This is a genomic window from Halalkalibacter alkaliphilus (assembly GCF_023555415.1).
Lineage (GTDB): Bacteria > Bacillota > Bacilli > Bacillales > Bacillaceae_D > Halalkalibacter > Halalkalibacter alkaliphilus.
The window spans coordinates 115,343-160,881 of sequence record NZ_JAKRYL010000013.1 but is presented as its reverse complement, the minus strand read 5'-3'; the positions used below and the strand labels follow the sequence as shown (position 1 = coordinate 160,881).

Here is a 45,539-nt window from a genome sequence, read left to right as displayed (position 1 = left end):
GAAGATCGCTCTCTTCTCGTTAATGAAGATTGTTCCCCTTTTGGATGAACGTCGATCGCTTCCAACATTATTTGGGTAAGTGCCCTTACACAGTGTTACAAAAATAACCATACAATAATCATAGAGTAAGTTATGAGGAGGAAAGTTACCATGAGCGACGAACAAAATCAACGACCTCAACAGTCTGATTTTTTTACTGACTTAATGTTTGGAAGACCGCCTGCCCCTGAAAGTAGAGAACAAGAAAAGGATTCAGAACAACAGCAACCTGTACAAAAAAATCAATCTTCTCCAGAAGCTAACAACCAGCACTCAAATGAACAAGGTGATCAACTCGCAAATATTATTGCTCTTGTACAATCTCTTAGCCCTTATCTCGTTAAACTAGCTCCCCTAGCTAGTAAGGTTGCATCCATGTTTAATCAAGATGATGAAAAAGATACGTCTTCTAAAAAAAAGAACGCTAACGATTAACTGTTAGCGTTCCATTCATTTCTCAATCCTTTAGGAAGGATGTCCGTTATCTTTTTGTAACTCTGCCATAAGATCATTAAAAAAGCCATCTAACTGTTCTTTGAACTTGGTTTCTTCCTCACTTTTGGCTTCCATCTCTTTTACTTCAGCATATGTTTGTAGAAATCCTTCTAAATCGCCCGTACGAATCTGTGCAATACTATAAGTAGAAAAAAGTCGGATATGCGGGGCACTGCTTCTTCTCATTAACTCAACGAAAGGTTTCAATTTATTTAGCGCCTCATCATCACGCTTTTCTTTTACTAGTTGAAAGCCTTCTTTCATTTCTTGTGCAAAAGCTTTTAATTTCTCCGTTTTCTCCATCCATACTCCTCCTCTTTAGCTTATAGACAAAACAAAAGCTCGTTCTGAGTTTTGACTCAGGTCGAGCTAGCTCTGCATTATTTATTTCGATTCTTCAGTAGCATGATCTTTTCCAAGTTCATAAGCTTCTGACATAACATTTAACAACAATTCTAACATGGGCTGTAAATCTTCCATATTCAATTCTATGCCTTTTTCATCCAAAAACTTTTTTCCTTCAGGAAGGTGTTTCATAGCAATTTGCATAAATTTCATATTCATCTCAGGGTTATTCATCATAAACCACCTCTATTATCATACTTATCATCATTACAATACTATGGACACCCCTATAAACGCAAGTAAGTTATAAAATAGGCTCAGTAGGTAACTCTCCAGTTTCAATATATGTCTTTACAGCCTCTTTTATTTGAACAATGATGTCTTCAGGAATGCTAGAGCTAAATTCACCTAATGAAATAACTCCGTCTTGAAAGTCGTATCGTAAATTGCCGGCTTCTAATTCATGCTTATAATAGCTCTTTGCAACAAGCTCATATAAATAATCAACATGCTGTACAGTACTTGTTAATACCGTTGACTCACCTAAGTCTGTTTGATCACCTACAAAGCCGATGGCATACAAGCCTTCTTTCCGAATCTCTTCAATGACTTCAACATGGTAGCCGTCACCAGCTGGGTAAAACACATCTACCCCCTCTTGCCTTAACTCTTCAAATAACGATAAGGCCCTATCACTATTAGTCCAATCTTCTACATACTTTAGGTGAACGGTCGTCTTTGTGTTGTTTAGTGTCGCGCCATCATGAAACCCTCTTACCTCTGGTTGCCAATCGAACGCAGCGATTGCTCCAACATCTCCATTTTCAGACATTGCTGCTGCCACCATACCGGCAAAGAAGCCCATTGCATAACTATCGAAATGGAGACTTGTAACATTATCTCCATCAACTTCACCATTAAAACTAACAAAATGAATAGTAGGATATTTTGGTCCAAGTTCCGTAAAAAGGTCTGCATAAAAACGTCCATGACCAAAAATTAAATTAACTTTACTCTCAGCAAATTCTTCAACCGCTTTACTAACTTTTGCTTCAGTATTCATATCTTCCATAAAAACAACATCAATATTAAGGTTCGAATGAATGTTCAATAACCCTTGATACCCTTTACTATTCCACCCTTGGTCATCAATTGTATCTTCTAGTAATAATCCAACTCGATTCTCTAACGTTGATTGACTATTAATAGTAGAACATCCGATAAGTAGAACAGGCAGCAACAATAAAAGCAATAATCGTTGAATAATCATGTTGACACACTCCCTAATGTTTACACTTATATATTAAACCATAATTGCTCTATTTTCTTTCACAATTCTACAATCTACTACATAATAACTACTTTTGTACTACCTATTCGTTAATACTATGAATGAATCCTCTACATCTTTCATTTTGATACGAACTTGTAATATGAGTGTAATCTTTGTGATGAATAAAATAGGATTAGTAATACAGGTTGTTTATCTTTAAATGCAGGTGAAACATTCAACCAACACTGTTATAATGAACCGTGACAACTTTTAGTAGAAGTGAGGATATTTTATGGATTATAAAAAAGCGGTACAATCGCGTCGGACTTTTGCGATTATTTCGCATCCAGATGCCGGGAAAACAACATTAACAGAAAAACTTCTTTTATTTGGAGGAGCTATCCGTGAAGCAGGTTCTGTTAAGGGCAAAAAAAATTCAAAACATGCGATGAGTGACTGGATGGAAATTGAGAAACAACGTGGGATCTCTGTTACAAGCTCGGTTCTTGAGTTTCTCTACGATGGATATCATGTTAATATTCTCGACACACCAGGTCACGAAGACTTTAGTGAAGATACGTATCGTACTTTAACTGCTGCAGATTCTGCGACAATGTTGATTGATGCTGCTAAAGGGGTAGAAGCGCAGACGAAGAAATTATTTAAAGTTTGTAAAATGCGCGGCATTCCCATCTTTACATTTATGAACAAATTAGATCGTCAAGGTCGAGACCCATTTGAACTGATGGAAGAGCTTGAAAACTTATTAGGTATTCGCTCATACCCAATGGGATGGCCTATTGGAATGGGGCAATCTTTCTCAGGAGTTTATGATAGACATAATAAAAAGCTCGAATTATACAATCCTGAGAACCCAAAAGAAATTGATGTGATTCAGCTTACCGGGCCGGATGATCCAAAGTTAGATGAAGCTATTGGTGAAGAGGGCTTAGTCGCACAGTTTCGTGAAGAATTAGAATTACTAGACGTTGCTGGAGATGAATTCGATCCAGAACTTATTGCCAAAGGGAAGCTTACACCTATTTTCTTTGGAAGTGCGATATCAAGTTTCGGTGTGCAAACATTTTTAGAGCATTTCTTAAAATTATCACCTGCTCCGACACCACGAGAAAGTTCTAAAGGGCTTATTGAACCATTAGAAAATCAGTCATTTTCTGGCTTTATTTTTAAAATTCAAGCGAATATGAATCCGGCTCACCGTGACCGTATCGCATTTCTCCGTATAACATCTGGAAAGTTTGAACGAGGAATGTCTGTAAAGCACGTTCGAGTTGGAAAGAATTTAAAACTTGCACAACCGACTCAATTTTTAGCACAGAGTCGAAGCATTGTTGATGAGGCCTATGCAGGTGATATAATAGGGTTATTTGATCCAGGTACGTTTCGAATTGGAGACACACTTGTGGAAGGCGACAATTTTGAGTTTGCTGAAATGCCGCATTTCTCACCTGAATTTTTCAGTGCGATTACGGTAAAAGAAGCACTGAAGCATAAGTCCTATGAAAAAGGGTTACAACAACTAACCGAAGAAGGCGCTATCCAATTATTTAAGACGTATAATCGTTTTGCAGAGCAGCAAATTGTTGGGGTAGTGGGTGTACTACAATTTGAAGTGCTAGAGTACCGTTTAAAACATGAATATCATGTCGATATTCAATTGGAACGATTGCCGTTTTCATTTGCACGCTGGGCTGATGGACCAGCAGAGGCAATGGACGCCTTCAAAAAGTCACAGCGTAACCTTGTGACAGATCGAGATGGACGAATCGTTGTTCTTTTTGAGAATGAGTTCCAAATGCGGACAGCTATTGATAAGTATCCTGAAATGAAGTTCTATGAAAACTCGTTTATAAAATCAAATTCATAGTTGTTCACTACACACCATTTCCACTAAAAAAGGGCGACTGCAGTAGAGGGCACTGAAAAAGAAAAACCGACTTTTTCAGTACCCTCCTGCAACGAGTCACCCTTTTTTTTGATACAAAAATTCTACAATTCCACCTAATAATAATGCTGCTATAACACTTACTCCTTCTCCAAGCTGGAATACGTTCTGAAGGAGAAAAAAAGAAAGAATTGTCACAATCGCAAAGATTATGATACCTATGACAGCTTTTTTCCTATGCACCTGTTCACACCCTTATCACAACCGTTGTTGGTTCTGCCATTGTTTCACATGTTCACGCTGTTTGGCAAGTCCTTTCTCTAGTGTTGTTTTTGGGGTGAATCCAAGTAACGTTGTTGATTTCTCATTACTAAGCGTCGTTCTTATACGATTTTGTTTCGTTATTTCTTGTCTTCCTAACAATCGAAGCCCTTCGTACCATGTCCCTTCCTGACCAGATGATAAATGAAAAATTTCGTTCCTATTATCAATGCTAGCTGCCAATAGAAAAGCTTCCACGCAGTCTTCAACATAAATAACATCTAATGTGGAGCGATCAATCTCTAGCTCTTTTTTTCCAAGAAGAATTTGTTGATACGTCATATCCGCCCTTTGCCATGGTCCATAAATTGTTGGAAGTCTCACAATTTGATAGGCAATCCCTCGCTCCTTGCATTCCTTTTCAATGAGCCTTTCGCTAGCTAATTTGGTTATTCCATAGGCAGAAGTCGGATTAGTTGGTGTCCGTTCTGTGATTTTCCCTGGCCGCTCTCCATATACCTCTACTGTAGAAGCGTAAATAAGTGTCGCTTTTTTCGGCATAGCTTTCACTAACTTCTTTGTTAAATTCACATTATCTTCTATCACCTTCGCTAACTTTGGCCATTTGCTATCTGAAGATGTTGCTGCGGCAAAATGATAAATAACATCGACATCTTTTAGCACTTTTTCCAAGTTAACGTCTTCTAATTTTTCGTCAATTAAGGTGACTAAATGATTCCTTCCAATTCTCAACCACTTTTCTTCTTGATCCACTTTCGTCTCTTCTGTTGCCATTTTATCGACAATAATCACTTCTTTGCCTTCCAACAGAAGCCGCTCAGCCATATGAAACCCAATAAAACCTAATCCCCCAGTGACAAGTGCTTTTTTCATTTGCATTTCCCCCTATACTATCAAGTTATGTAAAGAGCCTTCTCTTATGTCACTAAAGAGATAGGCTATAATTTAGCTTCATGCTTCTTATAAAATGGAAAAGCTGACTGCACTGCTTTATAGAAGGATTTATCGTTTCCATGTATACGCAAATTAACAAAGATTTGTCTTTCAGCCAACTGTTGTTGAAATGGCCGGCTTTGAGTTTGCAGAGGGAAATGCTTTTCCTGCATATGACAATGAATTGAAAGTGGTGGAACCTCTCCTTCCGTTAGTTGAGGTGTGATTTCCTTTATTTTATCAGAAGTTAATTCTTTTGGTGGGAGATCGTAGGCTTTGCCGATTTCTTTTTGTAGTCGTTTAAAATATAGCTTATTTTCTTGTTCCTGTTCAAAATAAGCTTGTAAAAAAAAGCATGGATTTACAAAATAACAAGATCGAACTTGTTTAGCGTGAGACTGTAGAAATCTCAAGGCAACTAAAGCTCCACTCCCTTGGGCAAATAAATGAATTTTAGCATTCAAAATTTCTTTTTTTAGTACAATTGAGTAAAGCTTTTCAAATAGCTCAAACGCTCGAGTGCTTCCCCAGTGCCGGTTATAAAGTGAAGAAGCTACGACAGTATATCCTCTACTTAATAAATCATCTAAAAATTGATTTTTCTCAGGGTGATGCTCCCAATCACTTGTATCCTTTTCAACTAACATCCCATTGTCTCCAATAAAAAATACGGCAAAACCACTTGGACGTTCTGGAAGATAGATGACGTTCCACTGTTCTTCAATGCGAAAAAAACGTGCACGTATCATTGTTTTACGTCTCTCCCATCATTTTCAATGTAGTATCCATACTACGTTATGCAACAAATTGAAAAACGGAAGCAAAAGTATTAATTATTATTTAGTAATACTTCATTTAATATAAAAAACCTCTTTTTCTTCTAGATATTAGTCGTTAAGAAGAAAAAGAGGTTTATTTTGGTTGATTGTAAACTGTCTGCAAGGCAACTATCACTTCAAGAAAACTAACTCCTTTAACCTTTTAATAGTGCGAACATGTTGCGATGGCTTCACTCAGCACGGCGCCTTTTAGGAGAAGATCACTCCTAAAAGGCTTAAAACATTACGGCGGCTTCGCTTATGGTTCGAATCTAGATTAAAAAAGGAGACTAACTCCCTTTAACCTTTTAATAGTGCGAACATGTTTGCAATGGCTTCACTCAGCACGGCGCCTTTTAGGAGAAGATCACTCCTAAAAGGCTTAAAACATTACGGCGGCTTCGCTCATTGCTTCGAGATTTAACCAAAAGGTAAAAAGCAACCTTTATCCTCTGATTAGTGCGAACATGGTGCAATGGCTTCACTCGCCGTGCGCCTTTTAGGAGAAGATCACTCCTAAAAGGCTTAAAACATTACGGCGGCTTCGCTCATCGCTTCGAGTTTAGACCCAAAGGGAAGTTCGCCCTTTGGGTCTAAACTCTACAGCCCTGCTTTTGGTTTTGGTTTAGGTGTCCACTTTCGATTATGGTTTTGGGTATCAGGGAACGTGTCGCCTGCTTCCATTTTTAAAGCCTTTGGATCTTGAACCATGTCTCCAGTCTCACCAATTTCTACATATATGCCGTTATTTGGTGCTTTCTGACCTGGTTCGAATAGTCGATTCTGACCCATGGTAGCATCCCTCCTTCACCATTAGAATACCCATTAGGTAACTAATCATGACAGTTGGGTTAAGAGTTCGAAATTAAAGCTAAAAGAATGGCTTTTTGTGCATGTAGGCGATTTTCTGCTTGATCATATACAGCAGATTGTTTGCCATCAATAATATCAGCTGCTACCTCTTCTCCACGATGCGCAGGTAAGCAATGTAAGAAGATGAAATCATCTTTTGCTAAGCTTGCTAATTCCGAATTCACTTGATATTCACTAAACTGCTTCAAGCGTTCTTCCTGTTCTTGTTCATATCCCATACTAGCCCATACGTCTGTATAAATCACGTCTGCATCTTTCACGGCTTCTTTTGGGTCGTTTGTTTGTACAAGTGTTGCACCAGTTTTCTCTGCCGCTTCTTTTGCTTTTTCAAAAATTTCTTGGTTCACTTCATACCCTTTAGGTGTGGCAATACTTACATCCATTCCGACTTTCGCACCTGCTGCTAAAAGAGAATGTGCTACATTATTGCCATCTCCCACATAGGCTAATTTTAACCCTTTTAACTCATTCTTATATTCATAAATCGTCAATAAATCAGCCATTGCCTGACAAGGATGATAGCCATCTGTAAGAGCATTAATCACGGGAACAGATGCATGCTCTGCTAATTCTTCAACAAGTTCATGAGAATTCGTCCGAATCATAATCGCATCAACATAACGCGAGAGCACATTGGCTGTATCCTTCACAGGCTCACCTCTACCAATTTGCATATCACGCGGGCTTAAGAATAAAGCATGACCTCCAAGTTGGGTCATTCCTACTTCGAAGGAAACACGAGTCCGTGTAGATGCATTTTCAAAGATCATACCTAATGACTTGCCTTTTAATGCATCCTCATATTCGGCTTTATTTTGTTTTATTGTAAGAGCACTTTTCAGTAGTGTATCTATTTCATTTGGTGTGTAATCAAGTAATGTAAGAAAATCACGACCGTAAAATGTTTTGTTATCAATTGCTGCATTCATCTATTGTCACGCCCTTTACTTAATAAGTTCCTTCTCTTTTAACCACCAGTCTTGAATGGCATGATACTTTAGTTCTTTTACGTTTAATCCTTTCAACATTACATCTAATGTCGTCAATTCAGAAATAACTGAGCAGCGCTGCCTTAAAGCTTCTTGGCGATTTAGAGTCCCATCTTTTGTACCAAGCTTTGGTAAGCTTATTAAAGCGATTGCTTCGTCTGTCTGTACCCAATTTGAAAAATCATTTGTTACAAGTGTAAACCCTAATTGTTGCAACTTTTTAGCATAAGGAGCAAAGTCATCTTTAAATTCCTCTGCTACATCAACAAAAATAGACCCTGTTTGTGTAAATAGCTTCGGCTTTGACTGTTGTGACCAAACAAAGGCTTTTAAAAATGCCTCATCAAGGTCCGCTCCCATACTCATCAACTCTCCCGTTGATTTCATTTCAGCTTCCAATAACGGATCTAATCCAGCTAATTTTTGATATGAGAAAACAGGTGCTTTTACCGTGTAAAAATGCGGTTCCGGCAAAGTACGATGAACTAGCCCCAAATCTGACATAGACGCACCTAGAAGCAATTGCACAGTGTAGTCAATTAATGATTGATTTGAAATTTTACTTAAAATTGGCACTGTTCTTGATGCACGTGGATTAATTTCAATTACGTATAATTGCTTTTCAAACAACACAAATTGAATATTAAAAATCCCTTTAAACTCCATCCCTTTTGCAATTCTTTCAGTGTATTCAGAAACGAGTTCCTTAATCTCTTCAGTTATCGAATACGGCGGGGTGACAGCGGTACTATCACCAGAGTGTACTCCTGCACGTTCAACATGCTCGAACATTCCAGCAATGCATACATTTTCTCCGTCCGTCAATGCATCGACTTCTAATTCAACTCCTGGGTAATAGGCATCGATAAGTAGGGGAAATGCTGCAGTATATTCATCATCTTCTAAGTAAGAAACAAATTCTGTTTTCGATTCAAACAGCATCATCCCCTGACCACCAATGACATAAGAAGGTCTAATTAAAACTGGGTAGCCAATTTGTTCTGCTTTATCTAATGCATCCTCTTCATTAGTCGCTGTTACACCTGGAATATGTGGAACATTAACTTGTTTCATGAATGAATAAAAACGTCCTCTGTCTTCAAGTTGGTCAATCGTATCCAGATTTGTACCAAAGAGTTTTACTCCAGCGGCTTCTAATCCTTCAACTAAAGAAATTGCTGTTTGCCCTCCTAATTGAACAATTACGCCTTCTACTTGCTCTAAATCAATGACATTTAATACATCTTCAACAGTCAAAGGTTCAAAATACAGGCGATCCGCTGTTGCATAATCCGTGCTAACAGTTTCAGGATTGTTGTTCATCATAATGGCTTCATAGCCAAGACGGTGAAGACTTTGAATTCCTTGCACAGAACAGTAATCAAATTCAATTCCTTGGCCGATTCGAATTGGACCAGAACCAATTAATAAAATTTTCTTCTTCCCTGATTGCGGAATAAAATCATGTTCACCGGACCAACTAGAATAAAAATAAGCTGTTTGTGCCATAAATTCTCCAGCACAAGTATCGACCATTTTGTAAGAAGGAGTAATACTAAATTCAAGCCGTTTTTCTCTAACTTGTTGCTCTGTTACTCCCCAAACACTAGCTAGCCACTCATCTGTAAACCCTGCTTTTTTGTATTCAAAAAGTTGCTCTTTAGTTATGTTCAGAAAACTAGTTTCTGTGCTCTCTTTCTCCATCTGGATTAAGCGTTCAAAAGCTTGCAGGAAGAAGGCATTAATGCCAGTCAACTCATGTAATTTTTGACGTGAATAGCCTCTTCTCAAAAGTTCTAGCAGCACAAAGAATCTCCGGTCGTCAGCATGTTTCACTAAATATAATAACTCTTCATCCGATTTCTTTGTTACAGATGGAAGGTCTAATCCATTCGTCTTCAGCTCTAAAGAACGAACTGCCTTTTGGATACCAGCTTCCAAATTTCGTTCGATTGCCATTACTTCTCCAGTAGCCTTCATTTGCGTTCCAAGCTTCCGCTCTGCATGAACAAATTTATCAAAAGGCCAACGCGGAAACTTAACTACAACGTAGTCTAGTGCAGGTTCAAAGCTAGCGTAAGTATGACCTGTTACAGGATTAATAATTTCATGTAAGTTGTAACCAATGCTCACCTTTGCAGCCATTTGCGCAATTGGATAACCAGTTGCTTTTGACGCAAGAGCTGAAGAACGACTTACACGAGGATTAACTTCAATTAAATAATATTGCTTACTATAAGGATCTAAAGCAAATTGAATGTTACATCCTCCAACAATCCCGAGCGCGCGAATGATTTTGACCGAGCACGTGCGAAGCATCTGGTACTCTACATCCGTTAAAGTTTGGGATGGAGCAACAACAATTGAATCTCCTGTATGAATCCCTACCGGATCAATATTTTCCATATTACATATCGTAATACACGTATCGTTACTATCACGCATTACTTCATATTCAATTTCTTTATAACCAGCAATGCTTTTCTCAATTAAACATTGACTGATCGGACTAAGAGAGAGTCCACCTTTGATGATTTGTTTTAATTCCTGTTCATCAGAAGCGATTCCTCCCCCAGCTCCTCCAAGCGTGTAAGCTGGGCGGACAATGATTGGATACCCTACCTCATTCGCAAATTTAATTGCCGCTTCGCTTGTTGTTACAATTTCACTTTCAGGAACAGGTTCATTAAGCTCTTGCATTAACGCACGGAAAGCCTCACGATCTTCCCCTTTTTTAATTGATTCAATTGGTGTACCAAGTAAATCCACACCATATTTTCCCAGAATACCTTTATCATGAAGGTCCATCGCTAAATTTAACCCTGTTTGACCTCCAAGAGTGGCAAGGATTCCATCAGGCTGTTCTTTTTGGATAATAGCCTCGACGCTTTCAACCGTCAGAGGTTCAAAATACACTCGATCAGCACATGACTCATCTGTCATAACCGTTGCAGGATTGTTATTGACAAGGATTACTTTAATTCCTTCTTCCTTTAGAGCTAGACATGCTTGCGTTCCGGCATAATCAAACTCTGCCGCTTGCCCAATGACAATCGGACCTGAGCCAATAACGAGTACTTTCTTTAATTGTTGTTGTTTAGGCATATGCTTTCTCTCTCCCCTTGTTGCTGAGCATTTCTATGAAAGTAAAGAAGAGCTGTTCACTATCTGAAGGTCCTGGATGAGCTTCCGGATGAAACTGAACTGTAAAGACAGGGTATTGCTTATGAATAAGCCCTTCAATAGAAGAATCATTAATATTCATAAATTTTGCTTTAAAACCTGTTCCTTCTAGTGATTCTTCATTAACAACATAGCTATGGTTTTGTGATGTCATATAAACTTTGTTTGTTGTTAAATCAATAACTGGTTGATTCGCGCCACGATGGCCAAATGTTAACTTCTCCGTATCTGCACCAAAAGCAAGCGCAAGCAGTTGATGACCAAGACAAATACCCATTGTCGGATAACTCATCGCTACTTTTTTTATTGTTGGAAGAAGTTCTTGTAGTTTTTTTGGATTCCCGGGTCCATTCGAATACATAACTCCGTCTGGTTGAAGACTTTGAATTGTTTCAAACGTAGTATCATAAGGAACAAGAGAAACCCTACATCCTTGTTCAAGCAAAGAATCTAAAATTGATTTCTTGTATCCAAAATCAACCATAACAATATGATGATCGCCACTTCCATACGTATTGATTGTTTTCGTTGATACTTCTGGTACTACTTCTTGCTGACCAAGAGGAATAGATTGATTGAATGATAGATTTGTTGGATCTGTTGTGATGATCGCTCGCATATCGCCCTGTTCTCGTATCCTTTTCACAATCGCTCTCGTATCAATCCCAGATACAAGTGGTATTGAATGCTTCTCACAGTAGGATTCTAGAGATGAACATGACTCATAGTGGTATCCTTCATTTGATAGCTCACTTACTAGCAAGGCATTCACTTGTGGAGTAATACTTTCGAAATCAACTTCATTCACTCCGTAATTCCCTATTAGTGGATACGTAAACACGACCATTTGCCCTTTAAACGATGGATCACTTAACACTTCCTGATATCCTGACATTCCAGTAAAAAATACGATTTCTCCATGTACTTCCTTTTCTTTTCCATGAAGAACCCCTTCAAACATCTCACCGTTTTCTAATACTACGTATCCTTTCATCTGATTCCCTCCACCCATTGACGAATACTTATACTAATCATTAAATTTTTATACATAATTGTTTTATATAAAACCACTACATCAACAGTAGTGATTATTCGTTCGAACTATATGATTACGCTTTGTTTTTGTTCGATTTCCTGAAAGACAGTTAACAAGATTTCACATGCACGCACTAATTCACTTTTCGTTGCAACTAAAGGTGGTAAGATTCGAAGAACCTTTGGACCTGCAGGTAATACAAGTAATCCATTCTCTATACATGCCTTAATAATGGGTGCTACTTCAATATGGCAGGCAATTCCAAGCATAAGTCCTTTTCCACGAACCTCTTCAACAATTTTTGAATCACCTAGTTTCTTTTCCAACTCGGCTTTGAACCATTCTCCTTTTTCTTGAACAGATTCTAATAGCTCAGGTTTAAACACTTCTGTTAGGACAGCTTTAGCTGCAGCCATGGCAAGTGGATTCCCGCCAAACGTTGAACCATGACTTCCAGGTGTAAATGCATCTTTTAGTCGTTCCTTACCAATTAGCGCACCAACTGGAAACCCATTACCAAGTCCTTTTGCAACTGTAATAATGTCAGGTGATAACCCTAATTGTTCATAAGCAAATGCAGTACCAGTACGTCCGATCCCTGTCTGTACTTCATCAACAATGAGTAAACAGCCAAATTGTTCGCATACAGTCTTAAGTGACTCGGCGTATTCATCGCTCATCAAGCGAATGCCACCTTCTCCTTGAATGATCTCAACCATAATTGCAGCTGTCTTTTCTGTAACTGTATTTTTTAAAGCTTCAGAATCATTCATTTCAATATACGTAAACTCTGTTAAAAGTGGACCAAATCCTTGGTGAATTTTATCTTGACCTGTTGCAGCCATACTTCCAAGAGTCCGACCATGGAATGAGTTAGTTAAGCTAACTATGTGATGCTTTCCTGTTGACTTCCTTGCGAGTTTTATCGCTGCTTCGTTGGCTTCTGCACCGCTATTACAGAAAAAGACATAGTCACCAACACTGTGATCAACAAGTTGCTCGGCTACTTGCTCTTGCCCTTCAATTTGAAATAGGTTTGATACATGCCATAATTTTTTCATCTGTTCTTCAACTGAAGAAACTACTTTAGGGTGGCAGTGACCTAGATTACAAACAGCAATTCCCGAAATAAAATCTAAATACTCCTTACCATCTGAATCAATTAGTTTCGAGCCCTTTGCTTTAACAGGTGTAATATCCCATCTAGCGTAGGTTGGAAAAAGTGCACTCATTATTGTCCTCCTTACGAAACATAAAGCTTCATCTTTGATTTCAAAATTGTTGTTCCTTGTACTGAACCATCTTTTCCAACATTGGTTGATTTCCCATTCATAATCATTACAGATTGGATGTTGCCTGTTAGTGTTGACAAAGCTGCTCTTACCTTTGGAAGCATTCCACCATAGATTGTTCCATCAGCAATGTAGGACTCGATTTCCTCTATTGTGACTTTCTCAAGACACTTTCCATCTTTTAAAATTCCATCTACATCTGTAACAAAAACTAATTGTTCGGCACCTAACTCTTTTGCTATAGCTGCTGCTGCGCTATCAGCATTAACGTTATAATGAGTTCCTTCTGCATTTATGCCAATTGGAGCAATAACAGGAATCATATCTAGTTCCATTAGAGAAGAAAGTAAGTTCGTATTAACCTTTGTCGGCTCTCCAACATAACCTAGCATCCCTTCATTGACTGGTTCGACTTCAATTAATTGACCGTCACATCCAGATAACCCGACTGCCTGACCTCCAGCCTGATATAAACTAGTTACTACTTGTTTATTGACTTTTCCACATAGCACCATTTCAGCTGTGTCTAGCACATCTTCCGTCGTTTTACGGAGACCATCAACAAATTCAGATTTAATATCTAGTTTTTGCAAAAGCTGATTAATAGCAGGGCCTCCACCATGCACAACAATCGGATGCTTTCCATCTTTTTGCATTTTGACAACACTTTTGTAAAACTCATCTGATAATTCAGCGATGGTGCTGCCTCCACATTTGATAACGACAACATCTTTCACTACTTTCCCCTCCCGAAATCGTCTTTCCTATGTTCTATATCCAGCGTTTATTCGCACATAATCATAAGACAAGTCACAACCCCATGCCTTACCTGTACCTTCACCAACATGCAAATCAACTTTTATAACAACAGTATCGTTATTTTCCATATATGATTTCGCTTCCTCTTCTGAAAACGAGATAGGTTGGCTTTTAACAAGTGTTTGCACAGGTCCAATCGCAATATCTATTGTGTCTGGATTAATCTCACAACCACTGTACCCAACGGCACATATAATTCTTCCCCAGTTTGCATCGGTACCATAGACAGCTGACTTTACTAAATCTGAACCAACAATTTTCTTTGCTACTTTTCCCGCCTCTTCATCTGTTAGCGCTCCAGTAACTTGCACTTCAATTAACTTTGTCGCACCTTCTCCATCACGTGCAATTTGCTTCGCTAACGATTCACATGTAGACTTAAGAGCTTGATAAAAACCGTCCCAATCAGGATGCGCTGGTGTGAGCGATTCATTTTCTGTTAATCCTGACGCCATAACAACCACCATATCATTTGTTGATGTATCCCCATCAACAGTAATTCTGTTAAATGTTTGATTCGTAATTGAAGATAATGCTTCTTGCAATACAGAAGATTCTACATTTGCATCAGTTGTTACAAACGAGAGCATTGTCGCCATATTCGGATTAATCATTCCAGATCCTTTTGCGACACCACCAATTGAAACTGTCTTTCCATCCACAATCGTCTGAAAGCAAACTTTTTTGTTAATTGTATCTGTTGTTAATATTGCTTCATTAAATAATTCTGCGCCTTTTAAAGATGACTCTGGAGAAAGTTTTGTAATACCAGGTAAGATTTTTTCCATTGGTAAGTATTCACCAATGACTCCTGTTGACGTTACTGCAACATAATGAGGCGGAAGATTAAAGTGTTTGGCACTTTCATTTCTCATCTGATAAGCATCTTCTAAGCCTTTTGCACCGGTACAAGCATTAGCATTTCCACTGTTAACAACTAAAGCCTGAATCTTACCTTCTTTTGCTATTGACTCCTTTGTCACTTTTAATGGAGCAGCTTGAATTCTGTTACAAGTATATACGGCAGCTACATTAGCTGGTACTTCACAATAGATAGCACCAAGGTCCAATCTTTTTCTTTTTACCCCTGTATGCAACCCTATTGCTTGGAATCCTTTTGGAGTTACAATACTTCCGTTTTCTTTTTCTGTTATCACTGGTGCATTCGCTATGCCTTTCATGAGATGACCACCTTCCATTATGGATACATAGGAACAAGAGTTAGCCCCGTATCTTCTTCGAATCCATGAATTAAATTAAAGTTTTGAATTGCTTGACCTGATGCGCCCTTAACGACATTATCAATAACAGAGACTACAGTGATACGTCCTGTTCGTTCGTCGTACGTTAAGCCTATATCACAATAATTACTACCGTACACTTCTTTTGTTGCTGGGTAGGCTCCCTCTGGCCTAATTCGAACAAAATATTCATTCCGATACGCTTCTTTATATAAATCGCGTAGCTCGGTTTCCGAGATTTGCTGATTCGCTTTTGCATAAATGGTAGCCATAATTCCTCGAACCATAGGAACTAAATGTGGCTGGAATGTTATGCTCTGAACCTGTTCATCCCACTGGTGTAAATTTTGTTCTATTTCAGGAATGTGTTTATGTTGATTAATTTGATATATTTTAAAGTTTTCATTCATTTCACTAAAATGCGTGATTGCTGAAGGTGATCGTCCTGCTCCAGATGTACCTGATTTTGCATCTATTATAATTGAATCAACGTCAATCAGCTTATTTTTAACTAATGGAGCAAGACCAAGTAATGTAGCTGTAGGATAACATCCAGGATTCGAAATAATTTGCGCTTTCTGAATCGATTCTCGATTCCACTCCGGCAGCCCATATACAGCATCATTAATTAATGCTAGTGGAGCTGCTTCCCGTTTGTACCACTTTTCATAAACCTCTGGATTCTGCAATCGCAAATCCCCAGATAAATCAATAACTCTGCATCCTGCTTCAGCAATTTGTCCTGACCACTCAGCTGAGACACCAGGGGGGGTAGCAAGAAAGACCGTATCTACTTCATCTTTAATCGATGTGACATCAATGGATTTTAATGTTTGATTATATATATTTGAAACATGTGGATAAGACTCTTGTATATTCATACCTTCTTTTGACGATGTATACAAAACAACCTCTTGCACATGAGGATGTTGGTTTAACAACCTTAATAGCTCTGCGCCACCGTAACCTGTAGCCCCGATAATACCAACTCTCATTATTACCTCTCCTAACTTTTCTATATCTGCTCTATTTGATCTTGGTACTCATTATATCTATGTATAAAAATTAATTCAACTGTATTTTTATTTTATTTTATCCATTTTTCAGTCAAATGGTTTCATTTTGTTCCTCACCCGTTTTTATTTGATTTATTTCGTTCATTATTCTAACTAATTTTCCGGACATGAAACCATTATACTTCCCTGTTTTTTATATGTGTCTGTCTAGTCATAAGTTGATTTCTTGATACTGAAACAAAAATAGACACCTACCGAATGTGGTAAGTGTCTATCCGTTACTCATTTATATTTTCAAATTCATCATAAATAATATTTCTTGTAGCTTCTATTTGGTCACCCCATAAATCATTCACTTGATGATAAACGTAATTTCCATTCTTATCTAAAATACTTATCCCTCGATAAGACATCTGATCATTCTTCATCCTAACATGCTCAAGGACTTCAAACGTTTGATCGGATAAAAATGAAAATGTAAAGGCACCTGCTTCTTTTAGTCTCTTTGAATTTTCAGGACTATCAGTACTAATTGCATAGATATCAGCATCTAAGTCCTCAAATAAATGTAAGTTTTCTTGCAACTGAACTAGTTGCTGCTGACAAAGGCCTCAGCCAACTTCAGTAAAGTGGAACAAGATCGTTGCACGTTCTTTATTTGTAAGAGTTACTTCTTCTCCATCTTCATTTAGAAGAGTAAGTTCGCCTTGTACTTGGCCATCATCCGAACCGCACCCAGCTAAAACAACTAGTACTGCTGCGATGACGAAACATAAAGCCATATTTCTTTTACAAACTTCTAGCATTCTTTCACCTCCGTCACTTAAACCTACTCTTAAGCTCACCACTTGTCAACGAAAGAGCTTCTATTGAACCGTCTCTAACAAATCTTCAACAATGCTGTCTTGATTTGTCTGTAAACCATCGTATCTGCGAATGACTTGACCATTCGGATCTACCAAAAAGAATCTCGTACTATGAACAATATCGTCACCATCTGTTTCCTGCACTACCGATTTAAAACTATCTTTTGCAAAAGCAGCAATTTCATCTTGCGTATAACCCGTTAAAAACTGCCATGAATTTAAGTCAGCACCCACATTAGTTCCGTACGATAATAGTTGCTCTGCCGTATCTCTTTCTGGATCAACTGTAAAAGAGATAAATGACATCTCAACCCCTTCTTCCTGCATCGTCGCTTGAAGACGCTGCATATTCGGAGTCATCGTCGGGCAAACGGTCGGGCAATACGTAAAAATCATATTCGCTAACCAATACTTACCTTCTAATTGTTCCGTTCCATAAGTCTCCCCATTTTGGTTTGTAAACTCAAATGGTATCACTTCCGCTTGCGCTTCTGAAAAGTCATATTCCGAAGAGCTACCACTACCAACTTGATACACCCACCCACATCCACTTAAAAAGAATGCTAAAACAATTACACTTACTAGTTTCATCGACTCATCCCTCTTTCTTAAGGAAACGTTTTAAAAGGGCTTCCTTAGTAGCAGAAGACTACTAAAAAAGATCTTTTTTAGTAGTCTTCTCTTTTTTATTTTATTTAAAAAAGTCTTACGTTTTTGCTGTTGGAATGTCACTAATTGTTAGTGTTCCCTCTTGTTGTTTCTCTTTCTTTAACCATTGCTTAAATACATAGCCAATGGTAAACCCGTACGTAATTTCCTGCATAACTTTCATTAAGACCCCTGCTAACTGTTGGTCCATCCTCGCTTCAAGAAACGTAAAGGAATTCGGTCCTGAAAGAAGCCCCATTGGTACCTCTGTGCCTGGCGGCAAACAATACGCCATCACTTGTGCCCAAATTGCTGGGTCCGTGTATGTTTGGTATAGCGTTGTAGGTGCAAAAATAATTAATGCACAGGCAGGAGTAATTAAAATCCCGTTTGCAAAAATATACCCTACTCGGCGTAAATCTGACAAAGGAAATGCACTTGGAAGTGGAGCAATCATATGCCACCACATTAAGGCAGCTGCAAATAATAACAGGTACTCATATAAGCTATGCAAAATAACAGACTGCATCAAAGTATCAAACATAAAAGGGACATGATAAAATGAAAAAAGTCCATTAAATAAAAACAAAGCTACAATCGGACTCCAAATCACACGAAAAATTCGTTCGGTAATAGGCGAACGAAAGCGGTCAACAATCGCTTGGAAGAACCACGAAGGGATTGCTAACAAAAAGAGTGGTGTAGCAATAAAATAAGCAAACACCATTTGCGTCATATGGAAGCTTATCATAATATGTCCTGCAATATAGAGAGGGCTCCCCCAACCAATATATAGTGCGAGCAACGCTAAGACAAAATATATTTTTTGTCTCGTTCGCACAGGAGTCGCTCCTTTAAAACGATCTCGCCATTTTGTAACGAGTAAAAAATAAAGGATACCAATAATTAGTAATCCTAGTAATAACTCTGGTGTCCACAAAGCTCGAAAACCAAAGTTCTCAAATAATACATTCACTGCTTTCCCTCCTTTTTGGAGATATTACTATTAAAAGCATGTCTATCATAACATATATCTGTTCGTTAATATTTGAACGAATACAGAAATTTTTAAGGATAGATTGTTCAAAAAAGGAAATTCCGTACTTAACATTAACTTTCTAGAGAAAGGAAGATTTGATGTCAAAACAACACTTAATCGCACTTGACTTAGACGGAACTTTACTAACCGACGAAAAGACCATTACACCGCGCACAAAACAAGTGATAGCTAAAGCGAGAGAAGAAGGTCATATCGTCTCGATTTCTACTGGCCGTCCGTACCGAGCTAGCAGCCAGTATTACCAAGAATTAAATCTTGATACAGCCATTGTCAATTTTAATGGAGCTTTTGTCCATCATCCACATGATAAAAGTTTTGGTACATACCATTCGCCTCTTGATTTAAAGACGGCAAAAACAGTCATTGAAACATGTGAAGCGTTCAACGTTAGTAATATTATGGTTGAAGTAATCGATGATTTTTACTTAAGAAATTTCGATGAGGTATTAGTAGAGACCTTTCTTTCTGGCCAAAACCCTGTTGACCACGGAAATCTATTACATATTCTAAAAGAAGACCCTACTTGTGTATTAATCCACCCACAAGATCATCATATCAAGGAACTCCGTAATCTCCTTGTTGATGCACATGCCGAAGTAATTGACCAACGAGTTTGGGGGGCTCCTTGGAATGTCATTGAGATTGTGAAAGCGGGAATGAACAAGGCTGTAGGTTTAAAATTGGTTGCCGACTTTTATCAAATACCGAGAGAACGAATCATCGCATTTGGTGATGAGGACAATGATTTTGAGATGATCGAATATGCAGGTCAAGGTGTGGCCATGGCTAATGGAATCGACCAATTAAAAACTCTAGCTAACGACATTACGTTATCAAACGAAGAAGATGGCGTTGCCATTTATTTAGAAGAAACATTAAACTTACGCTAATCCTTTAGAATGAATTTCCAACATTAGGGTACGTTAGAAACGTAAAATCATTTTCACTAAAAGGAGTTAGGTGGAACTAATGGGAAATTATACTAGTTTTCAAGAAGCAAGAGAATCCGTTGCAAGATTTGAGCTATTAGCATTAGCTGCTGAAACACAAATCCAAAGAGAGGCCGTATTAAAAGAATTACAACGCGCTAAACTTGCCCTTCATTCTGCTTTTACAAATTCAACTCCTGCAGAACAAGATCAACTCATCTACATGCAAGAACATCTACAGAGCGTTTATCAAGATGAATTATAATCACAAAAAAGCTATCTGAAAGCAAGAGTTAACTGGTTCCTACATTTCATCAGGCAGTGTTCAAAAAGGGAGAAGCCAGGAAGGCACTGAAAAAGTCCTTTTTAGCAGATTCGAGGAAGCAGCAATGGCTCCACACGTGGTGCGCCTGCTATGAAAAACCACTCATAGCAGGCTTTAATACAAAGCAACGGTTCCGCCCATTGCTCAAAGACAAACCTTTTTGAACCCCCTCTTTCCTCAAAATTCCATCTTAATTAACTACTAACATTTTGTGATTTATGTTACGCTTGCATTATAATTTAAAAGGTATTTAAATCTAGGGGGAACTTTGAAAATGGTAAAAGTGTATGAGGTGGATAAAGCAGCAGATATCCAATTAAAGAGACGTATTGCTGATTTATTCATGGGTCAATTGGAGCCCATTGGCCCTGCTAATGCTTATGATCAATTAATGAAAACAATTAATCTAGCATTGAAAGAAGATTCACAGGCTCATATTTTTATCGCCGAAAGAGAAAACACCATTGTCGGAGCTGCATTTTTAAACATAGCCTTAAGCATTGATAAGGGCGGCCATTACATTTGGCTAAATGATTTATACGTTCATAAAGAACACCGAAACCAAGGTATCGCAAAAAAAATCCTCCTAAAAGTCATTTACTGGGCTGAACAAAAAGAAATTAAAGGCATTGAACTTGAAACAGGAATTAACAACGAAGCAACAAAAGCATTATACAACTCATTAGGATTCTACGACATCATCTCCAAAAGATACGGATCTAGGTTTTAGAAAAACCACAAAAAGGCGCCCTTCCTTTTTGTGGTTTTTCTTGCGATGAGCGGAGCCACCGTTTCTTTTAAGCCATGTAGGAGTGGGGTTCTCCTACATGGCGCACGGTGAATGAAGCCATCGCACTCTCTTCCTCGGTCCACTCCAAAAGGCGCCCTTCCTTCTTGGTGAGTGCAACTAACACATTATCTAATATAAAATTTCCCGCCCATTTCTCATGAAACTGGGCGTTTTACTTCTTTTTTCAGACTATTCTACATATGATATAGCAACCATAACCTTATCAATGCGAAGCTGTCAAAGGAGTGTGTGTCCATATGATGAGAGATTCGTTTGTTGAAGTGGAGTTTTCCGATGTTTATATCGAACTATCCAAACCAGCACTGCATCAGTTTATCAAAAGAATGATGAGCCAACATTACTCTCTCTTTTGGCGCTATGATGCAAAAACTATTTACCTCATGATTGAACTAGAGGATTCAGTCCACGAACTCCCTTTTATTCGAAATACTGAATTTCTCACCCTTTCAGCTGACAGTCTTCATGTTTATGATGATGTGTTAGCAAGTTCACTTGAAAAACTACTTCAACATGAAAAAGGCAATGGCATTGTCAAACGTTCCACAGAAGGTCCTCTCTATATTACTTCATACCAATCCGGTGATATTGAGTCGATGATCGAAATTGATGGGAGTGAAAAGGTCATGATGAACCGAAATGGATCGATGATTCAGTACAAAGATGATGGGAAATCACTTGAGCCGCGTACCATATACAATATGATGAATTTAGAAATTGACTATGTCCTAATGGAACTACATGAAGCTTTGATTGACTCAGACGAATGGCTGATTGATTCTCACAAAAAGAAATTAAAGAAGCTACTGACTAGACGCGAGCAAGTGGAACAGCTACTATAACTAAATATAAGATAGAAATACTTGTTTCGCTGTTCGTTGTACAGCGAAAAATGCAAGCACCCCTGACGTGCTTGCATTTTTTCGGGACTCCCTCCACCTCTCCCCTGCCAAACCATAAAATTCTTTTTAATTATTCCACTAAGATAAACGAAATTACTTGTTGATAGACGGACTTTAACATACAATCATATTGTTAATATTCTCCATTTAAAGGAAGGTCTTTTTTTAAGAAAGGGAAGTCGCTATGTCAACAACTGTATTATCCAACCAAAAAACCCCGTTTGCTCGTGGGTTACTAGCTGGTTCTAGCATTGCAATTGGTTATTTACCAGCTGCTTTAACATTCGGGTTGCTCGCCAAAAGTACTGGATTAACATTTTTAGAGACGATGGCCATGAGCTTATTCGTTTATGCGGGTGCCGCTCAATATATGGCCTTAAACTTAATTGCAATTGGTACAGGAGCGTTTGAAATTATCTTTACTACTTTTATCGTTAATATTCGTCATCTTCTCATGAGTGCCTCTGTTCGTGAGCGAATTGATGATGATCATCCAATTATCAAAGCTCTTTATTCATTTGGAATTACAGATGAAGTATTTGCCGTTACAACAACTCAAGAAGGCCATGTAAAGACAGGATTTATTATTGGTGTTTCAACAGTAGCTTACATAAGTTGGGTCATAAATTCAGGAATAGGGTACTTTGTCGGTACGATCTTACCACCTACCCTTCAACAAAGCATGGGCATTGCATTATACGCCATGTTTATAGCACTATTAATGCCATCAATAAAAAAGCATCGGAAAGTCGTATTTTTAGCCGTCAGCGCTGCTTTATTCAACAGTATTTTTTCATTATTTCTCCCTAGTGGCTGGTCTATTATTATAGCGACATTGCTATCCTCAGCAGGAATTGAACTTATCTATAGAAATGGTGGTGACAACACATGAGCATGAATATGATGCTTATCATCGCAGGCATGGCCATTGTTACATATATTCCGAGAATGCTTCCGCTTGTATTTTTAGATGTAGAACGAATTCCTTCTTGGGTTCAAGCTATTTTACGGAATGTCCCCTATGCTGCTCTAGGTGCATTAATCTTTCCGGGGATTCTTACGATCAATGAAAACATATGGTACGGGGTTATTGGAGGAATAACTGCGATAATAATTGCCTATTTAGGTGCGAATCTTATAATAGTAGTGTTAAGCAGTATTGTTGCCCTTATGCTTTTGTCATTCATTATTTAACCATTTCATATAGGCTTTCACAAAAAGATCAAACAACGGACCTTTTGTGAAAGCCTTTTTTTAATGAATTCTGACAAAGGAAATTCCTCTCTAATTTGTGTGTTCGCTTTTCTTCTCTAGCTGAAAAAGATACAATGAAAGAATGGAATTTTCGAAATTGAGGTGAGACTTTTTATGAATAGCTCGCTTTTTCAAGAAGAGTCAGAGTTATATCAAGAAGTGGAACAAGATATTAGCCATACATACCATTTACTGACATCCTCAAGGTATGTCAATAACCGTAACCTGGAATTAGTCTGTTCTGATGCCAAGACACGAGTAAATAAATTACGTAAAGATGATCCGTTATCATACCTGCTTGTATATATGAATGGAGTTTATACATTATCTCTAAAAGCCAATAAACTTCATGAGTACGAACGTAGATTTAATTATTTTTTCCAATCAATTAGCCATGAAATTACTGAGTATTTGCTAACAATACAATCGAACGTGTATCGGCAGTTTCTTACTAAGTTGTTAGCGATTGTTATCAAAGATCAAAATGATCAATATGCCCCATGGCCTTCCTTGCTTTTCAAGATCCTTCACGAAACTCAGGCAGAGCATATTGAGTTTATATATGAACACTTGTCAAACGAAGTAGTTGCCGCTTCTTGTTCTCGTAAATTAGCTCATACATACAGCTATGTAGCTTTACTCGCTGGAAAAGAGATCACCTCACTAACGTTACTTCAAAAGAACGTTGTAGCACTAAGTGAGCAAGATGTGACCTCCCATTTCCAAATACTGAAAGAACGAGGGCGTTGGCGGACTATGAAGCAATGGTTCCACGCATTGTTCCCTCAAAAGAAAAATGGCCATTATGGTTCGCTTCAGAAGTATGTAGATGAAATGAATTCCTCTTTACCAGTAAGTCCAAAAGAGCAGGAGTTAATTTGGGAAAGGTGGTTACAGTCCCCAAATTTTCAAAGGTTTCAAATGTATAGTAAACATTTAACAGAACAGCAAAAACTTGCTTTAGTCGAACGGTTATTGCCCGAACTTGAAAAACGCCTTCATCAAATAGAAGCAGCAAAAACATATGAGAAGTTACTTATTACCTTTGAAAAATATGAATTGGCTATTAGATACTTATTAAAACATGAATGTGATCCTCTTAGATTACGTGAAGAAAAGTTAGAACTATTAAAAGCAGTAACGTCTTATGACAAGGTACTGGCAAGACCCGTTTATCATCAATTTATTGTACGGCTAGTCGAAAAGAAATCGCGGGTTTATTATGAGCAAGCTGCTCTATACTTAAAGGATCTTCAAGCATTATATGTATCCGAACAAGATCAACTATTGTTTATGGAGTATGTAACTAGATTAAAGAAAATGTACCGAACGTACCGAGCGTTCGTCGAGGAGTTGAAGCGAATTGACCTCTAAAATTATCATACACGGTGGATGGCTACATGAATCTTTCTTCATTTGGGGAGAGCGCCCACCCATATCTCGCTTTGACCAAATTGTTAATTTTCAATACCCTTTTTTACATTCACCATTTGAACTCAAGCTTAAGTTGTTTCAATTTGATCAATTATCATTTTACGGAACGTTTATTGATACAGAAAAAGCCATTATTGATGTCCCAATTCATAAAAGAGTTTACTCTTCTTTAGCTGGTGAGATGACTGTTTATCAGGCTCAAGAAAATATGAATCAATATTCTTTCCCAATAGAAGGGCTTGTTTTTCCTATAGATACTCTCATCACTTATTTTCCTTTATTTCAAACGTGGAAGAAAGAAGAGGACATCGAGCTAGCTCCAGATTTTTTAAAGTGGATAGAGCTTTTTGAAAATGTCCAGGAATTTATAGTTGATGGCGCCTTTTCACCTACTCCATCAGGACAATGGCAGTTAGAACAGTTTCCGTATGAAGCATGGCTCAACTATATTCCTTTATCTGGAAGGTCAATTCGGGAAAATACAAGTTATATTCAAAATAAATCAACTGGCATTCATGAATCTTCGCAAATTGAAAATATCGTCACATTACTATCAGATGCCATGATCCGTCTATTACTAAAAAAGTCTCAAGTTCAGCATGAGTATTTCAATTGGCAAAATTCCTTAAACGAAAAATGGTTACCACTTATCTCCCAACTAAAAGAATCTGGGAAGCTCGATACGACCCTTTCAAAAGAAGCATTTCAACAGCAAATTGGTTTGCTTCAAGCGAAGCCGTTTATTTCCGGTTTAGCATTGCAAGAACCTGATTCTAAAGATGGTGACTGGAAAGTGTCTCTTTGTATGGTCGACCGAAAGCGCCCTTCACTAATGGTTGAAATGGATCAATTGGAAAGAGGAGAACATCCGTGGCGTGAAAATCCAATTGCCCAACTCAAAGTTGATCTTAAAAAAGCACAAGATTTACTTGATGTTTTAAAACCATTACGAATCTCGGCACCTACTTTGTTTCTAGAAGCAGAAGAGGCCTATGAGTTATTTACAAGCTCAGATGATGTACTTGAACAAATAGGATTTCATTTGATAGTGCCTCGTTGGATGACAGAAAAGAAGAAACCACGTGTCAAACTAACGATGCAACAACAAGAGAGAAGCAGTGCTTCGAGTGAGCCCCTTCTTGATTGGCAGAGCGTTGCTTCATTCACTTATGATGTTGCTCTTGGAGACCACAAAATTAGTAAAAAGGAATTCGAGGAGTTTGTTGACGGACAACGCCCCTTCCTTTATTCAAATGGAGAATGGATGTCATGGGACCGCTCTTTAGCTGATAAGTTATTAGACTATTTAGAAGGAATCCAAAAGGGGACTTCCTTTTTAGAGGCTTGGCGTCTTGACCAACTTGATGACGAGGCAGAAATGGATTCAGATATTGATTGGGATGTTTCATGGGGAAAAGAATTAACGCAGTCTATTAAAGAACTCTATACATCTTCCCCTTCTTTAATAAACATTCCTAGTGAATTACATGGAGAGCTTAGACCTTATCAACATGAAGGAGTCTCATGGCTTTCTCACTTAAGAAGAACTGGGTTTGGAGGTTGCTTAGCTGATGATATGGGACTTGGGAAATCAATACAAACGATCGCATATATTCTCTATGTTCTTAAAGCTCAACAAGATGCAGGGAAATCAAGTACGCCTTTTTTACTCATTTGTCCAACCTCTCTACTTTACAATTGGGTTCTTGAATGTGAGCAATTTGCTCCATCTCTACGGGTGTTTGTTCACCATGGTCCTACACGACTAGATGAGAAAGAGTTACAATCGTCGCAGTGGGATATCATTATTACCTCCTATCAATTGGTCGTTAGAGACACTGAACTCTTTCAACAATACATGTGGAATGGACTTATTCTAGATGAAGCACAACATATTAAAAATGTCGAAACAAAACAGCGCCGAGTAATAAAAAGGCTTCAAGCCGTACATCGAATTGCATTAACCGGAACACCTATTGAAAATCGCTTAAGAGAACTTTGGTCATTACTTGATGTTTTAAATCCATCTTATTTAGGGTCCTACCAGGATTTTCAGGCCAATTTTATGAGGCCAATTGAACGAGATCAGGATGAAGGTCAGTTACGGAAGCTGCAGAAATTAATTCATCCACTTATTTTAAGACGAAAAAAATCAGATCAATCTTTGCAACTCGGGCTCCCAAAAAAAGAGGAAAAAATTCATCATGTTCATTTATCAATAGAACAGGCAGCACTGTATCAAGCTGTTGTCGACGACATTGTGACAAAGCTAGCTGAGGTAACAGCATTCGAAAGACGTGCGCTCATTCTAAGAAGCCTTACTAAATTAAAACAGATTTGCAATCACCCTGCTCATTTCTTGAAAGAACGTTCGATAAACGAACATGAATCAGGAAAGTGGGATGAGTTCTTAAAGCTGATTGAACGTCTTTCTGCAAACAAGGAAAAGGTCCTGATATTTTCTCAATACAAGGAAATGGGAGCGCTGTTAGCCAATGCTCTTGAAGAACGTTATAATCAAATGGTTCCCTTTTTGCATGGAAGCTTGACGAGAACAAAGCGCCAAGAAGCAATAGAAACTTTTCAAACGAATGACAATATCAACTTTTTTGTACTCTCATTAAAAGCAGGAGGCGTTGGCTTAAATTTAACCGCTGCGACAAACGTAATTCATTACGACCGTTGGTGGAACCCTGCAGTTGAAAATCAAGCAACCGACCGTGCTTATCGAATTGGGCAAACGAAGGATGTAACTGTTCATAAACTTGTGACCAAAGGTACTCTTGAAGAACGAATCGATCGAATGCTGTTGCAAAAACAAGAATTAGCCGATCAAATTTTAGCAGCTGGAGAACAACGTGTAACTGAATTATCTAATGAGGAAATCATTGAACTTATTCAACTTACTATTCCAGTGCGAAAGGAGTAAGCTGAAATGAAAGTACAAAATAAATCAACGTCGTCCTTTTGGTATGGAAGTGATATTAACAGTGATCTAACTAAACGACCTTCTGTTGCTAAATCAGAAAACGAAGAATATAAAGCCTTAAAAAGAGCAATCCAAGAAGAAGCGAGAAAGAAATGGGGCAGACACGACACCCCATCTAAATAAAGAAGCTGGCTTAGCAGCCAGCTTCTTTATTTATTTAATTTCAATATCAACTTGTTTCTGAAACGTCCCATCCTCTGTCCATGCTTCACCATCTATAGCTGCTAGAATGAGTTGCGCTTTTAATGTATACACACCCTTAGGAATGTCCTCGACGTTAATTCTTTCTTCAAATTCTTTTGATTCACCAGGTTCAAACGTCTCATGTATAAGAGCCATCGTAAACATTTTTCCTTCTGAATAACGATATACTTCCGTTCCAGCTTCATCAAGTAAAACAAGTTCATATTTTTGACCAGAAGAAAAATCAATCGCAGATGCTTCTTCCTGGTTATTTGTTACAGCAAGTTTTACAAGTAACTCATTGTCCGTTTGATCTGTCTCAACTGTAAAGATCCAATTCGAATCTACCAATTTCTCATCTCCTTCACCATTTGAAAGAGGTGCATTCGCCCCTTGTCCACAAGCACTAAGCAACATAAGTACCGACAAAAGCCATATCCATTTTTTCATTTATTTCACCTCTTTTATTCTTTTCGAAAGAAACCAAAAATCCCCGCAGTTTCGACTATGTTCGTAAAAGCATGAGGATCTACTTCTTGTATCACTTTCTTCAATTCATATAATTCATAGCGAGTAATAACAATCATTAATATCTCTTTATCTTCATACGTGTAGCCGCCTTTTGCTGGAATGCGCGTAATGCCCCGAGTTACTCGTTCATGAATAGCCTCCCTTAAAACTTCGGCTTGTTTCGTGACAATCATTGCCGTTAATTTCACATGACGAGTATAGATGGCATCAATGACTCGTGAGGAGACATACAAGGCAACTAGTGTATACAGAGCTTGTTCTGGATCAAACAGCAATCCGGCAGTAATGACAATTATACTATTTAAAATAAGAAAGTAGACGCCAACAGGACGGTCACTCACTCTTGATAATATTAACGCAATAATATCAAGTCCGCCAGAGGAAGCGCCCCATTTCAAAGTTATACCAGCTCCAAATGCCAATATTACTCCACCAAATACAGCATTTAGTAAAATATCTGGTGAAAATGCCCAAACAGGCAAAACTTCTAGGAAAAAGGTCGTTAGCACAACATTGACAAAGCTGTAAATGGTAAAGCTTTTTCCAATCTTCAACCATCCTAAAATCGCAACAGGGATATTCAAAATAAAGAGCATGATCCCAGTTGAAAGTGGAATAACTGTAGCAAGCAATTGAGCTACCCCAGTAAACCCGCTTGCAAATACATTAGCTGGTATTAAAAAGAAGTTTAACCCTGCAGCCAAAAACAAGGCACCAACTACAATAACAACAATCTTTTGAATTTCTTGTAGTGTTCTTGATTTCATCTATTAGGAAGACACCTTTGTTTGTAAATGCTGATTAAACCAATCAACCGATCTTAATACAGCTCTTCTCGACACTTTATGGCCAATTTTTTCTTCCGCTAACAGCTGAAGTTTGTCTGGGGTGTCTTCGTAATTGGCTAATAGCTCATCATATAGCTTTTCAGATAGTGTATAAGGGACGACTTGATCATCTTTCCCGTGCCAAATAAACAATGGTCTACCTTCGAGTTTATCTAACTGCGTTGATAAATCAAACGGTTTTATTTTCCTTAGAACTTCTTCTTTCATTTTCTGTTCAATCATTAGACCACGATTCTCAGCTGTCTTAATTAATCCATGAGCAAATGCTTCATAATGGGCTGTCCCCATAAATGAAACAGCAGTTTTAATCCAAGGGTATTGAGTCAATGCCCCAAACATCGTAATTGCTCCCATAGACGTACCTATTACACCGATTCTGTCTCCCTTTATTGTTCCACTTTCTTCTAATTCCTTTTTCATGAATCCTAACTCGTGAATAGATGTTAAAATAATCTCCCAAAAAGCTAAATCTCGTTCAACCTTTGATTCTGCTTCACTACGTTCTCCGTGATACAATGCATCCGGTAATATAACTCTAAATCCTTTTTCAGCTAGTAAATAGGCTACATGTAAGTTATGTTCTTTTGCACTTGTAAATCCGTGAAAGAAAAAGATAGTTGGAACTTCTGGCTGTAAACGTTCTGATTCTTTCACTACATGTAACGATGGAACTTGTGCAATGGTTTCATTTTTTATTGTAATCATCTATTTCTCCATCCTTTTTCAAACATTTTTCTATTTATAGCATGTCCAATTTTTGTTAATTCACTTTACCAAAATCTAAGACATCATACAACTGATTAATCTCTCTATATTTATTTAGGCTCTTTTCGTAATGATTGTTGTTGTGAAGAAATGTGTTGTTTTCTCGTAGTGAAATGGAGCGGAAGTCACTCGACTCCTGCGGGATGAAGAGGTAGGGTCGAGACCCCACAGGCGCAGCCGAGGAGGCTCGACACCTCCCCGCGGAAAGCGAGTGGCTGGAGCGCATTGGAACGAACAATGTGGAGAACGCGTACCCTATAAAAACAACAAAGATGCGAAAACAGCCTTTTTTAAGAACAAATTTTTCTTTAAAAAAACCTGCTATGAGCGTTTTCTCATAACAGGCTAAGCGTCATTTTCATCTTTGTTACAGAAGCTTTCTATTAGCTGTGGCTATTCTGCTGCTTTTGATTGTAATGCTGTATACTTGTTAAGGCTCCTTCACCAACCATTTTATTATCTTCATAATCATAAGGATGTGAATGTCCTATTTTCACTTGAGATTCTAAGGCTTTTTTACTTTTTCTTCCCTTTACTTTTTCATACATGCTGTGAGACGCTTGAGTAATTTTGTCCCGTATATCTTTTTTTCTGAGTAAAATTGTCGTTGCGCAAGCTGCAGTTGCAACTGCAATAATTGACTTCTTTGCCATTGTTATCCCCACCTTTTTTGTATGTTATAGAACTTTACCCGAAGTATTAATAACTAAACCTCGTTCATAACCGTCTTTCTTTTCGGACAATCTAAAGAAGAACAATGATGAAAGAGGTGAAGCTTCGTGTCTCGTACTGGTGACAATAATAAAAAGAAAAAAGATAACAATGCATTAAATCGTCAAAAAAATGAGCAAGCCCATGCAAACGCTGAATGTGGCAAGCATTCTTATTCAAAAACAACGGATCATTTATAAGTCTTCTGTTAGCGACAAAGCACTGCCATGGGGTGTCTCAAAAGGTCTGTTTTTAACCCTTTTGAGACACCCCCAATGTAGAGTGCAAAAAAAGACCGCCTCTTACAGAGGGGAAAAACAACCTTTTTTAGTCCCTCCATCTTCAGCGATCTTTTTGCTTACTTCAATTCTTTTACATCTTTTACAATCCATTCTGGGCCAGACTTAACTTCGCCATCCCAAGCTAACATTCCACCAAAATAATTTTGTACATTGGTAAATCCTTGATTTTGAAGATACAAAGCGACATTTTGACTGCGATTTCCACTTCTGCAAACAAATAAATACGATTGCTCCTTATCTAATTGGTCCATTACCATAGGAATGGTCTGCATTGGAATTAAAGGCAAGCCAGGAATATGAGCCTCTTCATATTCTTCCACTTCTCGAACATCAATAATGATGGGATCCTTTGAATTGCTCTTTACTAATTCTTTTAATTCTTCTACTTCAACTTGTATAATTCCATCTTGTTCAAATGCCATAAAATCACCTCATACATTTTTCTTTACATTATCATAACTCAGTTTAGTCAATAGTGGTATTTCTTAATAACCACAATCGATAGATGTGTAACACTAATACTTTACAAACAGCATAAGTTGGTACAGCAATTAATAGTCCTATTAGCCCAGCAAACCGCCCAGCAACTAGGAGCAAAAAGATAATCGTCAAAGGGTGTATTTGAAGCTTCCTTCCCATAACCTGAGGAGAAATTAAATTGCTCTCAATTTGCTGAACAATGACAACGACTCCAATAACTAACAGTGCCATCAGTGGAGAATGTAAAAGTCCAACTACAACGGCCGGAATCGTTCCAATCCACGGGCCGATAAAAGGAATAACATTCGTAAACATGGCAACCAAAGCCAGTACGAGCGGATAATCTAACCCAATAATTAAAAAAGCAATGTAAGCTAGGATACCAACACAAATACTCACAATGATTTGTCCTTGGATATAGGAACTCAAAGCAACATCCATTGCTCTAAGCACTTCTCGTCCTTCAGTTTGTCTTTTTTCTGGCAGCAATTTAAGGAGTTGATTCGGTGCCTTCTCTCCCTCTTTTAACATATAAAACAACACAAATGGAATAATAACAATAATAAGCAACGCATTTGCTATAAACCCAATAAAAGTTGCAATGTTATGACCTAAATTCGAAACGAAGTTATTTAAGTAATTTGCAAATTCCATCGTAATTTCTTCTAAAGAGAAATTTTCTCCCTCCTGAAACCTTGATACATATTCATTTGCTTGAAGATTAATAAACATATCACGAATTTCATTAATGAAAATAGGCATATTTCTAGTAAAGCTATGAAATTGCTTTTGTAATTCAGGGCCAATAAGTAACACTAACGCTGTTATTAGGCCAACTGCCCCAAGATAAAGGATCAAAATGGCGATCGCTCTTGGCAATTTCTTTGCTAATAAGTTTACAAAAGGACGCAGCAAATAAAAAAGAACTCCGGCGAGAATAATTGGAGCAAACAATGTTTGAACTAAAACAACAATCGGACGGAACACCCAGTCGATTAAGGTGCCTAAATAAATGATAATAAATATAAGCGCAATTCCATACCCAATACGGAAAGCTTTCGTTTGTGGCATCAGCAAAATCCCTTCCTCAGTAATCTTCCAATTATTGTACCATTTTTTTCTTAAATCTTCATTTCAAGCACATTATAAAAGATAAATACACTTCTCCTAGAAAACTTCTACTTTTCTAGCCTATTTTACCTATGTCGAAAATAGTCATTGAAATTCAACATGAATGATGTAGAATTTAAGTGATAGAATTTTGATCGTGTTTCTACGAGAAAAAGGAGGAATGAATATGAAAAAAAATTGGATGTTTCTTATACTACTAGGATTATTCATCCTTATTCTTAGTGCATGTGGACAAGGTGCAGCTGGTAACGAAGAGCCTCAAACAACTGATGAAATTGAAGCAGAAGAAAGCACTGATTTGGTAGAAGAAGATACCGCCATTGAAGAAAATCAAGAAGAAGTTGAAACTGAAGAGCCGGCTGAATCAGTTGAACCAGTAGAAGAAGAAGTAACAGCTTCTGAGGATGAAGAAGTCATTGTGGAGGCTAACGTTACTCCAATTGAGCTAGTTTTTTCTGATGACCAAGTAATGGACATGTTTAGAGTCGAACGTCAATTAGAAGTAAGTGATGATGAGCTTTTTAAAGCTGCACTTGAAGCTTGGGTAGCTGGGCCAACAGAAGAAGGACTTGTCTCTCTTCTCCCAGAAGGAGTGAAAGTACTGTCTGTTGAAGAAATTGAAGGAGTTGCTCATGCTTCTTTTTCTGAAGAATTATTACAAGCTGATGTAGGTTCTGGTACAGAGTATATGTTACTACAGCAAATCGCTCTAGCAATGAAACAGTTTGGCTTTAATGAGACACAAATTCTTGTCGATGGAGAAATCCATCCGGAATTGTTCGGCCACATTGATACGAGTGTACCAATTGTAGCAGAAAGCCTTGAAGACTACGAAACATTAAATTAATCGCCAATGGTTCGTCAAAAGTAGCAATGAGTCCGCTCGCTACATTGATTAAGTGGTACCCTAAAAGGTTAATAATCTTCTTAGGGTACCTTTTTTATGCAAATTTTCCCTAATTTAAGTTCAACTATGAATTGTGGTATGATACAGTACGTAATGAAAGTAGAGAATTGAGGGGTACAAAATGAAAACCGTCGTCACGACGTTGAATGCAAAATATATTCATACATGCTTAGCGTTACGTTGTCTAAAAGCGTATGCAGAACCTGATTTCCCAATAGAGATGGTCGAGTATACAATTAAAGACCCAGTCATGAACATCGTTTCTGACCTTTATGACAGAAAGCCAAATGTGATTGGATTCAGTTGCTACATTTGGAACATTGAAGAAACGATAAAAGTGATTAATATGTTAAAGAAAGTGATGCCAGAGACAAAAATTGTCCTTGGTGGTCCTGAAGTTTCTTACGATACAAAAGCATGGTTAGAAACTCTTGAAAATATTGACTTTATCGTTATTGGAGAAGGCGAAGAAACTTTCAAACACTTGTTAGAAGAAATAAGCAGTACCCAAAAATACCATATGGTGTTTGGCCTTGCCTATCGCAGGGATTCAGAGGTCATCATTACAGCACCAAGACCGAAATTAAAACTCGATGACATACCAACACCTTACCGTTTTGAGGAAGATTTAGACGGCTTAACAAAACGAGTCACTTATTTTGAAACGAGTCGCGGCTGCCCTTACAGTTGTCAGTTTTGCCTATCTTCAATAGAAGTGGGTGTACGGTATGTAGACATTGAGAGAGTTAAGTCGGACCTTCTCTTTCTAATAGAAAGTGGTGCAAAACTCATTAAATTTGTTGATCGCACCTTTAATATTAAAAGAGATTATGCACTTGAGATTTTCCGTTTCTTAATTGAAAATCACCAAGGCTGTGTGTTTCAATTCGAAATTACAGCAGATATTATGCGACCAGAGGTCCTCTCTTACTTAAATGAGCATGCGCCACCAGGGATTTTCCGCTTCGAAATTGGCGTCCAATCAACGAATGATGCTACGAACGAACTTGTTATGCGCCGTCAAAATTTCGAGAAGTTAAAACGAACGGTGACGATGGTAAAAGAAGGCGGAAAGATTGACCAACACCTTGATCTAATTGCCGGTTTACCAGAAGAGGATTATCAATCATTCAGGAACACGTTTAACGACGTATTTGCGATGCGCCCGGAAGAATTGCAGCTAGGGTTCTTAAAGATGCTTCGTGGAACAGGACTCAGGCTTCGTGCTGATCAACATGATTATGTATATATGGATCATTCTCCATATGAAATATTACAAAATAACGTCTTAACCTTTGACGAAATTATTCGTATTAAACGCGTGGAAGATGTGCTTGAAAAATATTGGAATGATCACAGAATGGATCTTACCGTTGAATATTTAGTCGAAAAAGAATTTGACTCTCCATTTGATTTCTTTCAAGAGTTTGGTGACTATTGGGACAAACAAGGATGGGCACGAATCGGACATCAATTAGAGGACTTATTCAAAAGACTAGACCAGTTTTTGAACGCCCGTAAAACAAAAACAAAGGTAACGATAATACGCTCGTTCATGATGGTCGACTATTTTGAAAACCATAAGCATAAACCTCGTAAAACATGGTGGGACTTTTCGTTAACAAAACAAGAGCAATCTCACTATTTAAAGATTTTGGCTGAGAACCCGTTGCTAGTATCTGAAGATTTCGCTTCGCTCAAACTAACTGAGAAAGAATTACACAAACATACAATGATTGAAGCAATCCCCGTTCATTTTACAAATGGTACTTTTACAGAAAACTCCAGTTTACTGATTGCTTATTTTAATCCAAAAGTGAATCAATCAACGGTATTTACGGTTCCTCTTGAAAAGCTTGCATTAGCCACATCAGGAAATTAAAACAGTATAGGAGGGTCTCAAAGGCTTCAATACCAAACCTTTTGAGACCCCCTTTATATTTTTCAGCAATTAATTTATGTTCTCAAGATCCCTTTACTTTATTTAATAACTCGACAGCTGCTTTTGTCGGGCTAATCTGACCTCCTACAACTGCCTGAGTTAGCAATGGTAGCTCACTCTTCACTTGATCGTTTTCGTAGAAATTTGTAAGAAGCTGTTCCTCTAACAAAGAATAAAACCAATTTGTTGCTTGTGCTTTTCTTCGTGCGTCAAATTGATTTGATTTCTTCACAAACTGAATAAACACTTGAACCGTATGCCAACATTCTTCGATTCCTTTGCCAGTTAGTGAAGAAACCGTTTGGACTTTTGGTTCCCAACCTTCTGTCACCTCAGGTAACATATGAAGAATCCTGCTTAATTCTACTTTTGCTTGCTCCGCTTTTTCCAAATTAATTCCGTCTGCCTTGTTAATGAGCAATAAATCTATTAATTCCATCAGACCTTTTTTCATCCCTTGTAACTCATCACCAGCACCCGTTAGCATTAAAACTAAGAAACAATCAACCATTGAGCGGACGGTCACTTCACTCTGACCAACCCCGACTGTTTCAACGATGATAATATCGTATCCAGCTGCTTCGCATAGAAGGAGTGTTTCCCTTGTTTTTCTAGCTACTCCCCCTAATGTCCCTCCAGCAGGCGACGGACGGATGAAGGCGTTAGGATGTTTGGATAAACGCTCCATTCTTGTCTTATCTCCAAGTATACTCCCTCGAGATACCGAACTTGAAGGATCTACAGCTAGTACAGCCACACGATGCCCCTTTTCACAAAGCATCATTCCCATGGCCTCAATAAAAGTCGATTTTCCAGCCCCTGGAACACCCGTAACCCCTAGTCTTATCGAATTACCTGTTTCAGGGATCAGAGCTGTTAGAACATCTTGCGCAAGAGAGAAGTGCCTTTTGGCATTGCTTTCTATAAGGGTAATAGCTCTAGCTAAAATCGCTCGATTATTTCTTATTACCCCTTCAATATACTCTTCTTTTGAAAGGGCACCACGCCTTTTATATTGCTGATCCATAAATCCTCCTCTCTACAATGCAAAAGGAGGTGTCCTAAGAAGCCACTACTCCATTTGGACACCTTCATAAATTTTCCTTTCTATATTGGATATTGGATTTATCCTAAACCAAACCTTTTGGGATAACCCTTTAGCTAGTTGTCTTCCTCATACCCCAACCGCCTGTTTAATTCAGTCATAATTTGTTTAGCAGCTACAGGAATGACGGTTCCTGGTCCAAAAATGGCAGCGGCTCCCTTGTCTTTTAAAAATTGATAGTCTTGAGCTGGAATCACACCACCAATAATGACAAGAATGTCTTCTCTCCCCAACTTCCGAAGCTCCTCTATTACTTGAGGAAGCAATGTTTTGTGTCCGGCAGCTAATGAGCTTACACCAATAATATGAACATCATTTTCGACAGCTTGCATCGCTGCTTCTTCTGGCGTTTGGAATAACGGTCCAATATCAACATCAAATCCCATATCAGCAAAAGCAGTTGAGATCACTTTTGCGCCACGATCATGCCCATCTTGCCCCATTTTTGCAATCATAATTCGCGGACGTCTTCCTTCTTCTTTAGCAAACTGATCAGTTACTTGACGGATTTCTTTCATCACTTCTTTCTCCCCAAACTCTGCACGATATACTCCGCTTATAGATCTAATTACTGCTTTATGTCGACCAACAACCTTTTCATATGCCAATGATATTTCACCGAGGCTTGCTCTTGCTCTTGCAGCAGCAATTGCGAATTCTAATAAATTCCCATCTCCGCTTTCTGCCACTTTCGTTAAAGCCTCGAGTGCTTGGTTTACCTCATCTTCATTACGCTCTTTCCGTAACTTTTCTAATCGCTTTAATTGCGCATGACGAACAGCTGAGTTATCAATATCTAATATGTCAAGGTCCTCTTCTTGCTCAAGTCGGTATTTGTTTACACCGATAATTGTTTCTTTATTTGAATCTATTTGAGCTTGCCTTCTAGCAGCAGCTTCTTCTATGCGCATTTTTGGAAGTCCTGTCTCAATGGCTTTAGCCATCCCACCAAGTTGTTCCACTTCCTCAATGTGAGACCACGCTTTTTTCATCAATTCAGCTGTTAATGACTCCACATAATAAGATCCTCCCCAAGGATCTAATACATTTGTAATCCCTGTTTCAGTTTGTAAGTATAGTTGCGTATTCCGAGCAATTCTAGCAGAAAAATCAGTAGGTAAGGCAATTGCCTCATCTAATGCATTAGTATGCAGTGATTGCGTATGACCTAGAGCAGCAGCCATTGCCTCAATACATGTTCGTATAACATTGTTATACGGATCTTGTTCGGTCAAACTCCACCCAGACGTTTGTGAATGGGTTCTTAAGGCAAGAGATTTTTCATTTTTCGGTTCAAATGGTTTCATCAGTTTCGCCCACATCAGTCTGGCCGCTCTCATTTTTGCAACTTCCATAAAATGATTCATGCCAATTGCCCAAAAGAATGACAGTCTCGGTGCGAATTGGTCAATAGCAAGACCGGCCTTCATGCCCGTTCGAACATACTCTAAGCCATCAGCAAGTGTATAGGCAAGTTCAATGTCCGCTGTCGCTCCTGCCTCCTGAATATGGTAGCCTGAAATACTGATGCTATTAAACTTAGGCATATGTTTTGATGTATATTCAAAAATATCAGCAATTACTTTCATAGATGCCTCAGGTGGATAGATATACGTGTTTCGTACCATGTATTCTTTTAAAATATCATTTTGTATCGTCCCAGTTAACATTTCCGGAGGTACACCCTGTTCCTCGGCTGCGACAATGTAAAACGCCATTATTGGCAATACAGCTCCATTCATCGTCATAGATACAGACATTTGATCAAGCGGAATGCCATCAAATAAAATATTCATATCTAATATGGAATCAACCGCAACTCCCGCTTTTCCCACATCTCCAACAACACGCGGATGATCTGAGTCGTATCCTCTGTGAGTAGCTAGATCAAATGCAATCGATAGCCCTTTTTGACCAGCTGCTAAATTTCTACGATAAAAGGCGTTGCTCTCTTCTGCAGTAGAGAATCCTGCATATTGCCTGACTGTCCAGGGGCGAGTTTTGTACATTGCTGGGTAAGGACCGCGAAAGAAGGGAGCTATGCCTGATACATAATTTAAATGTCTCATGTTATTTATGTCTTCTTTCGTATATACAGATTTAATGGGGATTTGTTCTGTTGTTTGAATCGTTGTCACAGGTATTTCCATATTCTCTTGAACTTCTTTAAAAGATGGAAAAGGCATCTTATGAAAAGCAGGTTTTGGTTTCATAGCTTGCTTCCTCCAATCCTTTGCTGTAAGTCAAATAAAAGCTGGTAAGCATTCGTTTTGTTATGGATCGCTCCAACTGTACCTGCATCCATTAATTGTTTCATAAAAGGTTCCTTTTGACATCCAGCTATATATACCGCTTCCGTTTTTTCTTTAATACCTTTAATAATTGACAGTGCTACTTTCTCATAACTTTCATCACTACCACATAGAACGACAAGTTTATGCTGTTTTGCTAAATTGATTGCTTCTTCACTAGTTTCCGTTGGACTAGAAACCTCAACTTGAAACCCACCGCATCGAAACAGCTCTTCAATAAAGTCAACTCTTGTTTTATGGGAGGCAACACTACCTAACCGAACGAGATAGACAACTGGAATCTCTCCAATAGTTACTTTGATTTGATTACTACGTGTGCGAAGTAGTTCATAAGGCTCTGCTAAACGTCGTTGTAAAATACGTTCAACTTCTACTGGTTGGCAAGGAGATTTTAATTGGTGATGTATTTGGTGAAAGGGAATATTTTGTTGAACCAAGTTTTCTACTTCGGCTATTGTCTTTGGTTTTTCTTGAATCATTTGTTTGTCTTTTTCCTTTATTGCATCGAAATACGCCTTCCGTTCTGCTTTTTTCGGTCTTTGTTTTGGAGGTTTTTTTTCGCTGCCATTAACATATTGATTAATACCAATAATCGTTTGTCTTCTATCTTTCACGCTTTCCATTTGCTTTTCCCAACATAAGCCGATCTTTGTTTGAACAAGACCGCTTTCTAATGACGCATACATTCCCCCTTCCCGTTCTAATTCCTGAAAAATCCCCCATGCTTTTTTTGCTATTTGTTCAGTTAAATGCTCTACAAACCAAGATCCACCTGCAGGATCTACCGTAGCTCCAATATATGCTTCATCTTGCAAAATCAACGACGTGTTTCTAGCAATACGTCTTGAGAATTCGGTTGGTTCTTGCACAAGCTCATCAATTGGGCTAACTGAAACGCTATCCACTCCAGCGACTGCCGCTGCAAAAGCCTCACTAGTCCCTCGGAGTAAATTTACATACATATCTTCCTTTGTTTTGGTAAATGAAGATGTGCGTGCATGAATCACCATTTTTTGTCCAGGTTCTTCTGCTCCAAATTCAGCCATTATCACCGCCCACAGTGCACGAGCAGCACGAACTTTTGCTATTTCACTAAAAAAGTCTTTCCCAATTGAAAATGAAAACGTAATTGACTGCCCAGCCTCGGTTGCAGAAACTCCACGCTTCATCAATGCTTCGATATATTCCACGCCCATTGATAATGTACAAGCTAATTCTAAAGCAGGGCTAGCTCCTCCATTATGAAAAACATGGCTTTGAGCAAGAACCGTACGTAGATCAGGGTGATTAGCTATTGCCCATTTAACCGCCCATGCCATCAAATCATAACTACGTTCTAATGAATAATACATCCTACCTTCCTTTGCTAATTGATGAAGGGGATCAGAAGCGATCGTGCCTGTTAATCGATTGGTAACATGATTGATGGCAGCTAATAATGGAACACTAACAATCCCTGCATCAATATGAAACGGAAATTCGGAAAAGTCGATACCCTGAAAGGCTATCTGTACATCTTTTAGATCATATAGAGGTACAGTAGAGAATGGCTCTTGCCGGTTCGACTTCCCCCCATTTTTCATTTCATTTGAAATAAGAATATGAGCTACGTTTTGTCCTTTCGTAAAATCTTGCTTTATTCGCTCATGTAATAATGTAGGAGTTGCTGCACCTAATTCTTGACTAATAGCCATTCGTGTTGGTTCTGTAGTTATGCCTCTTACATAAGGGAACACTCCAGGTTGATCAACGAGAGTCTTGCAAGCTACAAGATCTTTTATTTGATACATAGGTTCAAGGACAATATCATCAAGTAGCTTTGTTTGGAGCGTGTCTTCAAACGATTTCCCTTTTAAAGATTTTTCTGCAACTTTACGCCATTGTTCATACGTAGGAATTGGAAATTCATTAAATGTCATATCCATCATATTCGGCTGCCACTTTGGCTTCACCGTTCACTCCCTTCCTGACAAATAAGGCGTTAATATAGAGGCTACTGAAAAAGTCATTTTTTTCTTTTTCAGCACACTCGGCTTCTATTACAAAGGGATATTTCCATGTTTCTTCTTAGGTAGTTGCTTCTTCTTCTTTTTTAACATTTCTAATCCTTGAGCTAGGCTTCGCCTTGTATCGCGAGGATCGATTACGTCATCAACCATTCCATTTGCAGCTGCGATATATGGATTAGCAAACCGCCTTTTGTACTCGGTAATTTTTTGTTGGCGTTTCTCTTCTGGGTTTGAGCTTTCTTTAATTTCTTTTGCATAAATAATCGTTGCTGCACCTTCTGGACCCATAACAGCTATTTCAGCATTAGGCCATGCAAAAACTAAATCAGCTCCAATTGCTTTACTATTTAATGCAACATATGCTCCACCAAATGCTTTTCGTACAATAACCGTTATTTTTGGTACAGTTGCTTCGGAATACGCATATAAAATCTTTGCACCGTGACGAATGATTCCACCATGTTCCTGTTGAACCCCAGGTATGAATCCGCTTACATCCTCGAATGTAATGAGGGGGATATTAAAACAATCACAAAACCTAATGAACCTTGAACATTTATCTGAAGAGTTAATATCAAGGCCACCTGCCATCATTTTTGGATTATTAGCGACAATTCCCACGGTTTCTCCTTCAATCCGTCCAAAGCCAATAACAATATTTTTTGCAAAATACGGATGAACCTCCATGAAAACTTCATCATCAACAATTTTCTTTATTACTTTCCGCACATCATATACTTTTGTGCCATCTACAGGGACGAGATCAAGTAATTCATTTATTCGTTCGTCTATAGGCCGCTTTTCTTTTGGTTCAATATAAGCAGCACGTTCCTCATAATTTGAAGGCAAAAATCGAATTAACGTCCGTACATCCTCTAATACTTCTTCTTCAGTTTTGTTAATGAAATGAGCATTGCCGCTTACACTTGAGTGAACCTTTGCCCCACCTAAATCTTCTGCATTGATCTTTGCTCCTGTTACACTTTCAATCACTTTAGGGCCTGTAATAAACATTTGGCTTGTTTTTTCTACCATAAATACAAAATCAGTGATCGCTGGAGAATAGACAGCTCCTCCTGCACAAGGTCCCATTATAACTGAAATTTGAGGAATTACCCCTGAGTAAATTGCATTTCGATAAAAGACATGACCATAGCCATCTAATGATAAGACTCCTTCTTGAATACGAGCTCCACCGGAATCATTCAATCCTATAATGGGGGCACCATTTTCAGCAGCTAAGTCCATAATCTTAGCTATTTTTTGTGCATGCATCTCTCCCAATGCTCCACCAAACACAGTGAAGTCTTGTGCAAATAAAAAGACAAGACTTCCATGTATTTTCCCATAACCTGTGACAACTCCTTCACCAGGTGCTTGATCTGAACAAAAGGCATCTCCACGGAATTCAATAAAAGGATTGAGCTCAACAAATGTCCCCTCATCAAGCAAATAATCAATTCGTTCTCTAGCTGTTAATTTTCCTCGTTCATGCTGGGCATCAATCCGCTTCTGTCCTCCGCCTTGTTTTATTCGATCACGACGGTCTTCCATATCTTGAATAAAGTCATACATATCCATATGAACAACCCCTTTTGGCTCGTTTCCTATTCACTCCTAAGGAAAAAGCGCGCATATTCTGGTTTCAGACTCGCCTCTTTTGTTAAGACTGCATTCATGACTAAGTCGGCATATATGTTTGCAATTTCTTGTATTGAATACTGACCAGTTTCCTGGTACCACTTGTATGTCCAGTTAGTCATTCCGAAAATAGCCATTGACGTGATCGGCACAGGGATTTCCTTTCTAAACTCCCCACAAGCTATCCCTTCTTCAACAAGGCGAAACATCATATTTTTGTAACGCCTTCTCTTTAATTTAATTGTCTCAAAGTATTCTTTATTTAAATAAAGAGACTCTTGATAAAAGACCGTTACATGCGGTCGATACAATTCAAACATCATTACAAAAGATCTAATTGTTTCATATAGTCTTTCAGCAGGGGTGGAGTAACGATTGTATGCATCTTCTGCTTTATCTAGGATGTATGTAATAAATGAGTCATGTACGGTATATAACAGTTCATCTTTTGATTTAAAATTATGGTAAAATCCACCTTTGGATGAACCACTTTCCTTCACAATTCGGTCTACGGTTACAGCATGAAAGCCGTTCTCTTCAAAAAGAAGGAGAGCAGTTTCAATAATCCGTTCCTTTGTAGGCTTTTTCTTCATTCGTGCTCTCACCACCTTCCAAAATTTGATCAATTGAATATAATACAAAAGGTTAATAACTTAATGAACTAAATCAACCGACTGGTTAGTCTGTTAAAATTGTACAAAAAGTTCAGACTATTGTCAATGTTATTCTGTAAACGCTTTCAGTTATTTCTTTGAAATTTGCTTGTTACATGTATATGGTAAGTGGGAATAATAAATGAAAAAAATAAAAAGGAGACTTATCACATGACTTATCATCCTGAGCGAATGAAAGTGTTGCTAACGTATGACCGTTTTTTAAAGTCAACATATGAAGAAGTATTACAATTTACAAAAGACGAAGAAAGTGCTCTTCACTATTTATTTACTAGCTATATTACTACTGAGCCTATTTTTAAAAATGCTTATGAACAATTAACATAACTTACTTGCACTAAAAGTAAAAAGGAGGATGCTAGAGTAATTAGCATCCTCCTTTTTGCTTATTCAAATGTTAAGTGTAGTTCAAAACCGTTATCTTTAACAGTTTTCCCTTCACTATGTGATTGTATCCATTGGTTGTATTCTGTAGTTAATTGGTGAAATTGCTTTTCGTCTTTTTGACTTAATGCCTTATCAATCAAGCCTTTTAGATGTTCTTTTTTAAAGTGATAGAGTGAATATTCTATGACAGCCTGTGCGTATAAGGATTGCACAGTATCTTCTGAACGTGATTGTAAACTTTTAATCACTCGTAACTGTTTTGTAACCCTTGGATCCATTGCAAAGTCGTTTATCATTTCAATCCCTCCTACTTACTGTTAGTATTTAAATTACCCCGTACATACTAGTTTCAAACATACCTTACTGAAATATCTGATTTTTTTCAGTTCATAGTCTTTTAAGCTACTTTATTAAATCACTTATAAAAAAAGAAAGATAATTCTAAACCGATTGCTTTGAATCACCTTTCTTTTCCTATTTAGATAAAGTTGATGTAGTTGAATGGATCTGTTTGCTGGGCGGTTATTTGAGTTTGTTTCTTGCAACTGTTCAGATAATTCACTAAACAACTGCTTAAATTATTAAAGATACTGACTACCCCTGACTTCTAAGTTGTTCTGCCCTAACACCCCGTTCTGCATTGGTTAACTTCGGACACGAGTAACAGTAGTTGCCTTCAGCCTTTAAATAACTCATGCAGCATGCTCCTTTTATCCTTACTTTCATATTTGGATCTTGCCAACTATCCACATAACGAAACGTTAAATTAAACGGATTTCGTTTTAAATTAAAGATATCTGCTGGTAAAGTTTTTAATGACTCATGGTCTCTTTCAATTGTGTGCTCTATTGAAGGTTCACTTTTCCATGTGTTCAAGCGATTATAATAAGGGTTAGTAACCAACCCCCAAACTTGTTGCTTAGATAGACCAGATGTTGCTGAAATTTGTTGAAATAAAGGTTGTAGCCCTTCTAATAATTTTGTTATTTTTTCCTTTCCAACTTGCTCTCTATCTTCCATTTTTATTTCAATCAGTTGTGGCTGAAGTATTTGAAAATACGCTTCTTTTCCTTCTCCAATAAAGTGTATGCCTTCATAATGAAGCCACTTATTATGAACAAAGTATGTATACAAATGGGCGGTTATGAGATTTCCAAACCATTTCATCAAGTTCGCCCCACCAAGACGAACGTCAGTTGCATTAAAGCAGTTCGTTCGCCCTTCAACAATTTTCTGCATCATTTCTGTATTTAGCATGTCCTGAGTAGGAACCCCTTCCAAGTTAATTGAGAAGTCTACAGGCTCAATAAAAAATTGTTCTTTTAAAACGACTAGTATAGGTTCCATTATTCAATCTCCGTCCTTAAGGAATTTATAATATTTACGTTGATTGTAACAAATTACTTTATGAATGCGCACACATTTACTCTCTTATGCCTATACTATAATATGGTTGCATGCAACAGAACAATTAGAGGAAGGTGCACATACACTTTTTGAAACTATGATGTAATCGCGATATATCATTGGTTTCTAAAGTAGTTTGAGAACGCACTTCCTCTCTTTTTAGAGAAAGCCTGCCTCAAAGTAAAAAGGCCACAGAAAAAGTGTTCTTTTTGAACCATTTTCCAGTGACCTCACTTTTTTACATTCCAGGCACTCTTACTTTTTCTTTAGGTTGGTTTGTGCCATATATTTTCTTGGCAATCTTAGGAGCTAATTGAAATAAAAGAATTCCAAAAATAGCTGATGATAAAATAAATACACTACTAAATGCTTTAATGGGTCCTGTAGCTAATGCTGCAATAATAATCGAAAACTCTCCTCGTTGAGTGAGTGAGAAACCGGCACGTAAT

The 45,539-nt window shown here is 38.0% G+C and carries 46 protein-coding genes and 1 pseudogene (1 of these 47 cut by a window edge); 15 read left to right on the top strand and 32 right to left on the bottom strand.

Going from position 1 to position 45,539, the window contains the following annotated elements:
- The first annotated feature begins 150 nt into the window (after positions 1-150).
- The gene (locus tag MF646_RS13805) at positions 151-474 is read left to right on the top strand and encodes a hypothetical protein (RefSeq protein ID WP_250097091.1); all 324 of its coding nucleotides are present in this window, start codon (positions 151-153) and stop codon (positions 472-474) included.
- 30 nt (positions 475-504) lie between these two features.
- Here the strand turns inward: MF646_RS13805 and MF646_RS13800 are convergent, their stop codons facing one another.
- The 3 genes from MF646_RS13800 to MF646_RS13790 all read right to left on the bottom strand — a co-directional run bounded on the left by MF646_RS13800 (position 505) and on the right by MF646_RS13790 (position 2,149).
- Positions 505-837 carry a hypothetical protein gene (locus tag MF646_RS13800; protein ID WP_250097090.1) on the bottom strand — a complete coding sequence of 111 codons (333 nt, stop codon included), beginning with the start codon at positions 835-837 and terminating at the stop codon, positions 505-507.
- Between the two features lie 81 nt (positions 838-918).
- Positions 919-1,113, bottom strand: a complete 195-nt coding sequence (locus MF646_RS13795; RefSeq protein ID WP_250097089.1) for a ComZ family protein — start codon at positions 1,111-1,113, stop codon at positions 919-921.
- 70 nt (positions 1,114-1,183) lie between these two features.
- Entirely contained in the window at positions 1,184-2,149 is a 966-nt protein-coding gene (locus tag MF646_RS13790) for a BMP family ABC transporter substrate-binding protein (RefSeq protein ID WP_250097088.1), read from the bottom strand.
- A 295-nt stretch (positions 2,150-2,444) separates the two neighbouring features.
- Between MF646_RS13790 and MF646_RS13785 the strand changes: the two genes are divergently transcribed.
- On the top strand, positions 2,445-4,040 hold the full coding sequence (locus MF646_RS13785) for a peptide chain release factor 3 (RefSeq protein WP_250097087.1): 1,596 nt from the start codon (positions 2,445-2,447) through the stop codon (positions 4,038-4,040).
- Between the two features lie 96 nt (positions 4,041-4,136).
- Here MF646_RS13785 and MF646_RS13780 read toward each other — a convergent pair whose 3' ends face one another.
- The 15 genes and pseudogenes from MF646_RS13780 to ctaG all read right to left on the bottom strand — a co-directional run bounded on the left by MF646_RS13780 (position 4,137) and on the right by ctaG (position 19,030).
- The gene (locus MF646_RS13780; protein WP_250097086.1) at positions 4,137-4,301 is read right to left on the bottom strand and encodes a hypothetical protein; all 165 of its coding nucleotides are present in this window, start codon (positions 4,299-4,301) and stop codon (positions 4,137-4,139) included.
- 15 nt (positions 4,302-4,316) lie between these two features.
- Positions 4,317-5,213 carry an NAD-dependent epimerase/dehydratase family protein gene (locus tag MF646_RS13775; protein WP_250097085.1) on the bottom strand — a complete coding sequence of 299 codons (897 nt, stop codon included), beginning with the start codon at positions 5,211-5,213 and terminating at the stop codon, positions 4,317-4,319.
- A gap of 65 nt (positions 5,214-5,278) precedes the next feature.
- Entirely contained in the window at positions 5,279-5,920 is a 642-nt protein-coding gene (locus MF646_RS13770) for an alpha/beta fold hydrolase (RefSeq protein WP_250097084.1), read from the bottom strand.
- Between the two features lie 771 nt (positions 5,921-6,691).
- Positions 6,692-6,883 (bottom strand): YjzC family protein, encoded by a 192-nt coding sequence (locus tag MF646_RS13765; RefSeq protein ID WP_250097083.1) that lies wholly within the window; start codon positions 6,881-6,883, stop codon positions 6,692-6,694.
- A gap of 59 nt (positions 6,884-6,942) precedes the next feature.
- A complete protein-coding gene (gene argF, locus MF646_RS13760) occupies positions 6,943-7,893 on the bottom strand; it encodes an ornithine carbamoyltransferase (protein ID WP_250097082.1) in 951 nt (316 codons plus the stop codon).
- Positions 7,894-7,908: 15 nt separating this feature from the next.
- On the bottom strand, positions 7,909-11,058 hold the full coding sequence (locus MF646_RS13755) for a carbamoyl phosphate synthase large subunit (protein ID WP_250097081.1): 3,150 nt from the start codon (positions 11,056-11,058) through the stop codon (positions 7,909-7,911).
- Positions 11,051-12,130 carry a carbamoyl phosphate synthase small subunit gene (locus MF646_RS13750; protein WP_250097080.1) on the bottom strand — a complete coding sequence of 360 codons (1,080 nt, stop codon included), beginning with the start codon at positions 12,128-12,130 and terminating at the stop codon, positions 11,051-11,053. The genes MF646_RS13755 and MF646_RS13750 overlap by 8 nt, the downstream gene beginning before the upstream one ends.
- Before the next feature lie 107 nt (positions 12,131-12,237).
- Positions 12,238-13,404 (bottom strand): acetylornithine transaminase, encoded by a 1,167-nt coding sequence (locus MF646_RS13745; protein WP_275980310.1) that lies wholly within the window; start codon positions 13,402-13,404, stop codon positions 12,238-12,240.
- Between the two features lie 11 nt (positions 13,405-13,415).
- A complete protein-coding gene (gene argB, locus MF646_RS13740) occupies positions 13,416-14,201 on the bottom strand; it encodes an acetylglutamate kinase (protein ID WP_250097079.1) in 786 nt (261 codons plus the stop codon).
- A 27-nt stretch (positions 14,202-14,228) separates the two neighbouring features.
- On the bottom strand, positions 14,229-15,464 hold the full coding sequence (gene argJ / locus MF646_RS13735) for a bifunctional glutamate N-acetyltransferase/amino-acid acetyltransferase ArgJ (protein WP_250097078.1): 1,236 nt from the start codon (positions 15,462-15,464) through the stop codon (positions 14,229-14,231).
- Between the two features lie 17 nt (positions 15,465-15,481).
- Positions 15,482-16,519, bottom strand: a complete 1,038-nt coding sequence (gene argC / locus MF646_RS13730) for an N-acetyl-gamma-glutamyl-phosphate reductase (RefSeq protein WP_250097077.1) — start codon at positions 16,517-16,519, stop codon at positions 15,482-15,484.
- 299 nt (positions 16,520-16,818) lie between these two features.
- Positions 16,819-17,133 (bottom strand): annotated as a pseudogene (locus MF646_RS13725) (redoxin domain-containing protein); the annotation flags it as partial.
- 18 nt (positions 17,134-17,151) lie between these two features.
- Positions 17,152-17,346: a hypothetical protein gene (locus MF646_RS13720; RefSeq protein WP_250097075.1), complete on the bottom strand. Its 195-nt coding sequence runs from the start codon at positions 17,344-17,346 to the stop codon at positions 17,152-17,154.
- A gap of 60 nt (positions 17,347-17,406) precedes the next feature.
- Positions 17,407-17,997 carry an SCO family protein gene (locus MF646_RS13715; protein ID WP_250097074.1) on the bottom strand — a complete coding sequence of 197 codons (591 nt, stop codon included), beginning with the start codon at positions 17,995-17,997 and terminating at the stop codon, positions 17,407-17,409.
- A 115-nt stretch (positions 17,998-18,112) separates the two neighbouring features.
- A complete protein-coding gene (gene ctaG / locus MF646_RS13710; protein ID WP_250097073.1) occupies positions 18,113-19,030 on the bottom strand; it encodes a cytochrome c oxidase assembly factor CtaG in 918 nt (305 codons plus the stop codon).
- 161 nt (positions 19,031-19,191) lie between these two features.
- Between ctaG and MF646_RS13705 the strand changes: the two genes are divergently transcribed.
- The 9 genes from MF646_RS13705 (at position 19,192) to MF646_RS13665 (ending at position 27,878) form a co-directional block, all read left to right on the top strand.
- Entirely contained in the window at positions 19,192-20,004 is an 813-nt protein-coding gene (locus MF646_RS13705) for a Cof-type HAD-IIB family hydrolase (protein ID WP_250097072.1), read from the top strand.
- Positions 20,005-20,083: 79 nt separating this feature from the next.
- Positions 20,084-20,308: a DUF3813 domain-containing protein gene (locus MF646_RS13700; protein ID WP_250097071.1), complete on the top strand. Its 225-nt coding sequence runs from the start codon at positions 20,084-20,086 to the stop codon at positions 20,306-20,308.
- A gap of 334 nt (positions 20,309-20,642) precedes the next feature.
- Entirely contained in the window at positions 20,643-21,098 is a 456-nt protein-coding gene (locus MF646_RS13695; protein WP_250097070.1) for a GNAT family N-acetyltransferase, read from the top strand.
- Positions 21,099-21,415: 317 nt separating this feature from the next.
- A complete protein-coding gene (locus MF646_RS13690; protein ID WP_250097069.1) occupies positions 21,416-22,018 on the top strand; it encodes a hypothetical protein in 603 nt (200 codons plus the stop codon).
- A 244-nt stretch (positions 22,019-22,262) separates the two neighbouring features.
- Positions 22,263-22,970: an AzlC family ABC transporter permease gene (locus MF646_RS13685; RefSeq protein WP_250097068.1), complete on the top strand. Its 708-nt coding sequence runs from the start codon at positions 22,263-22,265 to the stop codon at positions 22,968-22,970.
- Entirely contained in the window at positions 22,967-23,272 is a 306-nt protein-coding gene (locus tag MF646_RS13680; protein WP_250097067.1) for an AzlD domain-containing protein, read from the top strand. The genes MF646_RS13685 and MF646_RS13680 overlap by 4 nt, the downstream gene beginning before the upstream one ends.
- Before the next feature lie 174 nt (positions 23,273-23,446).
- A complete protein-coding gene (locus tag MF646_RS13675; protein WP_250097066.1) occupies positions 23,447-24,706 on the top strand; it encodes a YdhT family protein in 1,260 nt (419 codons plus the stop codon).
- The gene (locus tag MF646_RS13670; protein ID WP_250097065.1) at positions 24,696-27,695 is read left to right on the top strand and encodes a DEAD/DEAH box helicase; all 3,000 of its coding nucleotides are present in this window, start codon (positions 24,696-24,698) and stop codon (positions 27,693-27,695) included. Before MF646_RS13675 ends, MF646_RS13670 begins: the two co-directional genes overlap by 11 nt.
- A gap of 6 nt (positions 27,696-27,701) precedes the next feature.
- A complete protein-coding gene (locus MF646_RS13665; protein ID WP_250097064.1) occupies positions 27,702-27,878 on the top strand; it encodes a hypothetical protein in 177 nt (58 codons plus the stop codon).
- Between the two features lie 30 nt (positions 27,879-27,908).
- Here the strand turns inward: MF646_RS13665 and MF646_RS13660 are convergent, their stop codons facing one another.
- From MF646_RS13660 to MF646_RS13645, 4 genes are all read right to left on the bottom strand, one after another.
- Entirely contained in the window at positions 27,909-28,388 is a 480-nt protein-coding gene (locus tag MF646_RS13660; protein ID WP_250097063.1) for a BsuPI-related putative proteinase inhibitor, read from the bottom strand.
- A gap of 14 nt (positions 28,389-28,402) precedes the next feature.
- On the bottom strand, positions 28,403-29,236 hold the full coding sequence (locus MF646_RS13655; protein WP_250097062.1) for a YitT family protein: 834 nt from the start codon (positions 29,234-29,236) through the stop codon (positions 28,403-28,405).
- Positions 29,237-29,239: 3 nt separating this feature from the next.
- Positions 29,240-30,022 carry an esterase gene (gene yjfP, locus MF646_RS13650; RefSeq protein WP_250097061.1) on the bottom strand — a complete coding sequence of 261 codons (783 nt, stop codon included), beginning with the start codon at positions 30,020-30,022 and terminating at the stop codon, positions 29,240-29,242.
- Positions 30,023-30,465: 443 nt separating this feature from the next.
- The gene (locus MF646_RS13645; protein WP_250097060.1) at positions 30,466-30,735 is read right to left on the bottom strand and encodes a hypothetical protein; all 270 of its coding nucleotides are present in this window, start codon (positions 30,733-30,735) and stop codon (positions 30,466-30,468) included.
- 126 nt (positions 30,736-30,861) lie between these two features.
- Here MF646_RS13645 and MF646_RS13640 point away from each other — a divergent pair, with 126 nt between their 5' ends.
- Positions 30,862-30,993, top strand: a complete 132-nt coding sequence (locus MF646_RS13640) for a DUF3941 domain-containing protein (protein ID WP_250097059.1) — start codon at positions 30,862-30,864, stop codon at positions 30,991-30,993.
- 158 nt (positions 30,994-31,151) lie between these two features.
- Here MF646_RS13640 and MF646_RS13635 read toward each other — a convergent pair whose 3' ends face one another.
- On the bottom strand, positions 31,152-31,517 hold the full coding sequence (locus MF646_RS13635) for a rhodanese-like domain-containing protein (RefSeq protein ID WP_250097058.1): 366 nt from the start codon (positions 31,515-31,517) through the stop codon (positions 31,152-31,154).
- Positions 31,518-31,560: 43 nt separating this feature from the next.
- Positions 31,561-32,646: an AI-2E family transporter gene (locus MF646_RS13630; RefSeq protein WP_250097057.1), complete on the bottom strand. Its 1,086-nt coding sequence runs from the start codon at positions 32,644-32,646 to the stop codon at positions 31,561-31,563.
- A 226-nt stretch (positions 32,647-32,872) separates the two neighbouring features.
- Here MF646_RS13630 and MF646_RS13625 point away from each other — a divergent pair, with 226 nt between their 5' ends.
- Together MF646_RS13625 and MF646_RS13620 are read left to right on the top strand one after the other, a co-directional pair.
- Entirely contained in the window at positions 32,873-33,553 is a 681-nt protein-coding gene (locus tag MF646_RS13625) for a GerMN domain-containing protein (RefSeq protein ID WP_250097056.1), read from the top strand.
- A gap of 181 nt (positions 33,554-33,734) precedes the next feature.
- Positions 33,735-35,495: a B12-binding domain-containing radical SAM protein gene (locus tag MF646_RS13620; protein ID WP_250097055.1), complete on the top strand. Its 1,761-nt coding sequence runs from the start codon at positions 33,735-33,737 to the stop codon at positions 35,493-35,495.
- Positions 35,496-35,577: 82 nt separating this feature from the next.
- On the opposite strand, the gene meaB is transcribed toward MF646_RS13620, so the two are convergent.
- The 5 genes from meaB to MF646_RS13595 all read right to left on the bottom strand — a co-directional run bounded on the left by meaB (position 35,578) and on the right by MF646_RS13595 (position 43,215).
- The gene (meaB, locus tag MF646_RS13615) at positions 35,578-36,582 is read right to left on the bottom strand and encodes a methylmalonyl Co-A mutase-associated GTPase MeaB (protein ID WP_250097054.1); all 1,005 of its coding nucleotides are present in this window, start codon (positions 36,580-36,582) and stop codon (positions 35,578-35,580) included.
- Between the two features lie 134 nt (positions 36,583-36,716).
- On the bottom strand, positions 36,717-38,810 hold the full coding sequence (scpA, locus tag MF646_RS13610; protein ID WP_420842507.1) for a methylmalonyl-CoA mutase: 2,094 nt from the start codon (positions 38,808-38,810) through the stop codon (positions 36,717-36,719).
- Positions 38,811-38,869: 59 nt separating this feature from the next.
- Positions 38,870-40,924 (bottom strand): methylmalonyl-CoA mutase family protein, encoded by a 2,055-nt coding sequence (locus MF646_RS13605; protein WP_250097053.1) that lies wholly within the window; start codon positions 40,922-40,924, stop codon positions 38,870-38,872.
- An 87-nt stretch (positions 40,925-41,011) separates the two neighbouring features.
- A complete protein-coding gene (locus MF646_RS13600) occupies positions 41,012-42,562 on the bottom strand; it encodes an acyl-CoA carboxylase subunit beta (RefSeq protein ID WP_250097052.1) in 1,551 nt (516 codons plus the stop codon).
- A gap of 26 nt (positions 42,563-42,588) precedes the next feature.
- Positions 42,589-43,215, bottom strand: a complete 627-nt coding sequence (locus tag MF646_RS13595; protein ID WP_250097051.1) for a TetR/AcrR family transcriptional regulator — start codon at positions 43,213-43,215, stop codon at positions 42,589-42,591.
- A 231-nt stretch (positions 43,216-43,446) separates the two neighbouring features.
- Here MF646_RS13595 and MF646_RS13590 point away from each other — a divergent pair, with 231 nt between their 5' ends.
- Positions 43,447-43,623, top strand: a complete 177-nt coding sequence (locus MF646_RS13590) for a hypothetical protein (RefSeq protein WP_250097050.1) — start codon at positions 43,447-43,449, stop codon at positions 43,621-43,623.
- A 59-nt stretch (positions 43,624-43,682) separates the two neighbouring features.
- Here the strand turns inward: MF646_RS13590 and MF646_RS13585 are convergent, their stop codons facing one another.
- The 3 genes from MF646_RS13585 to MF646_RS13575 all read right to left on the bottom strand — a co-directional run.
- Positions 43,683-43,979: an IDEAL domain-containing protein gene (locus tag MF646_RS13585; RefSeq protein ID WP_250097049.1), complete on the bottom strand. Its 297-nt coding sequence runs from the start codon at positions 43,977-43,979 to the stop codon at positions 43,683-43,685.
- A gap of 298 nt (positions 43,980-44,277) precedes the next feature.
- On the bottom strand, positions 44,278-45,030 hold the full coding sequence (locus MF646_RS13580; protein ID WP_250097048.1) for a (2Fe-2S)-binding protein: 753 nt from the start codon (positions 45,028-45,030) through the stop codon (positions 44,278-44,280).
- Between the two features lie 298 nt (positions 45,031-45,328).
- Positions 45,329-45,539 carry the 3' end of a cation:proton antiporter gene (locus MF646_RS13575; protein WP_250097047.1) on the bottom strand. 959 nt of this gene lie beyond the right edge of the window, so only the last 211 of its 1,170 coding nucleotides appear in the window; its start codon lies off the right edge, out of view; it ends in the stop codon at positions 45,329-45,331.

Excerpts from the sequence above, each read along its gene's own strand:
- MF646_RS13805 (WP_250097091.1), top strand. The coding sequence starts at position 151 with ATGAGCGACGAACAAAATCAACGACCTCAACAGTCTGATTTTTTTACT.
- MF646_RS13800 (WP_250097090.1), bottom strand. The coding sequence starts at position 837 with ATGGAGAAAACGGAGAAATTAAAAGCTTTTGCACAAGAAATGAAAGAA.
- MF646_RS13795 (WP_250097089.1), bottom strand. The coding sequence starts at position 1,113 with ATGAATAACCCTGAGATGAATATGAAATTTATGCAAATTGCTATGAAA.
- MF646_RS13790 (WP_250097088.1), bottom strand. The coding sequence starts at position 2,149 with ATGATTATTCAACGATTATTGCTTTTATTGTTGCTGCCTGTTCTACTT.
- MF646_RS13785 (WP_250097087.1), top strand. The coding sequence starts at position 2,445 with ATGGATTATAAAAAAGCGGTACAATCGCGTCGGACTTTTGCGATTATT.
- MF646_RS13775 (WP_250097085.1), bottom strand. The coding sequence starts at position 5,213 with ATGAAAAAAGCACTTGTCACTGGGGGATTAGGTTTTATTGGGTTTCAT.
- MF646_RS13770 (WP_250097084.1), bottom strand. The coding sequence starts at position 5,920 with ATGTTAGTTGAAAAGGATACAAGTGATTGGGAGCATCACCCTGAGAAA.
- MF646_RS13765 (WP_250097083.1), bottom strand. The coding sequence starts at position 6,883 with ATGGGTCAGAATCGACTATTCGAACCAGGTCAGAAAGCACCAAATAAC.
- argF (WP_250097082.1), bottom strand. The coding sequence starts at position 7,893 with ATGAATGCAGCAATTGATAACAAAACATTTTACGGTCGTGATTTTCTT.
- MF646_RS13755 (WP_250097081.1), bottom strand. The coding sequence starts at position 11,058 with ATGCCTAAACAACAACAATTAAAGAAAGTACTCGTTATTGGCTCAGGT.
- MF646_RS13750 (WP_250097080.1), bottom strand. The coding sequence starts at position 12,130 with ATGAAAGGATACGTAGTATTAGAAAACGGTGAGATGTTTGAAGGGGTT.
- MF646_RS13745 (WP_275980310.1), bottom strand. The coding sequence starts at position 13,404 with ATGAGTGCACTTTTTCCAACCTACGCTAGATGGGATATTACACCTGTT.
- argJ (WP_250097078.1), bottom strand. The coding sequence starts at position 15,464 with ATGAAAGGCATAGCGAATGCACCAGTGATAACAGAAAAAGAAAACGGA.
- argC (WP_250097077.1), bottom strand. The coding sequence starts at position 16,519 with ATGAGAGTTGGTATTATCGGGGCTACAGGTTACGGTGGCGCAGAGCTA.
- MF646_RS13720 (WP_250097075.1), bottom strand. The coding sequence starts at position 17,346 with ATGCTAGAAGTTTGTAAAAGAAATATGGCTTTATGTTTCGTCATCGCA.
- MF646_RS13715 (WP_250097074.1), bottom strand. The coding sequence starts at position 17,997 with ATGAAACTAGTAAGTGTAATTGTTTTAGCATTCTTTTTAAGTGGATGT.
- MF646_RS13705 (WP_250097072.1), top strand. The coding sequence starts at position 19,192 with ATGTCAAAACAACACTTAATCGCACTTGACTTAGACGGAACTTTACTA.
- MF646_RS13700 (WP_250097071.1), top strand. The coding sequence starts at position 20,084 with ATGGGAAATTATACTAGTTTTCAAGAAGCAAGAGAATCCGTTGCAAGA.
- MF646_RS13695 (WP_250097070.1), top strand. The coding sequence starts at position 20,643 with ATGGTAAAAGTGTATGAGGTGGATAAAGCAGCAGATATCCAATTAAAG.
- MF646_RS13690 (WP_250097069.1), top strand. The coding sequence starts at position 21,416 with ATGATGAGAGATTCGTTTGTTGAAGTGGAGTTTTCCGATGTTTATATC.
- MF646_RS13685 (WP_250097068.1), top strand. The coding sequence starts at position 22,263 with ATGTCAACAACTGTATTATCCAACCAAAAAACCCCGTTTGCTCGTGGG.
- MF646_RS13680 (WP_250097067.1), top strand. The coding sequence starts at position 22,967 with ATGAGCATGAATATGATGCTTATCATCGCAGGCATGGCCATTGTTACA.
- MF646_RS13675 (WP_250097066.1), top strand. The coding sequence starts at position 23,447 with ATGAATAGCTCGCTTTTTCAAGAAGAGTCAGAGTTATATCAAGAAGTG.
- MF646_RS13665 (WP_250097064.1), top strand. The coding sequence starts at position 27,702 with ATGAAAGTACAAAATAAATCAACGTCGTCCTTTTGGTATGGAAGTGAT.
- MF646_RS13660 (WP_250097063.1), bottom strand. The coding sequence starts at position 28,388 with ATGAAAAAATGGATATGGCTTTTGTCGGTACTTATGTTGCTTAGTGCT.
- MF646_RS13655 (WP_250097062.1), bottom strand. The coding sequence starts at position 29,236 with ATGAAATCAAGAACACTACAAGAAATTCAAAAGATTGTTGTTATTGTA.
- yjfP (WP_250097061.1), bottom strand. The coding sequence starts at position 30,022 with ATGATTACAATAAAAAATGAAACCATTGCACAAGTTCCATCGTTACAT.
- MF646_RS13645 (WP_250097060.1), bottom strand. The coding sequence starts at position 30,735 with ATGGCAAAGAAGTCAATTATTGCAGTTGCAACTGCAGCTTGCGCAACG.
- MF646_RS13635 (WP_250097058.1), bottom strand. The coding sequence starts at position 31,517 with ATGGCATTTGAACAAGATGGAATTATACAAGTTGAAGTAGAAGAATTA.
- MF646_RS13630 (WP_250097057.1), bottom strand. The coding sequence starts at position 32,646 with ATGCCACAAACGAAAGCTTTCCGTATTGGGTATGGAATTGCGCTTATA.
- MF646_RS13625 (WP_250097056.1), top strand. The coding sequence starts at position 32,873 with ATGAAAAAAAATTGGATGTTTCTTATACTACTAGGATTATTCATCCTT.
- MF646_RS13620 (WP_250097055.1), top strand. The coding sequence starts at position 33,735 with ATGAAAACCGTCGTCACGACGTTGAATGCAAAATATATTCATACATGC.
- meaB (WP_250097054.1), bottom strand. The coding sequence starts at position 36,582 with ATGGATCAGCAATATAAAAGGCGTGGTGCCCTTTCAAAAGAAGAGTAT.
- scpA (WP_420842507.1), bottom strand. The coding sequence starts at position 38,810 with ATGGAAATACCTGTGACAACGATTCAAACAACAGAACAAATCCCCATT.
- MF646_RS13600 (WP_250097052.1), bottom strand. The coding sequence starts at position 42,562 with ATGGATATGTATGACTTTATTCAAGATATGGAAGACCGTCGTGATCGA.
- MF646_RS13595 (WP_250097051.1), bottom strand. The coding sequence starts at position 43,215 with ATGAAGAAAAAGCCTACAAAGGAACGGATTATTGAAACTGCTCTCCTT.
- MF646_RS13590 (WP_250097050.1), top strand. The coding sequence starts at position 43,447 with ATGACTTATCATCCTGAGCGAATGAAAGTGTTGCTAACGTATGACCGT.
- MF646_RS13585 (WP_250097049.1), bottom strand. The coding sequence starts at position 43,979 with ATGATAAACGACTTTGCAATGGATCCAAGGGTTACAAAACAGTTACGA.
- MF646_RS13580 (WP_250097048.1), bottom strand. The coding sequence starts at position 45,030 with ATGGAACCTATACTAGTCGTTTTAAAAGAACAATTTTTTATTGAGCCT.